This window comes from Micromonospora haikouensis (assembly GCF_900091595.1).
In the GTDB taxonomy this organism is placed as follows: Bacteria; Actinomycetota; Actinomycetes; order Mycobacteriales; family Micromonosporaceae; genus Micromonospora; species Micromonospora haikouensis.
The window spans coordinates 57,672-115,342 of sequence record NZ_FMCW01000025.1 but is presented as its reverse complement, the minus strand read 5'-3'; the positions used below and the strand labels follow the sequence as shown (position 1 = coordinate 115,342).

26 protein-coding genes and 1 pseudogene (2 of these 27 cut by a window edge) are annotated in these 57,671 nt (G+C 73.7%); 5 read left to right on the top strand and 22 right to left on the bottom strand.

Annotated elements, in window-relative coordinates; translation table 11 throughout:
• The 3 genes in view from GA0070558_RS23950 to GA0070558_RS23940 are tightly spaced (at most 4 nt apart) and all read left to right on the top strand, a layout consistent with a single transcriptional unit that may run on beyond the window.
• Positions 1-353, top strand: the 3' portion of a protein-coding gene (locus GA0070558_RS23950) for a tetratricopeptide repeat protein (protein WP_091283798.1). It extends 2,143 nt beyond the left edge of the window; the window shows 353 of its 2,496 coding nt (coding positions 2,144-2,496); the start codon falls outside the window, past its left edge; the stop codon is at positions 351-353.
• A gap of 4 nt (positions 354-357) precedes the next feature.
• Positions 358-1,719, top strand: coding sequence for a condensation domain-containing protein (locus GA0070558_RS23945; RefSeq protein WP_091283796.1), 1,362 nt, complete (start codon positions 358-360; stop codon positions 1,717-1,719).
• A 1-nt stretch (position 1,720) separates the two neighbouring features.
• Positions 1,721-2,947, top strand: coding sequence for an MFS transporter (locus GA0070558_RS23940; protein ID WP_176734353.1), 1,227 nt, complete (start codon positions 1,721-1,723; stop codon positions 2,945-2,947).
• A gap of 46 nt (positions 2,948-2,993) precedes the next feature.
• Here the strand turns inward: GA0070558_RS23940 and GA0070558_RS34575 are convergent, their stop codons facing one another.
• Positions 2,994-3,119: a hypothetical protein gene (locus GA0070558_RS34575; RefSeq protein WP_256092094.1), complete on the bottom strand. Its 126-nt coding sequence runs from the start codon at positions 3,117-3,119 to the stop codon at positions 2,994-2,996.
• A gap of 334 nt (positions 3,120-3,453) precedes the next feature.
• Between GA0070558_RS34575 and GA0070558_RS23935 the strand changes: the two genes are divergently transcribed.
• Complete coding sequence (locus GA0070558_RS23935) at positions 3,454-4,098, top strand: biliverdin-producing heme oxygenase (RefSeq protein WP_091283792.1); 645 nt, start codon at positions 3,454-3,456, stop codon at positions 4,096-4,098.
• 43 nt (positions 4,099-4,141) lie between these two features.
• Positions 4,142-4,660 carry a DUF4254 domain-containing protein gene (locus tag GA0070558_RS23930; protein ID WP_091283790.1) on the top strand — a complete coding sequence of 173 codons (519 nt, stop codon included), beginning with the start codon at positions 4,142-4,144 and terminating at the stop codon, positions 4,658-4,660.
• A gap of 163 nt (positions 4,661-4,823) precedes the next feature.
• Here the strand turns inward: GA0070558_RS23930 and GA0070558_RS23925 are convergent, their stop codons facing one another.
• The 21 genes and pseudogenes from GA0070558_RS23925 to asnB form a co-directional block, all read right to left on the bottom strand.
• Complete coding sequence (locus GA0070558_RS23925; RefSeq protein ID WP_091283788.1) at positions 4,824-5,705, bottom strand: GNAT family N-acetyltransferase; 882 nt, start codon at positions 5,703-5,705, stop codon at positions 4,824-4,826.
• Between the two features lie 2 nt (positions 5,706-5,707).
• Positions 5,708-7,822: an SGNH/GDSL hydrolase family protein gene (locus GA0070558_RS23920; protein ID WP_141722300.1), complete on the bottom strand. Its 2,115-nt coding sequence runs from the start codon at positions 7,820-7,822 to the stop codon at positions 5,708-5,710.
• Positions 7,823-7,831: 9 nt separating this feature from the next.
• Positions 7,832-9,571, bottom strand: a complete 1,740-nt coding sequence (locus GA0070558_RS23915) for a carbamoyltransferase family protein (protein ID WP_176734352.1) — start codon at positions 9,569-9,571, stop codon at positions 7,832-7,834.
• Between the two features lie 11 nt (positions 9,572-9,582).
• Positions 9,583-10,557, bottom strand: coding sequence for an aspartyl/asparaginyl beta-hydroxylase domain-containing protein (locus GA0070558_RS23910; RefSeq protein ID WP_091283782.1), 975 nt, complete (start codon positions 10,555-10,557; stop codon positions 9,583-9,585).
• Positions 10,554-11,039 carry an ankyrin repeat domain-containing protein gene (locus GA0070558_RS33915; RefSeq protein ID WP_091283780.1) on the bottom strand — a complete coding sequence of 162 codons (486 nt, stop codon included), beginning with the start codon at positions 11,037-11,039 and terminating at the stop codon, positions 10,554-10,556. Before GA0070558_RS33915 ends, GA0070558_RS23910 begins: the two co-directional genes overlap by 4 nt.
• Positions 11,036-12,007 carry an aspartyl/asparaginyl beta-hydroxylase domain-containing protein gene (locus tag GA0070558_RS23900; RefSeq protein WP_091283778.1) on the bottom strand — a complete coding sequence of 324 codons (972 nt, stop codon included), beginning with the start codon at positions 12,005-12,007 and terminating at the stop codon, positions 11,036-11,038. Before GA0070558_RS23900 ends, GA0070558_RS33915 begins: the two co-directional genes overlap by 4 nt.
• Positions 12,008-12,035: 28 nt before the next feature.
• Positions 12,036-13,343, bottom strand: a complete 1,308-nt coding sequence (locus tag GA0070558_RS23895; protein ID WP_091283776.1) for a coproporphyrinogen-III oxidase family protein — start codon at positions 13,341-13,343, stop codon at positions 12,036-12,038.
• The gene (locus GA0070558_RS23890) at positions 13,340-14,965 is read right to left on the bottom strand and encodes a carbamoyltransferase C-terminal domain-containing protein (protein WP_091283773.1); all 1,626 of its coding nucleotides are present in this window, start codon (positions 14,963-14,965) and stop codon (positions 13,340-13,342) included. Before GA0070558_RS23890 ends, GA0070558_RS23895 begins: the two co-directional genes overlap by 4 nt.
• Positions 14,955-16,025 carry a glycosyltransferase family 9 protein gene (locus GA0070558_RS23885; RefSeq protein WP_176734351.1) on the bottom strand — a complete coding sequence of 357 codons (1,071 nt, stop codon included), beginning with the start codon at positions 16,023-16,025 and terminating at the stop codon, positions 14,955-14,957. The genes GA0070558_RS23890 and GA0070558_RS23885 overlap by 11 nt, the downstream gene beginning before the upstream one ends.
• Before the next feature lie 475 nt (positions 16,026-16,500).
• Positions 16,501-16,692, bottom strand: a pseudogene (locus tag GA0070558_RS34570) (MbtH family protein); the annotation flags it as partial.
• A gap of 8 nt (positions 16,693-16,700) precedes the next feature.
• Entirely contained in the window at positions 16,701-17,831 is a 1,131-nt protein-coding gene (locus GA0070558_RS23875; protein ID WP_091283769.1) for a TauD/TfdA family dioxygenase, read from the bottom strand.
• Positions 17,831-20,362: an AMP-binding protein gene (locus GA0070558_RS23870; RefSeq protein ID WP_091283767.1), complete on the bottom strand. Its 2,532-nt coding sequence runs from the start codon at positions 20,360-20,362 to the stop codon at positions 17,831-17,833. Before GA0070558_RS23870 ends, GA0070558_RS23875 begins: the two co-directional genes overlap by 1 nt.
• Positions 20,355-28,304 carry a non-ribosomal peptide synthetase gene (locus tag GA0070558_RS23865; protein WP_091283764.1) on the bottom strand — a complete coding sequence of 2,650 codons (7,950 nt, stop codon included), beginning with the start codon at positions 28,302-28,304 and terminating at the stop codon, positions 20,355-20,357. Before GA0070558_RS23865 ends, GA0070558_RS23870 begins: the two co-directional genes overlap by 8 nt.
• Positions 28,297-29,826, bottom strand: a complete 1,530-nt coding sequence (locus GA0070558_RS23860) for a hypothetical protein (protein ID WP_091283761.1) — start codon at positions 29,824-29,826, stop codon at positions 28,297-28,299. The genes GA0070558_RS23865 and GA0070558_RS23860 overlap by 8 nt, the downstream gene beginning before the upstream one ends.
• Positions 29,819-31,609: a condensation domain-containing protein gene (locus GA0070558_RS23855; protein ID WP_176734350.1), complete on the bottom strand. Its 1,791-nt coding sequence runs from the start codon at positions 31,607-31,609 to the stop codon at positions 29,819-29,821. Before GA0070558_RS23855 ends, GA0070558_RS23860 begins: the two co-directional genes overlap by 8 nt.
• The gene (locus GA0070558_RS23850; protein WP_091283757.1) at positions 31,593-38,300 is read right to left on the bottom strand and encodes a non-ribosomal peptide synthetase; all 6,708 of its coding nucleotides are present in this window, start codon (positions 38,298-38,300) and stop codon (positions 31,593-31,595) included. Before GA0070558_RS23850 ends, GA0070558_RS23855 begins: the two co-directional genes overlap by 17 nt.
• A complete protein-coding gene (locus GA0070558_RS23845; protein ID WP_091283755.1) occupies positions 38,297-41,587 on the bottom strand; it encodes a non-ribosomal peptide synthetase in 3,291 nt (1,096 codons plus the stop codon). The genes GA0070558_RS23850 and GA0070558_RS23845 overlap by 4 nt, the downstream gene beginning before the upstream one ends.
• The gene (locus tag GA0070558_RS23840; RefSeq protein ID WP_091283754.1) at positions 41,584-46,911 is read right to left on the bottom strand and encodes a type I polyketide synthase; all 5,328 of its coding nucleotides are present in this window, start codon (positions 46,909-46,911) and stop codon (positions 41,584-41,586) included. Before GA0070558_RS23840 ends, GA0070558_RS23845 begins: the two co-directional genes overlap by 4 nt.
• A complete protein-coding gene (locus tag GA0070558_RS23835) occupies positions 46,908-50,177 on the bottom strand; it encodes a non-ribosomal peptide synthetase (RefSeq protein WP_091283752.1) in 3,270 nt (1,089 codons plus the stop codon). Before GA0070558_RS23835 ends, GA0070558_RS23840 begins: the two co-directional genes overlap by 4 nt.
• The gene (locus tag GA0070558_RS23830; protein ID WP_091283750.1) at positions 50,174-56,605 is read right to left on the bottom strand and encodes a non-ribosomal peptide synthetase; all 6,432 of its coding nucleotides are present in this window, start codon (positions 56,603-56,605) and stop codon (positions 50,174-50,176) included. The genes GA0070558_RS23835 and GA0070558_RS23830 overlap by 4 nt, the downstream gene beginning before the upstream one ends.
• 190 nt (positions 56,606-56,795) lie before the next feature.
• Positions 56,796-57,671, bottom strand: the 3' end of a protein-coding gene (gene asnB / locus GA0070558_RS23825) for an asparagine synthase (glutamine-hydrolyzing) (protein ID WP_500862223.1). 984 nt of this gene lie beyond the right edge of the window; 876 of the gene's 1,860 nt are visible here — the last part of the coding sequence; its start codon lies off the right edge, out of view; its stop codon occupies positions 56,796-56,798.

Here is a 57,671-nt window from a genome sequence, read left to right as displayed (position 1 = left end):
AGCGGGTCGACCCGATCGACCCGAAGACCTGGCTCACCGCCGGGGAGCTGCGGTACCAGGCCGGCGACGTCGGCGGCGCGCTCGACGCGTACCTGCGGGCCGCGCACCTGCAGTTCCCGTACGGCCGCATCTCCTGGTTCAACGCGGGCCAGGTGCACGAGCAGCTGGGCCGGGTCGACCTGGCCGCCGAGTGCTACCGCCGGTCGCTCGCGCACTGGCCGACCGGGGTGACGCCGCTGCGCCGGCTGCGCGACCTGCACCTGCGCGGCCGGCTGCCCGACGACCGGGGGGTGCTGGCAGCCTGGGCCGCGGGCCAGCCGGCGTGGCCAGGGCTGCCCGCGTTCGAGGGGTGAGCCGGTGGGGGTGGCGCCCTACGGGGCGCAGCGGGAACTGCTGCTGCTCAGCGACACCGACGGGGCCGGCCTGCCCCGGCACAACCCGATGCCCCGGGCCTGGACGCTGTGGCACGTCCGCGGCGAGGTCGACGTGCCCCGCCTGGCCGCCGCCCTGCGGGCCGTCGCCGCTGGCAACGACGTGTGGCAGGCCCGGTTCGCCCCGGGCCCCGAGCTGGTGTGCGGGGCCGGGCAGCCGTTCCCGGTGACCACGGTGGACTGTGCCGACGTGCCGGCGGACCGGCGGCTGGCGGCGGCCGGCGCGGCGCTCGGCGACGCGGTGTACGCGCCGATCGACCTGCGCCGCGACCCGCTGGCCGGCGCCTGCCTGGTGCGGCTGGCCCCGGACGAGCACGCGCTCGCCCTCGTGGTGGACCACGGCTTCGCCGACCACGCGACGCACACCCGGTTCGTGCGCCGCGCGGCGGCGGCATACGAGCATCCGGAGTGCCCGCCGCCGCCGGCGCCGTCGTTCTTCGCGCACGCGGCCGAGGTCGCGGCGGACCCGCGGCGGTCCGCCTCCCGGGAGTTCTGGGCGGAGGCGATGAGCCGGGAGGTCCCCGCCGTCGCCTTCCCCGGTGGGCGCTGGAAGCCGTGGCGGGACACGACGGCGACGGCCGCCTGGCCGCTGCGGCTGGACGGCGACACCGCCGAGGCCATCCGGCGGGGTCGGGAGCGCACCGGCGCGACGGGCTCCGGCCTGCTCCTGGCGGCCCTGTCGTTCCTGCTGGGGCTCTGGGCCGAGACGCACGTCCCGGTGCTGTACGCGCGGGGCGGCCGGTGGACGCGGGAGAGCCTGGAGGTCCCCGGCGCGCTGCACGAGGCGGTGGTGAGCGTGCCGCCGGACGACGTCGCGGCCCCCTCGCTCGCCGGCTGGGTCAGTGGCCTCGCCGCTGCCAACGCCGCCGCGCCGCCCCTGCTCGGCCAGTGGCTGACCGACTTCGGTGGCATCGAGGCCCTGCGCGAACGGCGTCGCCTCGTGCTCAACGTGGTGGCGGCGGAGCGCACCCACCCGCTCGGCTCCGCCACGATCGGCCCGGCGGGCCGCCTGTTGCGCGGCGCTGTGCGCCCGCCCGCCGGCCGGCGCGGGTTCCCCGCCCACAACGCGTTGCACCTGGCGGTCACGTGGTCGGCCGAGCGGCCCGGGCTGACCGTCCACCACGACCCCGAGGTGCTGCCGGCTGCGGAGCCGGTGGGCGCGGCTCTGGTCCGGTTCTTCGAACTGCTCGCGGAGCGGCCCGACATCGACGCCGACCGGGCCGCCGACCTGCTGCGGGCGACGTGGCTGCGGGCGGCCGACGCCCCGGCCACGGCCGCGCCGACCTGACGTGGCGCACCGCCGTTCCGGGCTGCTCCGGCAGCACGACTTCCGGTCCCTGTGGCTCGGGGCGGTCGCGAGCCAGTTCGGCGCCCGGATGGCCCTGGTGGCGCTGCCGTTGGTCGCGGTCGGCCCGCTGCACGCCTCCGCGTGGCAGGTGGGTCTGGTCGGCACGCTGGGCACGGTGGCGTTCCTGGTCGTCGGCCTGCCCGCCGGCGCGGTCGTCGACCGGGTGCGGCAGCGGCGGCTGCTCATCGGCGCCGACCTGGGGCGGGCCGCGCTCGTCGCCTCGCTGGCCGTGCCGGCGGCGCCGGGCGGGGTGGCGCTCGGCCAGTTGTACGTCGTCGTCCTCGGCGTCGGGGTGCTCACCGTGTTCTTCGACGTCGCGCACCAGAGCTATCTCCCCCGGCTGGTGCGGCCCGAGGAACTGGTCGAGGGCAACGCCCGGCTGAGCACCACCCTCGCGGTGGCGCAGGTCGCGGGTCCCGCGCTGGCGGGGCTGGCCGTCGAGCTGGCCGGCACCGGACCCGCCGTGCTGCTGATCGCGGCGGGGTTCGCCGGGTCCGCCGCGTACCTGGCCCGGATCCGCGCGGCCGACCCGCGGCCGGCCACCCCTCGCCGGTCCCGGCTCGCCGGGCAGATCCGGGAGGGCGTGGCGTACGTGCTGCGCCACCCGGTGCTGCGCGTGCTGGCGCTGGCCGGCGGCGCGTACAACATGTTCGCCCTGGTGTTGCAGACGATGGTGCCGGTGCGACTGGTCAGCGAGCTGGGCGCGTCCCCGGCGGCGGCCAGCGCGTACTTCAGCGCGGGTGGGGCCGGCGGGATCCTCGGCGCGGTGCTGGTCCGCCCCCTGGCCCAGCGGCTCGGGCAGCACCGCTCCGCCTGGCTCTGCCTCCTCGCCACCGCGCCGTTCGCGCTGCTCACCCCTCTGATCGACAGCGCCGGCCGGATCTGGCTGGCGGCCGGCGGCTACCTGCTGCTGTGGGCGGGCGCGACGGCCTCCACGGTGACCCAGGTCAGCCTGCGCCAGCGGCTGTGCCCGCCCGAACTGCTGGGCCGGATGAACGCCACCATGCGGTTCCTGCTCGGCGGGGCGATGCCGCTGGGCGCGCTGCTGGGCACCGTGCTGGGGGCCGCCGCCGACGCCCGGGCAGCCCTGTGGGTGGGTGCCGTCGGCCTGCTCGTGTCCTGCCTGCCGCTGCTGCGCCTCGGCGTCGGGCTGCGAGAGCCGGGCTGACCGGCGGAACACCGCGACCGGACGTCTCCCCCGACGACCGGTCGCCTCACCGTCGGATCGAGATGCGCAGCCTACGGGCGTGGCCGGAGGAGCGGATGCGGACCTCGTCGAAGCCGGCGTCGTCGGCCTCGCCGACGTGGGCGAGCCTCGTGACGAAGTCGTCGAAGTCCACCGGTGAGACCCTGTCGCACAGCTCGTCCGGCAGCCGCTCGTACAACGCTTCCGCCGTTCACGGGTAGGCAAGCTGCTCGGTGGCACTCAACCCGCAACCGTGCCATGGTGCCGCTGAGGTCGACGGTCCAGCCGCTCGACGTTTGCCAGCTGGCCTTCGTACGGCAAGGTCGGGCATCCCGCCTCGGTCAGCAGGTGCAGGCATCGCTCGTAGAAGCTACGGCTGGAGCACCGGGCCAGGAAAGGATCGACACACCGATCCAGGTAGTTACACTTATCATGGCCTGTTCCTGGCCTCGCGGGCGGCGACGGTCGACGATCGGAGGACGGTTGCGATGAGGCGGACCTTCTCCGAGACACTGCGGCACGCTCTCTACCTCGCCCACCGCACGGCCGAGCGGGCACGCTATCTCGACGCGCTGATGGATGGCCAGCTCGCCGTGACCGGGTTCGGTGAACTGGCCACCCAGCGGTACTTCATCTTCAAGGCATTCGAGGAGTCCTCGGCACTCGTACGTGCCGACCCGATCAGCGGCAGGTTCCTCTTCAGGGAGCTGGACCGGCTCGCCATCCTCGGCGACGATCTCGCCTTCTACCACGGTCAGGACTGGCGAGCCAAGATCACACCACTGCCGGTGACCCGGACGCACTGCCTGCGCATCACCGAACTGGCGCAGACCTGGCCGGCCGGCTACGTCGCCCACTACTATGTCCGATACCTCGGCGACCTCTCCGGTGGCCAGGTGTTTCGCAGCCGAATGGCGCGACACCGCGGCCTGACCGGCGCTGGCATCCGCTTCTACGAGTTCGCCGACATTCCCGACGTCGACGCATTCCGCAACCGGTACCACGCCCTACTCGACGCCGTCGCGTGGGACGCGGCCGAGCGGGGCCGGGTCACCCAGGAGGCGGTCCAGGCGTTCACGCTGACCAACGCGCTGTTCGAGGCGCTGGCCGACCGGGTACTGGGCCCGGTCTGACACAGATCATCGGAGGGCTACCGGCGATGGTCGGCGAAACCTGATGGACGAGGCAGGGGCAGACCCGGTCAACGATGCCCTGCGGGTGCTGCGGGTCGGCAGCACCCCCGCGCTACACGGCATCTCGGCTTTGGCCGCCGACCTGCACCGGACGAACGCCCGGCTGTGGTGGCTGGAGGACGAAGCGCGAGGCGCCCTCGACGACCAGCGACTCGGGCAGGTGAAACGGTCGGTGGACAGATGCAACATGGCCCGCGCCGCGCTGATGACAGAGATCGATCAACTGTCGGCCGCAGTACTGCCCGCCGACGGGCTCGACGTCTCGCCGCTGTCCTGCACCATCGGCCTGACGCTGGACCGGCTCACCGTAGCCGTCCTGCGGGTACGCAAATTCGACGAGACCGGGGACCGGCGCGTCGGGTACGCCCGGCGCCAACTCGCCGACCTGCACGCCGCCACGGTGGCGGACTGGACCGATCTCTGGCTCCGACGACGGCGGCTACCCTGCGCCGGGGTACTGAAACGCTACCTTCCGGCAGCGGGCGCCGAGCCGACGGCCTAGCCCGGAAGCCCTGGGGAGGGGTCGGGTCCGCCCTCCGCGGCGAAGTTCAGTGCTGCGGTCCGCCGTGCCCCGAGGCGAGAGCGATCGCAGCGCGCGGCTGCTCCAAGGCCAGGCGGGTGTCGACGGTCCGGGACGGCGGCCCTACGAATCGTCGATGGTCTGATCATACCGGCGTTCCGATGACGAGTCGGTGCCCCTCCGGAAGTTGTACCGAGAACTCGAACCGGCCCCACGGCTGGTCCCGGATCGGATCCGGCACCGATCCCCCGGCCGCCAGGCAGCGCTCTCGTAGCAGTTCGGCCGGGGCACCGCCGTGCAGGTAGACCGTGGCCGGGTCGATTCGGCTGTCGGGCGGGGCGAGCGCCAGTTGAAGGCCCCGGCTGCTGCTCCACGGCCCGAGTCGGACCCCGGCCCGCTGTAGTGGTTCGCCGTGGCGGAACGCCGTGGTGCAGTCGAACGCCCGGTGCAGGAAGTCCAGGGTGCCGGCCACGTCACGGACCGGGAGGACGACCTCGGCCGCGTACAGGTCCGTCGGATCCTCGATACGCCGCCGGCCCAGCACGACCGTCTCATGCCGTCTGCCGTCGGGGTGACGGGCGGCGAACCGGCCCCGCTCGGTGAACCCGCCCCGGCGGGCCACCGCCAGGGAGGCGGTGTTTGTCGCGTCCGCCCATGCCTCCACCAGGTCCAAGCCGCCAGGGCCGAGCAGGTGGGCCACCACGGCAGCGACGGCCTCTCCCATGAGGCCCTGTCGCCACGCGTCCTGGCGCAGCATCCAGGACATGCCCGGAGGTGCGGTGGATCCGATCAGCTCGACCAGGCCGAGTGCCGACGTGTGCCCGGCACGGCGGACCGACCACAGCCGTGCGCCGGGCAGGTTGGACCGGCTCGCGAGCCGTCGGCGGGTCTCGTCCGGCGAGGTCGAGGCGGGCTCGTGCAGCCAGCGGGCCATCACCAGCGGGTCGGCGTACGCCACGTGCAGGTCCGCCAGGTCCCGGTCGAGGTCGAGCGGGGTCAGCCCGATCCGGCCTGTGGTCAACTCCATGGTCACCCTTCCTCGGCCGCGACCGGGTGGAACGTCAGGCTGTGCAGCTCGCCGAAGAGCGGCAGCACGTAGGGAGGCTCACCTCGGCCCAGCGCCGCAGCATCCTCGCGGATCCGGGTGGCGTTGTCCACCGCCGGGCCCGGCCAGCTCAGCCGGATCGTGTTCGCGCCGCCGCGGGTCACCGCCGCCGGCACCCGTAGGTCCGTGACCCGCCAGTCCGGCCCGGCGGTGAACTCTCCGACGGTGGTGCCGTTGACGGTCAGCCGGACCGGGTCCGGCGATCCCGCACGGTGCCGGTGCGTCACCCGCAGGACGCCGTCAACCGGCGTGGCCAGGGCAAGGCGCACCTCGGTCTCGCGCAGGTTCGCCTGGAGGTAGCTCCTCGGCGGGGTGTAGTTGCGTACCGCGCCGACACCGAGAATGGTCGAGGTGATGTCGAGCAGTTCGAACGCCGATGCCGGCCGGGCCGGAGCGCCGTCCGGGCGCGCGCCACCGGACGGGCCGGATCCGCTGTCACCGGCCACGTCGGCCAGGCAGTCCCGCAGGGTCCACAACCGGGACTCGTGCGGCCGGTAGTCGCTCAGCCGTTCGAACATCAGAGCCGCGTTCGGGTCGGCCGCCAGCGGGCCGAGCTGCGGGCTCGCCCAGACCGGGCCCGGTCGGGCCAGCAGCCGGTCGAGCGCGGCGAGCATCGCCCGGATCGGCGGATGGGCGGCCAGCGCCCGGTCCAGATAGCGCCGCACCACGGCGGAAGGTTGCCCGCAGAAGGCGTTGTAGGTCGCGGCCAGGACCAGGCTCACCGCCTGTTCGCGTCCGCCGGCCGTGGCGGGTTCGGCCGGCCCGGGTCCGGTCCGCCCCGCCGTCGCGCGCGGTTCCGTCGGCTCCGGTGCTCCGGCTTCTCCGTCGGTGATCCGGCGGGCAACCGCCGACATGGCGCGGTCGACGCCGCTGTGGCTCAGGTGGCAGTAGTCGAGGAAGTGGTCGGGATCCGGTAGCTCCGGTGCGTCGTCGCGGCACAGTTCAGCGCGGAGGTCGACGATGTCGAGCCGGTGTGCACGGGCGAAGGCGACAAGCCTGTCCTGTACCAGGCGGGGAGTCCGGGGCAGGTATTTCACCATGAGGCCGCAGACGCTGTCGCGGGACTGCTCGAACGCATCCCGGGCTGCGGCGTGCCGGCCCAGTGCCGTCAGCGCGGTGCCGAGCAGGTGTCCCGGCACCGGGCTGAGTCCGCCGTCCAGGCCGGTCATCTCCCCGGCCAGGTCGGCGAGGTCGTGCCAGCGCCCCTCGGTCAGGGCGGACAAGGCCTTCCGGCGTGCGGTGTACCAGCGGGACAGTGCCTTCTCCGGCATCATCGGCACGTCGACCGCGTCGACGGGGCCCAGCGGCGACCAGCCGCAGAGATTGAACTCCGGTACCACCAGCACGACCTGCACCCCGGCCTCGTCGCGCAGCCGCCGCAGGTCGTCGAGCAGGGCGTCCACCTGGGGCAGCAGGACCTCGTCGAGCAACGTGTTCCGCATCGCCCGGTATCCGCCCGCGCGCAGGGCGCCGGCCAGCAGCGCCGACCGACCGGGGTGGATACCCTCGTACGCCGAGATGCTCCAGTTGTTGCCCGCGAAGACCACGACCACGTCGGGTGCGAGTCGGGCGAGGTCACCGACCATCTGCCGCAACTGGCCCAGGCTGAGGCTGGTCCGTGCGAGATCGACGCACTGGTAGTCCGGTCCGTTGCCGGTGTCGAGGTGGCGGGTCAGGGAGGTGGCGGGGTTGTACACCGGGTCGAGCAGGTACCCCCTGGCTGCCGACTCCCCGAGCAGTACCACCCGCCGGGCCGCACCCTTGCCCAGCACATCCCGCACGGTCGACCAGGTGCTCGCCTCGGCGGTCGGGACACCGTCGGTACGGCGCAGTCCCGGGCCGCTTCCCGTGTCGACGACGTCCCACACGCCGATGCGGGCCGGGCCGGACGGCGTGGGACGATCGGCGGAGGTGACCGGCGCCGGCTGGCTCGTGGCGCGCAGCCACTGCAGCATCCGGACGGTCTCCGCGCCCCGCGCGTCGCCGAGCAGGTCCGCGAGCCGGTCGGCGGCCCGGATGTGGTCGGCTGGTTCCGGCACGGGCACCTCCTAGAGGAAGAACGAGTAGCTGTCGTTGTGGACGCGTGGCGCATGCCGGTCGGCGGCCCGGCTGAGATGGTCCCGCCAGGCCGGCGGTACGGCCGCACGCAGCACCAGGATGTCGTCGACCACCAGGGCGTCCAGTCCAGCCCGGACGAAACATGACAACGCGTCCAACGCGTCGTTGACGATCGGCTCTCCCGCGACGTTGAACGAGGTGTTGAGCAGCACCGGCATTCCGGTCCGCCTGCCGAAGCAGGTCAGCAACGCGTGGAAGCGGGGCGCGACGTCCCGGGCCACGGTCTGGATCCGAGCGGAGCCGTCCACGTGCGACACCGCCGGCAGCGTCACCCCCGGCCGCACGGCGGCCGTCTCCAGCATGAACGGCGAGTCGACGTCAAGTTCGAACAGGTCGGCGGCCCGCTCGGCGACCACTGCGGGGGCGAACGGCCGGAACTCCTCGCGCTTCTTGACCCGCTGGTTGATCCGGTCCCGCATCGCGGGGTCGCGCGGGTCGGCCAGGATCGAGCGTCCACCCAGCGCCCGAGGGCCGAACTCCATCCGGCCCTGGTGCCAGCCGAGTACGGCGCCCTGGACCAGCAGGTCGGTGACCCGCTCGAGCAGATCGCTCTCTCGTCCGGTGTAGTCCTCGTACGCCACGTCCGCCTCGGTCAGCACGGCGGTCAGCGCGCCCCGCCCCGGGGCCGCGCCGAGCCGGGCGTCGGCCAGCCGCCGGACGTGGCGGTCGCCGTCCGCCCGGTGGTGGGCCAACAGCGCGGCACCGACGGCGGATCCCGCGTCCCCGGGTGCCGGAGGCACGAACCAGTGGCGGAACGGGCCGCGCCGGCGCAGCCGCGAGTTGGCCACGCAGTTGAGTGCGACACCGCCGGCGTAGCAGAGGTTCTCCGAGGGATGGGCACTGTGCAGGTACTCCAGCGCCTGCCCGAGCAGGTCCTCCAGCAGCAGTTGCACGCTGCTGGCCAGGTCCCGATGGGTTTCGGCGATCTCGCCGCCGGGCAGTCGGGGAGTGACCCCGAGCCGGGCGGCGAGGGAGTCCGGGTAGAGCGGCCCGCCCAGGCGCGGCAGGACGAGACCGGCGTCGAGCCGGAACTGGCCATCCGGACCGGTCGTGACCAGCTCCGCGAGCCGATCGTAGTAGCGGGGGCGGCCGTACGCGGCGAGCCCCATCACCTTGTATTCGTCGCCGTTGACCGAGAAGCCGAGAAAGGCGGTGACGGCGCTGTAGAGCAGGCCGAGCGAGTGCGGGAACGGAACCTCGCCCGTGATCTGGATCCCGTCGCCATCGCCGACGCCGTAGCTGGTGGTGGTCCACTCCCCCACCGCGTCTGCGGTGAACAGGGCCGCCTCCTCGAACCCGGAGCAGTAGAAGGCGTTGGCGGCGTGCGCCTCGTGGTGGTCGACGGTCACGAACGGGCCGTCGAATCCCAGCCGCTCGCGCAGCTCCCGCTCCGGTTGGGTCGCGTCCAGGCGCGGCATCCGGCCCGGGTCCGCGTCGTCGGCCAGGGCCAGCCACAACTGCCGGCTCAGCTTGCGCCGGGGGTTCTCGTAGTACGCCAGCAGGTCGACGTCGGCCGGACCGATACCGGCCAGTTCCAGGCAGGAGCGGTACGCGTACAGCGGCGCGTCCCGGTCGTGCCGGCGCCGGGTGAACCGTTCCTCCTGGGCTGCCGCGACCAGACGGCCGTCCACCACGACCGCGCACGCCGAGTCGTGGTAGAATGCTGACACCCCGACGACGTTCACCGGGAGCTACCGTCCCCGGCGAAGGTGACCGCGAGCCGGCTACCCTTCAGCTCCACCACCCCGATCTGACGGGTGTCCATGTACGAACGGATGAACTCGGTCATCGCCGGATTCGGAGTGACCTCGACGCCGTCCGCGGTCCGCACGACACGTTCGAGTTGCATGGCGGTCATGAAGCCGTGCATCTCGTCGGTCCGGTTCGCCTGGTCCCGACGGACCACGGTGGCGGGTTCGGTCAGGTACGGGTTCGCGGTGTCCACGATCAGCACCACCCGGGGTGTCGTCCCCTTGTGCCAGACCTCGTGCTCGAACGAGTCGTCGAAGGTGAAGCTGGCCCCCTCCTCCCACCGGCGTTCCCGGTCACCGACGCGAATCCGCGCCTCCGGGTCGGTACGGACGCAGAAGTGGGTTCGGGCCTTGGCGTTCGTCGGCCCGCAGTGGGGGGCGATCCAGGTGCCGGGTTGCAGCCACGACACCATCACGAAGCCGTTGCCGGCCACCGTCGCCTCGGGGATCGCGGCCACCGCCTCGGCGGTCGCCGGCAGCAGGTCGCACGCCCGGTCGAAGCGGCGACCCCGGTCCCACAGCATCAGCTGGTGCCATAGGCCGCCGCGCACGCTGGACCCGTCCAGCCCGGCGGTGGAGAAGCCGGCCCGGGCCGGATCGGCGATCCCCTCGATCTCGGCGCGGATACGGGGCCAGTGCAGGCGCAGGTGGGACGTGAACCAGAAGTCGTCCGGCTCGAAGAACGCGCACCGGCGGGTGGTCGGGTGCAGCTCGATCGGACGTTGCAGCCGTTCCGCCCAGAGCCCGTCCGCCACCGCCAGGTCGGCGATCTGGTACGCCGGGCCGGTGAGCCCTTCCCCGAGCAGGTCGCAGATCAGGCTCTCGTACCGCTTGCGCAGGCGGCCGGCGGCCTCGGCCGGCACCGCGCCGGCCGACCGTGCCGCCACCGCGGCTCGCGGGTTCATCCGGCCTTCTCCTCGGCGTCGGTGGGCATCAGGTCCCGGTCGTCCGGCACCGCGAAGCCGAGCCGGTCGCGGCAGAACCGCTCCCAGGCCGGGGTGACCTGGTCGAAGACGACCTGCTCGCCGGGCCAGACCGAACGGGTCACGGTGAGGTCGTGGTGCAGGAACAGCACGGCGTCGCCGGCAACGTCGGCGGCCGGAGACGGCCAGCCGTCGAACGCGACGAGTTCCGGCTCGGGGTACGCACGGCAGTACGGCTGCCACGTTCGCTCCCGGTCGTCCACGGCCCGGATCGCCTCGACCACGGCGCGCCGGCCGGCGGCCAGCGCGATCTCGTACGGCGTGTGCCCGTCGGGGCCCTCCTCGTGCGGGTCGGCACCGGCGGCGAGGAGCCGCTCTACCAGCGTGACGTCGCCGCGCCCGGCCGCGTGGTCGAGGGCGCTCCACCCGTCGTCGTCCCGCTGGGTCGGGTCAGTGTGGGTCATCGTTCCTCCCGATCCGATTCCGCCGGTTCATCGGGTGCCCGGCCGGGCGTCGCGGCCCTACCGAGAACCAGCCGCCCGTCGCGCAGTTCGACCGAGTCGGCGCCCTGCCCGTCCAGGTACTGGACCACCTGCCGGGCGCTGGCGGGATCGAGGTCGGCGCGGACCGCGCCGCCCGCCCGTTCCACCCGGCGCAGGCCCCGGTCACGCAGGAAACCGGCGGCGCGTTCCTCGAAGGTGCCCTGACCGGCCATCAGCAGGTCCAGCTCCACCGGGTCGAGCGCGGGATGACACACGTCCATGAGCAGGATCACCCGTGGCAGCTCTCCGTCGTGCCGCACCTCGTGCTCGAAGGAGTCGTCGAAGACGAGACAGCGGCCCTCCTGCCAGGTCAGCGACTCGGTGCCGACCCGCATCCGCGCGCCGGGAGGTACTCGCAACCCGAGGTGTACCCGCAGCCGGGCGTTCGTGCCGCCGCAGTGCGGCCGGATGCGGGTGCCCGGGTGTAGCCAGGAGAGGGTCACCACACCGATGCCGGCTGCGGCGGCCTCCGGGATGCCCTCGATGACCGAGGCGGTCACCGGGAAGCGGGCGCACGCCTCGGCGAACCGGTGCCCGCCCTCGTAGAAGGTGACCTCCTCCCACCGGCCGGTGCCGACCAGTGCGGCGTCGGCGGCCACGAATCCGGACCGGGCCGGGTCGGTGACCTGGTCGACCTCCGCGCGGATGCGCTGGTAGTTCTCCTCCAGGTAGGAGCAGAACCAGAAGCCGGCCGGGTCGTATACCGGCCGGGGTGGCAGCGACGGCAGGTAGTGCTCCGGGCGTTGCAGCGGGTCCCGCCACAGACCGTCGGCGACGGCGAGGTCGGCGTACCGCCGGGCACCGTCCGGCCCGGCTTCCTCCGCCAGGGTTTCGATCAGCCGGTTGTAGGCGCTACGCGCCGCCGCCGACCAGCGGGGTGGGGGCGACATCGGGACTCCTTCCGTGCGCAGGGGGCGGTCAGCCGCGTCCGAGAGCCAGACCGTGGGTCATGGTGTAGGCGAGGTGGGTGATGTAGGCCCGGTGGATCGTGTCGACCTCCATCCGGAACCCGGTGTCGTCCTCGACGAACCGGCCGCCGCACTCGGCGAGCAGGGCGAGCCAGGCGGCGAAATGCGGGGTACGTCGCAGGTCGGCGAAGGTGAGCCCGGTCAGAGTGTGCAACCGCGTGTAGTCGACCCCCTCCCGGGTCATCAGGGCGCCGCCGACCAGCGCCGTGAGCCGCTGCGGCCGGTGCAGCGAGAACCGTTCGACGTGGGCGAACTCGCGCGGCGCGGCCAGGTAGCCGGTGTAGTCGGCGTTGGGGTTGAGCAGCAGGTGGTGCCCGAGGACGGACTCGGTGCCACTACCGAACCCGATCTTGTCGCCGCTGAGGTCGTACTTGTAGTTCCCGTCGATGTCCTCGTGCCGGGCGTGCCGCACCCAGTACCCGTGGCAGTACTCGTGATATCCGGCGTCGCCGAGCATCCCCATCGCCAGTTCGTACGAGTGGATCATCGACTCCCGGTCCCAGGCGCGCAGAATTTGCCGGTCGAGTTGCATCGCCATGACGGTCCGCGGTGTGGCCCGGTACGGGTACACCGAGACGTGCGGCGGATCGAGGGCAAGCAGGGTCGCCAGTGTGCGGGCCAGCGCGCCCGGATCGGTCTCGGTCGGGAAGCTGCTGATCAGGTCGATGTTGAAGTTGTCGATGCCGGCGCGGCGCACCGCGTCGACCGCGGCGAGCACCTGGGCCGGATCGTGGCCCCGGCCGGCCCGGCGCAACTGGTCCGGGTCGAGCGACTGCGCCCCGATGCTGACCCGGTTGACCCCCAGCTCGCGCATCGTGGCGAGCTTCTCGTCGGTGAGGTCGTTCGGGGTCGTCTCCATCGACCACTGCACCAGCCCGGACAGGTCGAACGATTCGTCCAGGGCCTGGTGGATCCGGCGCGTCTCGTCCGGCTCCAGCCGCGTGGGCGTGCCACCGCCCCAGTACATGACGTGCGGCCGGTAGCCGAGCCGGGTGAGTACGGGCCCGTAGAACCGGATCTGCTCGCACAGCGCGTCGAGGTACGGCCGCCGCCCCGTCGAGTCGGTACGCAGCCGGTGCACCGGCACGTCCGCCACCCAGTCACAGAAGTGGCACTTGGTGGCGCAGAACGGAATGTTGACGTACAGCTCCAGCGGCGGCCCGGTCCGGGCTGCCACGACCTCGGCGACGGCCGCCAGCAGCCGGGCCGACGGCAGCCGGCCGGCCGGACCGTCGCCCCCGCCGGGGTGCCCGGTCACCGTGCGCCCCGGCGGCCGACCACGTACCCGGGCAGCACCAGGCGGTCGAGCCCGCCCTCGACGAGGGTGTGCAGCGCGTCCGACGGAGTCTGCGCGATCGGCTCACCCCTGGTGTTCAGGCTCGTGTTGAGCACCATCGGGACACCGGTGCGGGCGGCGAAGGCCCGGATCAGATCGTAGTAGGCCGGATTGTCCGACCGGGCGACCGTCTGCAGCCGGGCGGTGCCGTCGACGTGGGTGACCGCGTCCACCCCAGGGCGCAGCACTGGCGCCGCCCGCAGCATGAACGGGCTGTCCCGGATGCCGAACCACTCCACCGCGTGCTCGTCGAGCACCGCTGGTGCCAGTGGCCGGAAGTGTTCCCGGAACTTGATGGTCGCGTTGATCCGGTCCCGCATCGCCGCGTCCCGGGGGTCGGCGAGGATGCTGCGGTGTCCCAGCGCACGCGGCCCGACCTCGGCGGCCCCGTCGAACCAGCCGATCACCTCTCCGGCGGCCAGCAGGTCCGCCGCCCGTTCGACGTGGTCACCGGTCGGCTCGACGACGATCCGGTCGCCGTGCTCGGCCAGTGCCCGCCGAACCGCGGGCTCCGGATACTCGGGGCCGGCGTACATGAGTTCCGCCGCGGTGTACCCGCGTCGCGGATGGCCCAGCACGTGATGCCAGAACCACAGCGCGGCGCCGAGCGCGGTCCCGTCGTCACCACACGCCGGATGCAGATGAATGCGTTCGAACCCCGACCGCCGGAAGGCAATCTCGTTGGCGACCACGTTCAGCGCCGTCCCGCCAGACAGGGCGACCGCCCTGGCCACGCCGTTGCGCGTGGCGTAGTGGGCGAGTTGGTCGAAGACCACGCCGAGCTGCCGTTCGAGGCCGAGCTGGATGTAGAACGCGAGGGTCGCGTTGAGTTCACGGCCGGCGACCGCCACCGGCCGGGGGTCCTTCTCGGCCAGGGCCAGCAGCTGCGGAAACGTCCGCACGTCGGCCGCCTCGGCGGCCGGGCCGTCAGCCGGCCTACCGTAGGGCGCCAGCGCCATGACCTTGCCGGCACCGACGATAGCTGAGCCGAACTGGAGGTTGGCGACCTGGCAGTAGCCGATGTTGGCGTTGAACCAGGCGTCGAAGTCGATCAGCGACGGTTGCAGCCGGTGGTCCCGGCCGACGAACGCCCGGCATCCGGTGGGGTCGATGGCCAGCGCCACACCGGACTCGAACGGCGAGGTGTAGTAGGCGGCGGCGGCGTGGATCAGGTGGTGGTCCGGGTTGACCGTGCACGGGATGCGCCGGCCGCGGATCCGTACGGCCGTGTTGGTCTGGTTGACCCAGAACTCGAACCAGGTGTGCTTGAGATCCGATCCGTGCATGACTGGAATGTCAGGTGAGTCCATGTTATGCAGATTGCATAGCAGCACGTGGTCCACGTCGGCCAGGTCCACGCCGGCTTGGGTGAACAGTTCGTCGAGATCGTCCTCACGCAGGCCCGGGTGCTTCTTCAGCCGGGAGAACCGCTCGGTGGTCAGGTACCCGGCGATCTCACCGTCGACGAGCAGGACGCCGGAGCCGTCGTGGTTGAAGTTGATCGACAGGATGACCCGGGTCGACCGGGACCGGTCACCGTCCATGCTGTACTCCGCTCTGGTCGGCGTGCAGCTGCTCCGTCGTCGCCGCCCATACCGGGGCGAGTTCGAGATCGGTGAGACAACGAGGGTACGGCCCTCGGGGCGAGCGGTACGGCACCACGCAGTCGTACGCGCAGCGACGATCGGCCACCCCGTCCACGGTGTGGGTGATGGCCTGACAGGGATAGCGCAGCGAGACGCCCCGATGCCGGGGGTACACCCGGGACCACAGCGTCTCGGTGCCGGTGGGCCCGTAGAGCACGACCGTGGGCACACCCAGGGCCGCCGCGACGTGGGCCAGGCCGGAATCGTTGCCCACAAGCAGGTCCAGCCCGGCCAGCAGGTTCGCCGTCCGGTTCAGCGGACGGCCGACGTCCAGATGGACCACCGCGTCCCGCCGGATCGCCCACACCCGCTCACGCAACGCGGTCAACTCCGGCAGCTCGGCCGCCGTACCGAGCAGGTACAGGCTCGCGCCAAGTTCCCCGGTGAGCCGCTCGCACAGCGCGTGATAGCGCTCCAGCGGCCAGCGGCGGTTCCAGTGTGGTTGCCCACCCGGATGGACGCCGACGCGCGGCCCGGGCGCCACCAGTTCGGGCACCGGCTCGGGGCGCACCGCCAGCGGCGGGACCGTCTGTTCCGGGGCCGGCGGCGAACCGCCGAGCGCGCGGGCGAAGGCGCACGCGTAGTCGTACAGGTCGCAGCGGCCCGGTGGAGCGGGCAGCCGGACCCGAACGGTCAGGTCGGCGTCGGACGCCAGTCCCCGGGGCAGCCCCACCCGCGCCCCGATGCCCGCCCGCTCGGCGTGGCCGGCATCGATGGTATGCGAGCCGGGATCGACGACACACAGGTCGAACCCGCGCCCGGCCAGCCGAGCCACGAACTCGTCGTACGGGTGCGCGTCCGCCGTGGTCGGGTCGGGACAGGGCAGGACGTGGCTCACTCCCAGGTGCAGATCCAGCAGTTCGGCGAAGCGGCGGTACAGGCCCGCACCGACCACCAGCGTGATCTCGGCGCCCGGCCAGACCCGCCGCACCACCTCCAACAGGATGTTGCGTTGCACCAGGTCACCCAGGCCCGGCCGGTGAAGCTGGGCGAAGAGGCAGACACGCCGGACCGCGGGGACGGCGGGCGAGGCCGCTCCCGATCCGACAAGGCCGTCACGGCTCAACGACGCGCTCCAGCCGGCCCTGTCCGGTGAACGTGGCCAGGTCGATGTCGGCGACGCAGCGCACGTCCTCAAAGTCGAGATTCAGGGTGCCTTCGAGGTGGACGGTGCCGGTACCCGCCGTGAAGTCCGCCGCCGTCCGGTCGGTGGCCCCGGCGTCCACCCGCACCCCCAGTTCGGTGCCGCCCACGGTCCCGGTGAACCGGACGAACACGTACCCGTTGTCCAGCGCTTCCCTGAAGGCCGCCGGGCCGCGCTCGAGCCGTGGCACCGCCTCCACCGGATGCAGCCCGGCGCTGAGGCGGTCCACCAGGGACGGCCCCTCCTCCAGCTCGACGAGGTCGTCCTCGTACCCGTCGTCGGCGTGTTCCGCCATGTAGCGGCGCAGGCTCAGCGGCCGCATGTCGGTCCACACCTCGTCGATGTGGGCGAGGCACTCCGTACGGAGACCGGTCACCCCGGACGGCCGCCAGCCGTCGGGCAGGTCTTGGTCGACCGGCCAGATCGAGTACTGTTCCTCGTCGTTGAGCACGACCTGGTAGGCCTGTTCGTCCGACTCCATCGTCTCGGTCACTGTCGCTCCTCCGGTTCGTCCTCCGGCCGGGTCCTCCCGGCCGCAATCCGCGCGTCGACCAGGTCCCAGCCCGCCTCGCCCGCCATGCCGACCACGACCCGACGCGGACCGGTGAACGGTTGCCGGCCATGCGCGGCGAGCAGGTTGTCCACCAGCAGCACGTCACCGACCTGCCACGGCACGGACACCTCCTCGGCCGCATAGGCGGCGGCGAGCACGTCCCGCGTGCCGGGGTCGATCGGCCGGCCGTCGCCGTAGTGGACGTCGTGCGGCAGATAGTCCGCCCCGACCTGCGAGACCAGCGCCACGCGCAGTTCGGGCGGCAGGGTGTGCGGGTGGAAGAAGGTGGCGTGGTTGAACCAGACCTGCTCACCCGTGACCGGGTGCACGGCGACCGCGGGCCGGGTCTGACGGGTCCGCAACACCCCGCCGGGCCGCCACCGCACCTCGATGTCGTGGTCGCGGCAGTACCTCTCCACCTCCGCCCGGTCCCGGGTACCGAACGCCTCCGGCCAGTCCAGACCCAGACCGCCGCCGAAGGTGCGCAGATACGTGACACCCAGGTCGACGAATGGCCGCCGGACGGCAGGCGGGATCCGTCGCAGTACCCGGCGGACGTCGGCGAGCGGGGTGGCACCACCGGTGGCCGGCGCGGTCAGGCAGCCGAAGACCAGCAGCCGGGGGAAGGTTGACTGGTATGAGTTCTCGTTGTGCAGCGGGATGTGCTGGTCGCTGGGGTGATCGGTGGCGGTGTAGACGCGTTCGGCGAGTTCGGTGCGGGGCGTCGAGCGCTCCGTGTACGGCCGCCGTGGCCCGGCCAGGGCGGTGGCCACGTCGCCGAACGAGTCGAGGGTGACCCCGAACCCGCGGAACAGAATCGCTCCCGCCTGGTGCAGCCGCGCCCGCAGCTCGCCGGAATGCGCCGCGGCGTACCCGGCCAGCGACGTGCCGGGACGCGTCGTCGCCAGCTCGACCGGCAGCCCGTACCCGGCCGGTGCGCGGTGTTCCACCACCCCCCACGGGTCCGCCGTGGTCCGGTCGACGCGGCGGCGGCGCTGCCCAGCGACCGGACCGCGGGCACCGCCGGTGGGCGGGCCGTCCACCGAACTGCTCGCTAGGTCGCCCATCAGGCCGTGCCAAGCGGTACGCCGCCGAGCAGGGCGTGCACGAACCGGTCCTGGGCACCGAGGGCGAACAGGTCGGGCAGCGGGTCGGTGTCCATGGCGCCGACCGGGCAGAGTCCGAGCCCGTGCTCCGCCGCCACCTGCCCGAGCAACTGCGTCATCGCACCGGCCTCGAACACGGTGAAGTCCCAGGCCAGGTCGGCGTAGTCGGTTTTGCTGATGGCCGACATGCGCCCGACCAGGTACAGCGAGAACGCCGACTGCCGGAAGGCGGCCCTGTTGATCTCCCGGTGCGCGGCGGCAGGCAGGGCACCGGCCGGATCGAGCACGATGAGCCGATCCTGTCGCGGGTGGTAGTAGTAGCTGCCGGCGGCCAGCCCGGTGACCCCGCCCGGCGTCACGAGCAGGTACACCTGTACCGGGTAGCTACCGCCTGCGGACGGGTACCAGAACTTCTCCGCACCGCGCGAGCGAATGCTCCGGGTGGCGCCCAGCAACGCGCCCAGCGCCGCGAGTGACACCGGTTGCGCGGCGAAGGCCCGGCTGGTCCGTCGGCGCCCGATCCGCTCGTCGGCGACACCGCCGAGATCGACGACCGGCCGGTGGTCGAGGTCGTCCCGGGCCGCGCCGACCGGCCGGACGGTGTCCGGGGCCGGTGCCGGCGACTCGGTCGCCAGGTGACTGCCGACGATGACCGCGATGGTGGGAAACGCCAGCAGTTCCTCGACGTCCACCGCGATGCCGGCCTCCTCCTCCACCACGCTGGCCAGCCGAACCAGTTGCATCGAGCTAGCGCCGAGGTCCATCAGGTTCGCGTCCGGCTCGATGTCGGCCACGTCGAAGATCCGGCTGGCCACCGCCGTCACCCGAAGCATGAGTTCCGTCGTCCGGTCGCCGGACGGCGCGGCCGGGGTCGGGGTCGGCGGCGTGACGACCAGCGGCACCACCACGTCCGGGCCGGCGGCCAGCGCCACCCGGTCCACCCGCCCGTCCCGGGTCAACGGCAACGCCCCGACGATCTCGGTACGGGCTGGCAGCAGGAAGGGCGACACCCGGGTCCGCAGGTAGGTGTTCAGGTCGGCGGCCGAGAGCACGACGCCGTCGCGGGGCCGGACGAACGCGGCCGCCCGGCCGTCGACGGCGGACACCACCACGACGGCCTGCCGGACCGCCGGGTGCGTGTGCAGGGCGACCTCGGTGTCCCGCAGGTTCACCGTACCGCCGCGCGCCGCAAGCTGCGTCGTCTCGTCGCCGACGACCTCGACCAGGCCGTCCGGGCGCAGACGCCCGAACAGGTCGGTCGGCAGCAACGCCTCGCCCGTCTCCGGGTGGGTCACCGTCCCGCCCGACACCGCCGGGACCGGTTCGCCAAGCAAGCCGCCGGCGTACAGCCGGCCCGTCACCCACACCGGGCAGGGGTTGCGCGCCTCGGAAAGGACGTACAGCCTCTGGTTCGCGACCGGGGCGCCGACAGGCACCGAACGCCAGTCGTCGGCGACCGTGGCGACGTCGTACAGGACGGTGAGCGGACCAGGCCACACCGGCGCGGTCGCGTACAGCACCGTCAGGCCCCGACCTGCGGCCTCCCACAGTTCGACGACCCGGCCGGGCGCCAGCCACCCGCCGTGCACGACCACCGCCCGCAGGGTTTCCGGCAACGGATCGCCGGTGCGCGCCAAGTGGGCCAGCAGGTCGTCGAGCATCGCGGTGGTCAGGAAGCACACCGTGACCCCGTCCCGGCGCCCCTGCGCCAGCCACGACCCGGGATCGTGTCGATGGTTTTCGGCGGCGCAGACCACGCTGGCGCCGGCGAGCAGCGCGCCGAAGGTCTCGTGCAGCCAGGTCCCGGACTCGGCCGGGGCCAGGGCGAGCACCCGGTCCGCGACGCCGAGGCCGACCCGGCGGTTGACCTCGGTGAGGGCGTTGAGCAGTACCCGGTGCGAATAGCCCAGCCAGGCCGCCACGGTCCCGGCGGGGGCGGGTCGGGGCAGCAGGAACGCCGCCCGGGAACCGTCCGACGCCGGCGGGTCCACGGACGCCGCCGCAGCGGGCGGGTCGCGCCGTGGGGTCAGCACGGTCACCTCACTCGGCCAGGTCGGCCGCCCGGACAGCCCACGCTGCGTCACCACCACGGTCGCCCCGGATCCGGTCGGGGCGGCCCGTCGACCGGCGTCCGTGCCGGCGCCCGGCGGCGGCAGCGGCACGCAGACGCAGCCGGCGCGCAGTACGGCGACGGCGGCGGCGAACTGCTCCCAGCCGGCCGCGACGTCGAGCAGGACCCGATCCCCCGGCTTTACCCCCGCCGCCGACAGCTGCCCGGCGAGGTCGACGACGTGGTCCCAGAACCGTCCGCGGGTGACGACGTCCCAGAGGTCGCGCAGAGCCACCTCGTGCGGACCGGCCACGACGGCCGCGGCACCCAGGGAGTCCAGCGTGCCGGCCGGGACAGGCGCGACGACGCCGTTCACCGCCGCAATCAGCTCGCGCTGCTCCTCGGGCAGGGAAACGAAGACCGGATGCTCGGTGCTAGTCATCGGCGGACACCTCGACGGTAGCGGACGGATGGGACGTGTCCGCTCCGGCGGCTGGCCCGGCCAGGCTACGGAGCAGACGGTGGAAGGCGTCGATCATGGTCTCGACCAGGCCCGGCGGGAAGGCGTCGGCCGCGTAGTCCCAGGTGCAGACCAGTCCCCCGGAGTGTTCGGTGACCTGGTGGTCGAGCAGAACCTGCGGCGTCTGGCTGAGCGCGTACACCGGGCGGGCCGTCCACCCGGCCACGGCGGGCTCGTCCCCGCCGGGCAAGAGCGCGCTGGTGAACACCACCGGCATCATGGTCTCGCCACCGCCAGCGGGGTCGCGGCGCAGCATGCGCAGGACCTCAACGCCACTCACGGCGCGGTGTTCCAGGTCCGTGAAGATCTGTCGCTGGATCCGTGGCGCGATGTCCCAGAAGGAACCGCCGCTGTGGTCCATCGCCAGCAGGGTGGTCGTGGTGAAGTCCCCCACCAGCGCGTCGACCTCGGGATGCAACGGCAACCGGTCGAACGTGGTCAGGTTGACGGTGAAGCGGGGCCGTTCGCTCCAGCCGGCGAGGACCTGGCCGAAGGCGGTGCAGAGTAACGCCGACGGTGTGACCGCGGCCTGCGCGGCCCGCTCCCGCAACCGCTGCCAGGTCGGCCGGTCGAGCTCCACCGTCCGCCGGGTGAAGGCCACCGCGGTCAGCTCCTCGGGCCGGCGCAGCAGCGGCAGCGCCGGTGGCGGTGGCAGGTCGGGCAGCCGCCGCCGCCAGTACCGCAGCGCGGCGTCGTTCGTCTCCTGCCGGCGCCGACGGGCCGCCGCCGCGTAGTCCCGGAACGTCAACCCGAGCGCCGGCGGGTCGAACGCCGAATCCGTGTAGCGTGCCTGAAGCTCGCCGGTGAGCAACTGGATGCTGCGGGCATCCACCATCATCAGGTCGATGCTCAGGTACAGCCGGGTCACGGTCGCGTCGAGACGCACCGCGTACAGCGCGAACAGCGGCCACCGGCTGACGTCGCGCACCTCGTGGGAGAGCCGCTCACGCAGCCCGTCGAGCTCCTGCCGGGCCTGCTCCGGCGGGAGCGCGGACAGGTCGGTGACCGGAATCTGGTAGGGCGGGACGGCCGGCAGGACCTGTTGCCGGCCGTCCGCGCGGACCACCGTGCGCAACGCCGGATGCCGGTCGACCAGGCCACGCACCGCCGCCGCCAGTCGTGCCACGTCCAGGTCGACGACGTCGAACTCCAGGTAGCTGTGCGTGGCCACCCCGCCGAGCGCGCTACCGACACGCCGGCCCAGCCAGTACGCCTGCTGGATGTCGGTGAGCGGGAACGGCTCGAACGCCGATGCCGGGTCGGGCTCGACGGTGACCACCTCGACCGGCGGGGTGGCCGCGGCCCGGCGGGCGGCGACCGCCGCCGCGAGCGCGGTGACCGTGGGCGCGTCGAACAGGTCGGGCAGCGAAACCTGGACCCGACACCTTCGCCGCAGCAGGTCGAGCAGTCGGACCGCCACGATCGACGTGCCGCCGAGGGCGAAGAAGTTGTCGTGCGGGCCTACGTGCTCGACGGGCAGGATCTCCTGCCAGAGGTCCCGCAGCTGCCGGACGAGTTCCTCGGGCGCGCCGGCCTCAGACCGCCCGACGTCGGACGTAACGGGCGAGCGGACCAGCTGCTCCAGCGCCTCGTGGTCGACCTTGCCGTTGCCGGTCAGCGGAATCCGGTCGCCGACGGTCCAGGTGGTGGGCCGCAGGTAGTCCGGCAGGACCTCGGCGACCCGCCGACGCAGGACGTCCAGATCCGGTGCCCGGCCGGCGGCCGGCACCACGAAGGCGGCCAGCCGCCGGCCGTGATCGGACGAACCGAGTGCCAGCACCACCACGGCGCCGACCATGCCGGTGCGCTCGATCGCCGTCTCGACCTCGCCAAGTTCGACCCGGAATCCGTTGACCTTCACCTGCCGGTCCGCGCGGCCGAGGAACTCTAGTTCACCATCGGGCAGGTAGCGGGCGAGATCCCCCGTGCGGTAGAGCCGCTCCCCGGTGCGGGGGTGGGCGACGAAGGCACGCGCGGTCAGGTCAGGGTCGTTCCAGTAGCCACGGGCCACGCCGGCGCCACCGATGTACAGGTCGCCGGGAACCCGGTCGGGCCGGTCGTCCAGCGCGGCGTCGAGGACGTACATCCGCTGGTTGGCCATGGGACGGCCGTACGGGATGCTGCGCCACCGCGGGTCGACGCGCCCGATCGGGTACCACACCGACCAGATCGAGCCCTCGGTCGCCCCGCCGAGGCTGATCACCCGTGCGTCGGTGAGCGCCCGGATCCGGTCCGGCAGCGGCACCGGGATCCAGTCGCCGCTGAGCAGCACCACCCGCAGCGGCTCCAGTGCCCGCGGGTCGCCCGCCTCAGCCCGGTCGACCAGCAGACAGGCCAGGGCGGGTACCGAGTTCCACAGCGTCACGCGTTCCTCGCGGACCAGGTGGAGCCAGTGTCCAGGGTCGCGGCGGCCGGCACGGTCGGGCAGGACGACGCACCCCCCGACGGCGAGCGGCCCGAACAGGTCGTACACGGCGAGGTCGAAGCTGAGCGAGGAGACGGCCAGCACCCGGTCGGCGGGTCCCACACCGAACCGCTCGTTGACGCAGTCGACCGTGTTGGCGGCGGACCCGTGGTCGATCGCCACGCCCTTCGGCTCGCCGGTGGAGCCGGAGGTGAAGATGACGTAGGCGAGGTCACGCGGTGACGACGGGCAGCTGACCGGCCCGGGTCCGTCGCTCAGCGCGGTGTCGTCGTCGACCGCGACGACCCGGGTACCGGGAACGGGCGGCAGGTCCCTGCGCAGGGACGTCTGGGTCAGCAGCACCCGCACCTGCGCCCGCCGGGCCAGCGACTCGAAGCGCCGGGACGGCAGTCGCGGGTCCAGCGGCAGGAAGGCGGCGCCGGAGTACAGGATGCCCAGTGCCGCGACGACCTGCTGCCATCCGGTGCCCGTGGCGACCGCCACCAGCATGTCCGGCCGCACGTCCAGGGCCTGCAGCGCGTGGGCGACGCGGCGCGCCCGACGGTCCAGCTCGGCGTACGTCATCCGGACGTCACCGTCCACTACGGCCACCGCGGTGGGATGGCGACCGGCCGCGGTGACGACCCGGTCGTGCAGCCGGCGGGCCGGCAGCGGGCGGGCGGTGTCGTTCGCCCGTGCCCGGACGACGGCCTGGTACGGCGGGAGGGAACACCGGATCGGGCGGCTCCACTCCTCGGGCCGCTCGGCGAGGCGTACCAGCATCTCCTGGTACGCGGCGAACATGTCGTCGAGCACCCCGGGGGCGAACTGCTCCTCCACCGCGTCCCAGTTGAACAGCAGCTCGCCCGCCACCTCGCTGACCTGGTGGTCGAGCTGCACCTGCGGGGTCTGGGTGATCCCGTAGCGCAGTTTGCCGAGGGTGTCCCGACGCGTCGGAGCCGTGGCGGCCACGGCCATCGGCAGGTTGGAGGTGAAGACGACCGGGGTGACCGGTCGCGGGGCACCGCCCTGGGCGAGGGTCCACTCCCGGAGCACGGTGACCGCGCTGACCTCGGACCGGTCCAGGTCGGACCAGAGCCGGTCCTGGAGGGCCCGGGCCCGTTCCTCGAACGGCGCCGGCGTGCGGTGGTCGACCTCGAGCAGGGTGAGTGAGGTGAAGTCGCCGACGATGTCGGCCAGCTGCGGGTGCAACGGGGCCCGGTCGAAGACGGTCAGCATCAGGCAGTAGTGCGGCCGTGTGCTCCACCGGGTGAGAGTCTCGGCGAACGCGGCCAGCAGCACGCCCGAGGGGGTGAGGCCGCAGGTGGCGGCCCGCCGCTTGAGCGCCGACCACGTGGCCTCGGCCAGCCGGCCGTCGCGGCGGCGGAACTGCGGCCGGTGGGGACCGGCCGGCTGACCGTTGGGCAGGTCGGGGCCGGTCGTCGGGGCGGCCGGCAGGTCGGGGCCGGGCGGCAGCGTCGGGATCCGGGCCGACCAGTATTCCCGGGCCTCCCGGTGCCCGGCGTCGCCGTGCCGGGCCGCCCGGTGCAGCACCCAGTCCCGGAAGTCGACGGTCAGCTCCGGGAACTCCCGGTCCGGCTGGTGGTAGCGCTGTGCCAGCTCGTCCATCACCAGGCCGAAGCTGAATGCGTCGCAGACCAACGCATCGACGCTGACCGCCAGCAGCCCTCGGGGCGGTCCGCCGGCCGCCGCCCGGCCGTCGAGCAGGCAGGCGCGCACCTCGAACAGCGGCCAGGTGTGCGGGTCGAGCAGTTGGTGGGACATCTGTCGGCGTACCGCCCGCAGCCGCCGCTCCCGCTCGTCCGCGTCGAGCCCGCGCAGGTCGTGGATTGTCATCGGATACGGCGGCACGTCGGCCAGCACCTGCTGGGTGCCGTCCGGGCGGAGCACCGCCCGCAGCATGGGATGGCGCCGAACGACCGTCCGCAACGCGGCCAGGAACCGCTCCGGGTCGAAGTCGTCGACGTCGAACTCCAGATAGGCGTGGGTGGAGACACCACCGAGCCGGAGGTCCTCCCGCCGGCCGACATAGTAAGCCTCCTGCACCTCCGTCAAGGGGAATGGCTCGTGCCGGCGGGCGGGGTCGGGTACCAGCGGTACGGCGGCGGGACCCGACCGCTCCAGCCCGGCGACCCGGGCGGCTAGGGCGGCCACGGTCGGCGCGGCGAAGACGTCGGCCAGTTGCAGGCTCACCGACATGCGCTCGGAGAGCAGCCGGACCAGTTGCGTGGCGAGTACCGAGTGCCCGCCGGCGAGGAAGAAGTCCTCATCGCGTCCCACCGCCGCAACGCCTAGCACCTCCCGGAACGTGGCGGCGACCACCGTCTCGTCCGGGCCGCGCGGGGCGTCCTCACCCCGGTCCGGGTCGGGCCGGACAGTCTCCCAACGCGCCGGGTCGCCGTCCGCGGCGGCCACCGCCATCCTGTCGACCTTGCCGGTATCGGTACGGGGCAACTCGTCGACCACGACAAGCCGCGACGGCACCAGGTAGGAGGGCAGCCGGCCACGCAGGTAGCCGACGATCTCGGCCGGGTCGACCGCCCCGTCCGCCGCCGCGACAAGGTACGCGACCAGGGTCGGTGCCCCGACGACGTCCGGCGCTGCGATGACCACGGCGGACCGTACGGCGGGGTGGCGCAGCAGTTCCTCCTCCACCTCGCCCGGCTCGACGCGGTGCCCCCGGATCTGCACCTGGGCGTCGGCCCGGCCCAGGTAGACCAGTTCGCGGTCGGCGCGGCGGCGAACCACGTCCCCGGTCAGGAAGACGCGCGTCCCGGGCGGACCGCACCGGTCGGGCCGGAACCGCGCCGCGGTGTCGCCCGGCTGGCCGTGGTACCCGCGAGCGACGGCGTGGCCACCGACCCGGAGCACGCCCCGGACCAGGTCGTCCACGGGTCGACCGGCGGCGTCGCCCACCCAGGCCGTGACACCGTCCACCGGCCTACCGATCGGTGCGACGTCGCCGACCGGTGCCGCGACCTCGGCGGCCGTGGCATCGGCGGCCACCTCCGACGAGCCGTAGAGGTTGAGCAACGCAGTGCCGGGCAGTGCCCGCAGGAACCGCTCGGCGAGCCCCACCCGCAGCTCCTCGCCGCTGGTCAGCCAGGTACCCACCCGCGTCAGCCGGCCCCGCAGGGCCGGCGGCAGGTCGAGCAACATGGCCAACAGGGCCGGGACCACCAACAGCCGGTCGACCCGTTCGGCCACGAGCCAGGCGGTGAACCGGTCCGGGGCGGTGACCAGGGCATCCGCCGCGACCACGAGGGTGGCACCAGCGGCCAGCGGGCCGAAGGTCTCCGCGATCGAGTCCACGAAGGACAACGGGGTACGCGCGGCGCACCGCTGCGCGCCCCGGACCGGGTACGCCCGCTGCATCCAGCGCAACCGGTTCACCATGCCACGGTGGTGCCCGACGACCAGTTTGGGCCGCCCCGTCGACCCCGACGTGTGGATCAGATAGGCGGCCTGGTCAGGGTGCACCGGCAGGTAGAGGTTCCGGTGATCGCGGGCGGTGATCCCGCCCGGGTCGAGATCCAGTGGCACCGGACGAAGGTCGCCGGGCAGGACGGCGGCGAGCGCGGTCGTGGTGACGGCGGTCCGGGCCCCGGCCGCGGCGACTGTGGCGGAGAGCCGGGCCGGCGGGTGGTCCGGGTCCAGCGCGACAAAGGCGGCACCGGCCTTGAGAACGGCGAGCCGCGCGGTCACCGACTCCGCCGAGCGGGGCAGGCAGACCGCGACCACGTGTTCGGCCAGGACACCGGCCGACCGGAGCCGCCGGGCCGCGCGGTTGGCCGCGGCGTTGAGCGCCCGGTAGGTGAGGTGCCGGTCGCCGTCGCGCACCGCCACGGCGTCCGGCGTACGGGCGGCCTGGTCCTCTACCAGCCCGTGCACCGAGCCGGCGATGGTTTCCGGCCGGTCGCCGTCCGGCGCGCCGGGCAGCAGGTCGGCGCAGGCGACGTCGGGTGCCCCGACGATGCGGGCCAGCACCGTCCGCAGGTGCCGCCCGAGCAGGGCCACGCTGTCCGCGCCGAGCAGGGCGCGATCAAACTGGAAGGCGACCTGGAGGCCGTCCGGGCCGGTGCCGACCTCGATAACGAGATCGAACGGCGTGTTGCCCAGCCGGAGGTCGTGGGTACGGGCCGCCAGCCCGGGCAGGTCGAGCCGGGGCGCCGGCAGTTGCGGGGTGCACAGCACCCTGATCGGTCCGGTCGGCCCGGCCGACCGCTCGGTCCGCAGCAGCTCCCGCACCCGCTCGTAGGGCAGTTCCTGGTGCGCGTACGCGTCCTGGACCCGGCGACGGACGTGTGCCCAGAGCTCGCGGAAGCTCGGCTGGCCGGCAACAGTGAACCGCAGCGGGAGTACGTTGACGAAGTAGCCGACGACGCGTTCCCACTCCGGCCGGGTCCGGCCGGCGGCGAGCGTCCCCACCACGATGTCGTCCTGCCCGCTGACCAGGCGAAGTACGGCCACCAGCGCGGCCAGTACGAGCATGAAGGGGGATCCGCCGGTGGCCTGCCGCAGTTCGTTGAGACGGCCGGACAGCTCCCGTCCGATCGCGACGGTGAGGTGGCCGCCCCGGTGACCGCTGGTGGACGTACCCACCCCAGCGGACGGCGGGCCTCGCCGAGCGCTGACCGCCGGGTCCGGCCGGGGGGCGAGCGGCAGGTCCAGCCGAGGCAGGTCGCGGACCACCGCCCGCCAGAAGTCGGTCAGCGCGACGAGTTCCGCCCCCTCGATCCGCTCCCGCTGCCACCGGGTGTAGTCCGGATACCCCGCCACCGGCGGTCGCACACGCCAGGGCGTACCGGCGGTGAGGCTGGCGTAGCAGGCGGACAGTTCCGAGACCAGGATGCCGTGCGACCAGCCGTCGGTGATCGCGTGGTGCAACACGAGCAGCAGGCAGTGATCCGCCGGGCCGAGCGCATACACCACGGCCCGCCACAGTGGGCCCAGGTCCGAGTCGAAAGGGCGGCGGGCCTCGACGCGTGCCAGCCCCACCACCAGCGCCGGCAGGTCGTCGTCGTGGACGGGCTTCGCGCCCCCGGCGGCGGTGAGGTCCACCAGGCGCAGCGGGACCCGGGCGGCGGTGGACACCACCTGCATCAGCCGACTGTCGACCAGGTGCAGGGTCGTACGGAGAGCCCCGTGCCGCCGGGTCAGACGCAGCAGGCTCGCGCGCAGTGCTGGCAGGCACAGCGGCCCGCGTAGCCGGATCACGGTGGCGTAGGCGTTCTCCCCCGCGTCATCGCCGATCCACATCCGTTCCTGCCCGGGGGACGCCGGCCAGGAGCCCGAGGTGGCGGCGGTCGCGGTGGTCGGCCCCGCACTCAGCCGGCGGCGGACGACCGCCTCGAAGTCGCGGCGCTGCTGCGGGGTGAGGGCCTCGATCCGACGGGCGAGATCCGGCGGGAGCGCGTCGCCGGTGAACACGTCAGCCATGGCCGGCCGCCTCGACCGTATCGGATGCGCGGTCCTCCCGGTCCGCGCCGTCCGGCCGGTCCGGATGCTCCTCGCGGTCCGGGTCCGCGACGGTGAACCGGACCACGACCGACGGCTCCGCCGTCCCGCCGTGCAGGTCGACCGGGGTGGTGGCGGAGACGATCACGCACCGGCCCGGACCCCAGTCGGTCGGGCTGCCGGCGACGCGCAGCGTGCTGCCGGCGGGCACCCGCAGGCCGTACCAGACGACCAGGCATCCGGCGTCGGCGGACGGCTCGACGGTCAGGTCGGCGGGCAGTTCGGTCGCCGGTGGCAGCACCAGCAGACTCACCGCGCCGGACTCGGGCAACGTGGCCTCCGGCACGCCGAGCAGGACGTCCCGGACCACCGGGCAGCCGGTGTGCGCGCCGGACAGCCACCCGCCGCCGGTGAACAGCGGGATACGGTGCGGCGTCGACTCGGGGTCCGGAAGCCCGGCCAGGTCGCCGAGCATCCGGTGCCGGTTCTCCGCCAGGTAGCCGGTGAACCAGAACGTGGCCGGGTCGCGCGGCCCGACGGCGGCCCCGCGGCGCAGCTTCTCCGCCTCGGCGATCCGCTGCGGCGTGGTACGCAGGAACAGGGCGTGGTCGCCGAACGACTTCTGCCGGGTCATCCGGTGTCGCTGGTATGTCGCGTCGAACGGCGCCTTGTAGTCCTGATAGTGCAGGTGCTCCACGAAGACGCCGGGCACGGCGTGCAGCCGCCCCGCCCGCTCGGCGATGTCGAAGACCCAGGTCTCGACCTCCCACTGGGAGAACACCGTGGGCACGAAGTAGCCGAGGGTCTCATACCAGGCGCGGGTGACGATCGGGAAGTCCCGTCCGCCCTCTGGGTACTGCCCGCCGTCGAAGTACAGGCAGAGCAGGCCGTCCGGATGGGGTGCCGACAGTTCGGTCACTCGGGCGTCGAGGGCCGCATCCCAGCCGTGGTCGACGTAGAGCTGGTCGTCGTTGGCCATCATCAGCAGCTCGCCGGTGGCCGCCGAGGCGAGGGCGTTCCAGGCGGCCGGTACTCCGACCGGATCGCCGACGAGCAGCTCACACCGGCAGCCGGCGAGCGTACCGGAGGCGAGCAGGGCACGGTAGCCCGGCAGCGCCGGATCGTCGCGGTCGACGTAGAACAGCAGCTCGATCCGGCTCGGGTCGGCGGCGGTGCGAGCGACGCTCCGGACGAACCGGCGCACCTGCGCCAGCCGGTTGCGGGTCGGGCACAGCAGCGACAACCGACGGTGCGAGCCGTCGGTGGCGGGGCGGCGGCGGTACGCCCACCGGCTGCGCAGCCGGCGCACCTCCAGCAGCGGCCGGTGGTACAGGTGCCAGCGGGCCGACAGGCTGGCGTTGAGCACGGTGACGACCCAGGCCCGCCCGCTGCCGGGCTCGCGCAGGGCGCGGGTCGCGACGTCCTGCAGGGTCCGGGCGCGGTACCGCCGCAGATGGCCGGCGAGCAGCCGCAGCAGGTCGGCGACCGGCCCCTGGTCAGGCATCGGTGTCCACCCCGCCCCCCGGCACCGTACGGCGGCGGGTCGAGCCGAGCCGTGACCCGGCCTCCTCCCGCAGCGCCTGCCGCTGGTCGTCCCGATGGCGTGCCCAGGTCAGGCGGGCGGTCTCGGCGAGCGCGGCGAGGCGCTGGCCGGGGTCGGCGCCCACGGCCCCGATCGTGGCGGCGAGCACGGCCAACATCCTTTCGACGGTGGGGCGGTCCAGCCGGCGCTCGTCGAAGCGGGCCCTTAGCGCCGGCCCGGTGCCCGGGGTGTACTCCAGGACCAACGGGTACCCCTCCTCGACCACCACCGACAGCCGGTCGATCCGCAGGTCGGCGATCTCGTCGCCGGCACCGATCCAGGTCGGGAAGTTCTCCACCACCACGATGCTGTCGAACAGGCCGGTGCCCTGGCCGAGGCCGACCTGCCGCTCGATGTCGCTGAGCGCGTCACGCTGTCGGCTGCGTACCTCGGCCAGGCCCGCCCCCACGCCGTGCAGCCAGTCCAGGACGGCCGTGTCCGGCGGCGTCGCCACCCGCAGCGGAAGGGTGTTGACGAACATGCCGATGCTCTCCGTCACTCCGGGCAGGTGCGGCGGGCGGCCGGCGAGCGTAGCGCCGTGCACCGTCTCCCGGGCTCCGGTACGTAGGCCGAGCAGGAGGGCCCAGGCGGCGTGCACCACGGCGGCGGCGGTGACGCCGTGGTCGACCGCGAGGGCGGCGAGCGCCTCCGTCACCGGCGCCGGAAGCGCACGTTCCGCCTGCGGCCGGGGTGCGGTGGTCACCTGGCCGTCCACGCAGCCGGGCCCGGCGATCCGGGTGGCCTCGGTCAGGCCGACGAACCGGCGTGCCCAGAACCCGTCCGGGGCGCCGGCGCCGCCCAGCTCCTCGACGTACTCCAGGAAGGACGGGCGGCGTCGGGGGGCCGGCGGATGGCCGGCCCGCAGCCGCCGGTAACAGTCGAAGACGTCGCGCAGCACCAGTTGCTGGGACCAGCCGTCCAGGATCAGATGGTGGTACGTCCAGACGCACCGGTACTCGGACGGTCCCTCGGCGACGAGGGCGAGTCGCATCAACGGGCCGTGCTCAAGGTCGAAGCCCGCCTGCCGGTCGGCGTCGAGCAGCCGGGCGAACGACCGGTCCCGGGCTGCCGGCCCGGCGTGCCGGTGGTCGACGAAACGCACGGGCAGCCGTAGCTCGGCCTCGACCCGCTGGCTGGCCCGGTCGCCGTCACGCCAGCGGATCACGGTGCGCAGTACCGGGTTGGCATCGAAGACGGCCCGCCAGGCGGCGGCGAACGTGTCCTGGTCGAGGTCACCCACCAGCCGGCAGGACACCTGTATCAGGTACGCCCCGGGCGTGCTGCCGCCGACCGCGTGGTACAGCATGCCATGCTGAAGCGGGGTGAGCGGGTGTTCGCCGCCGGGATCCGGGCCGTCGCCCGCCGGCCGGGCCGTGGTCGCCGTCATCAGGGCGGCGACTGCCCGGACGGTTCGGCCGGTGAGCAGCTGCTCCGGTTCGAGCTGACGTCCCGCCTCCTGGGCGCGGGCCACCACGACGATGGCGTGCACCGAGTCGCCACCCAGCTCGAAGTAGTCGTCGTCGATGCCGACCCGGTCGACGCCCAGCACCTCCTGCCAGATGGTGGCCAGCACCCGTTCGTCGTCGGTTCGCCCGGGCACATACTCGGCCGACGCGCCGCCGAGCCGGGCCAGGTCGGCGAGCCAGTGGGCGGGAAGGTCACCGGGCTGAGAGGAGGGCTCGCCGAACTCATCGTCGCGGGGCATCGCCTGCTCCTTCCTTTCCGGCGGTCGGTGCGCCGGTGACCGCCGACGGTGCCACGACCGCCGCCGCGTGCGGATCCTCGACCAACACGCGCAACGCGACGGCATAGCGGTCCGCGATCGCCTCGACCTGCCCGGTGCCGAACTCGCGCGGGTCGTACTCGAGCAGCACCGTCGGCCGCCGCTCCGGGCCGGACAGGTGCACGTGCGTGGTCAGCGGCAGGTAGGTCTGGTCCGGTGCGTGCAGGTCACCCAGCGGCACACCGGTGATCGCGGCGAACCGGTCGTACAGGTGGAAGTGGGTGAACACGAACAACGTGTCGAACAGCCGGGCCGCGCCGAAGCGACGCTGGGCCTCGACGAGCGGGTACCGGCGGTAGGGGGCGAGCCGGGCCTCCGCCCGCCGCATCGACCGGACCAACTCGCCCCAGCTCTGTTCGCTGGCGGCGACCCGCAGCGGCAGGATGTTGTTGAACATGCCCACCGTCGTGTCGCCGCCGGGGCGCTCCGGTCGCCCGTTGGCCTGCAGGCCGGTCACGACGTCGTCGGTGCCGGCCAGTGCCCGCACCACCGCCACGTGGGCCGCGAGCGCCACGTGCTTGACACCGGCATTGAGCCGGTGCGCCAGCCCGGGGATCGAGGCCGCCACGTTCGGCGGCACCGGGACGACGTGGCGTCGCTGGGTACCACCGGTGCCGGCCGACCCACGGGGTATCCGGGTCGGCCGGGCGCCGGCCAGTTCCCCGGCCCAGAACCGGCGGTGCTCGGCCGACCGGATCGCGGCCTGCTCGGCCGCCACGAAGTCGCGGTACTCCGGTGCGGGCGGGTCGGAGCAGGCGGAGTCGGAGTGGCCTGCGGCGGGTCCAGCCGGGCGGAGGCCGTCCGCGCCGCCCCCGGGATCGACCACGCCCGCAGGGGCGGGGGCGGAGAGCCCGCAGTCGGCCAGAATCTCGGTCAGCAGGGTCGCGTCGCACCAGCCGTCGAGGGCGAAGCTGCTCACGGTGAACCGGAATGTGGCGCCGTTGTCGTGGGCGGTGAAGCGCACCAGCGGACCGGTCGCGGTGTCGAACAGGCGGTGCCGCTCGGCGGCCAGCCAGGCGGAGATGGCCAACCGCTGCTCGGAGCCGGGCAGGTCCCGCAGGTCGACCAGATCCAGCGGAACCGGCACGTCTGCGTGCACCAACTGGACGGGCTGGTCGAACGAGGTGAGGTCGAAGGTGGAACGCAGGTAGGCGTGCCGCCGTACCGCGCCGGCGACCGCCCGCTCCAGGGCACGCGGGTCCAGCGGCGCCGGTACCAGCACACTCGTCAGGTACACCTCGTAGTCGGTGCGGCCAGCCGCCGCGACCGCACGGTTCGGGCCGCCGAGTTGCCGGGCCAGCAGCGCGCGCTGACCCATCGAGATCGGATACGCGTCGACCAGGCCGGGTCGCCCGGCCGCCGCCGGGCACAGTTCGAAGGCCACGGTCACCGGTTCAGGTGGCACGTCCGTTCCGGTCCGGTGGCCGATCTCGGCGGCCAGCCCCCGGATGGTCGGGTACCGCAGAACATCGGTGACGGTGATCGGCAGCCCGCCCGCCCGTGCCGCGGCGACCAGCCGTAGCGCGTGGATCGAGTCGCCACCGAGGGCGAAGAAGTCTGCGTCGACGTCGACGACGTCCACGCCGAGGAACGCCGCCCACAGCCACCCCAGCACGCCGTGGACACCGGTCGTGTGGGCGGGCGTCCCGACGGCAGGCCGGACCGGTGCCGGCAGGGCGGACCGGTCGAGCTTGCCGTTGCCGGTGGTCGGCAGCCGGTCGACCGGAATGATCGTCGCCGGGACCAGGTACGCCGGCAGTTGCGCGCGCAGTCGCTCCCGGACGGCGTCCGGATCCGGTGCGACCCCGGCCGCCATCACCACGTACCCGACCAGCGTCGGCTGGCCATGCCGCGCGGCGACCACGACCACGGCGGCGTCGACCACCCCGGGCTGGCGGCCCAGCGCCGCCGCCACCTCCCCGGGCTCGACCCGGTTGCCGGCAATCTTCACCTGCTGGTCCGCCCGGCCGAGGAACTCCAGGGCGCCGTCGGCCCGGAATCTGGCCAGATCACCGCTGCGGTAGAAGCGGGCACCGGGTGCGGCGTCGACGACCGGTACGAACCGCTCGGCGGTCAGCCCCGGGGCACCGAGGTAGCCGCGAGCGAGGCAGACGCCGCCGAGGAACAGTTCACCGGGCACCCGGTGCGGCACCGGGCGGTGGCCGTGGTCGAGGACCCGGCATTCGACGTTGGCGATCGGAACGCCGATCGGCACCGGCGCGTCCGGGTCCGCGGCACACCGCCAGGCGGTCACGTCGACCGCAGCCTCGGTCGGACCGTAGAAGTTGTGCACCTGCGCGCCGAGCACCTGGGTGGCCCGCGCGGCCAGCGGCCCGGTCAGCGTCTCACCGCTGGACACGACCAGCCGCAACGACCGCACCGCCGCCGGCTCAGCAGCCGCCTCGGTGACGAACTCCGCGAGCACCGTCGGCACGAAATGCGCGACCTGCACCCGCTCCGCCCCGACGACGTCCAGCAGGTGTCGGGGGTCACGGTGGCCGCCCGGGCCGACGACGACGGTCCGCGCCCCAACCGTCAGCGGCCAGAAGATCTCCCACAGCGACACGTCGAACGTGAGCGACGTCTTGTGCAGCACCCGGTCCCCGGGTGCGAGCGGGTAGGTCTCCGCCATCCACCGGATGCGGTTGACGATCGCCGCGTGCGGCACGACGACGCCCTTGGGGGTGCCGGTCGAGCCCGAGGTGTGCAGCACGTACGCGGCCTGGTGCGGATGGACCCGGACCGGACCCGGTGGCGTCGGCCCACGGCTACCGAGGCCGGCGGTGCTGACGACGGGCAGACCGAACCGGTGGGCCCGATCGACCAGGTCGTCGTGGGTCAGTACCAGCCGGAACCGGCCACGGCCAAGGAGCCCGGCCAGCCGCTGGTCCGGTTCGTCGGGATCCAGCGGTAGCACCGCGCCGCCCGCGTAGAGGATGCCCAGGTACGCGACGACGGTCCGGGCGCCCCGCCCGGCGAGCAGCGCCACCGGCTCGTCCGGACGGACACCGTGCCGCCGCAGCCGGGCGGCGAGCCGCAGCGCGGCGGTGTGCACGACCCGGTAGGTCAGTTGCCGGCCGACCTCGCCCGCGTCCACGAGGGCGACCGCGTCGGGTCGGGCGGCGGCCGCCAGCGCGACGAGCTGCCCCAGCCCGGCAGCCGACCGGAGTCGGAACGCGCCGGCCGCCACGTCGAGCATCCGGCGCCGGCCGACCGGGTCGAGCAGGGCGAGCCCGCCGACCGGTCGGGTCGGCCCGGCGGCGACCTCGGTCAGCAACCGTTCGTAGGCGTCGGCGAGGGCCGCGACGGTCCCGGCGTCGAACAGGTCGGTGCGGTACTCCCAGACGGCGACGAGTTCACCACCGACGTCGGCCATCCGGACCGACAGATCGAGCTGCGACCACCGGCCACGCATCGGCAGCGTCTCGACGACGAGGTCGCCGACCGGCACCGTCGCGGCGGTGCCCAGTGCCAAGGCACGCAGCCCGTCGCCCCCGTCGCCGTCTCCGTACTCGTGGTGCAACGTGAACAGCGTCTGCGCCAGGACGGCCCGACCGGGCTCCGGGACCGCGCCTGCCTCGGCAACGATCAGGTGGTACGGGTACGGATGCGTCATCGCACCGAGCACCTCAGCGGACGTGGCCCGCAGATGCTCATGGAACGGCTGCCCCGGTCGGCACCGGGAACGGATCGGCGCCAGGTCGACGAGATAGCCGACCGTACCCGCCAGCTCCGGGTCGGCCCGGGCCGCCAGCGGGGTGGCCACCAGCAGGTCGGTCTGACCGGTGAACCGGTGCAACAGAACCTGGTACCCGGCGAGCAGGACGGCGAACAGGGTGCAGCCGTGCCGTGCCGCGACGTCGCGCAGCCGGGCCGTCAACGGTCGCGGCAGCCGGACGACGTGGCTGGCGCCGGCGAACTGCCGAACGACCGGACGACCGGTGTCGACGGGCAGGTCCAGACGGTGTGGCGCGCCGTCGAGCCGCTCGCGCCAGTACCGGCCGTGCCGGTCGTCCGGCGGCGGGCCGGGCGCCACCGGCGGCGGTGCGGCACGTTCACGGCGGCCAGCCCGGTCGGCGGCGAGGTCACGCAGCAACACCACCATGGACCAGAAGTCCGCGACCAGATGATGCGCCACGACGAGCAGCACGGTCTCGTCCGGCGCGCGCCGCACCGCGATCAGTCGTACCGACGCGACGGACAGGTCGAACGGCCGGTCGGTGAGGTCGCCCAGTAGTTCGGCCAGGCGGTGCGGGCTCAGCCCGGCGGCGTCCACGCGTTCCAGCGGCGGCGGGTCCGGATCGGTCCGGTACCACGGCTGCCCGTCCCGCGCCTCGAACCTGGTACGCAGTGCCGGATGCCGCCGGCAGAGCCGCTCGACGGCGTCGGTGAGCCACGCGTCCACGCCCCTGCCCCGGAAAACCAGGGCACGACCCAGGTGGTAGGCGGCGGCGTGTGGCGCCAGCCGCTGCTCGAACCAGAGACCCCGGCGTCGGTCGGTCAGCGGCGCCCAGTCCTCGGCGGCCGGCTCCGGCGCCGGTGGCCCCACCAATGGCCGCCGGTCGGCGGCCAGGCCGGCGACCACCCGGGCCGCGACGGCGGTCGCGCTGCGGCCGTCCAGCAGCCAGCCCACCGGGATGTCCACGGCGTAGCGCAGCCGGACGGCGTGGCACAGTTCCAGGGCCGTCACCGAGCCGATCCCGAGTTCGACCAGCGCGCGTCCGACCGGACCCGGGTCGGCCGGACCCGTGGGCGGTGCCGGGTTGGCCGGCCCGGCACCCGGCTCCGGCGCGTCCGGTCGGAGCACGACCCCGATCCGCCGGCCGGCCAGATCGACCAGGGCGGTGGCCAGCCGGCCTGCCGCCGGTGCGGGGTCGGGATCCCGCAGTTCGTCGGCCGTCGGCCAGTCCACCCCCTCGTCGGACCCGGCCAGCCGGTCGAGCAGGATCTCGCGGTAGAGCGGCAGTGTGCCCTTGAGGTAGGCGGCCCGGCAGTCGGCCCGCCGGAGCTTGCCGCTGGTGGTCTTCGGCACACCGCCACGGCGCAGCAGCACCAACGCGTACGCCTCGACACCGTGCTCGCGCAGGATCGCGGCGCGCACGGCGGCGGCGACCGGTGCCGTGCGCGCCGGCCCGGGATAGCTGTTCAGCTCGCCGCAGACCACCACCCGCTCGGTACCGTCGATCTCGACCCCGAACACGACCGTGCACCCGGACCGGACCCGTGGGTGGGCCCGTTCGACGGTCGCCTCGATGTCGTGCGGGTAGTGGTTCCGGCCCTGCAGAATGATCATGTCGGTACGGCGGCCGGTGACGTACAACCCGCCGTCACGCAGACAGCCCAGGTCACCGGTGCGCAGGTACGACCGCTGCGGCTGGTCGGGCAGGCGGGCGCCGAAGGTCGCCTCGGACTCTGCCGGATCGTTCCAGTAGCCCTGCGCGACCACCGGGCCGGCGATCCAGATCTCCCCCACCGCGCCGTCCGGGCAGGACCGCCCGGTGTCGGGGTCGACGATCCGCACCTCGGTGTCCAGGCCGGGCGAGCCGCACTCCACGAGTTCGACCGCGCGGTCCGGGGTACCGTCGCGAAGCCGACCGGCGGCGAGTTCGGCCCGGTCGGCGTACCGGATCAGCGGCTCCCGTCCCGGTGGCGGTCCGGTGACCAGCAGGGTCGCCTCGGCCATGCCGAAGCAAGGAAAGTGTGCCCCGGCCCCGAAGCCGTACGGGGCGAACTCTGCGGTGAACCGGCGCAGGGTCGACGCGCGCACCGGCTCCGCGGCGTTGAACGCCACCCGCCAGGCGCTCAGGTCCAGGCCGGCCCGCTCCTCCTCGCTCGTGCGGCGCAGACACAACTCGTACGCGAAGTTGGGTCCGCCGCTGGTGTGCGCCGCGTACCGGGACACCGCCCGCAGCCAGCGCACCGGACGTTGCAGGAAGGCCGCCGGCGGCATCAGTACCGACAGCGAGCCGAGGAACAACGGCTGCATGATCGTCGCGACCAGGCCCATGTCGTGGAAGAGCGGCTGCCACCCGACGAACGTCGAGTTCTCGTCGTGACGGCAGGCCGCCGCGATGAGCCGCTCGTTGGCCATGATGTTGCCATGGCTGATCATCGCGCCCCGCGGGGTGCGAGTGGAGCCGGAAGTGTACTGGAGGAACGCGAGACCATCCGGCCCGATACCGGGGTCGGTCCAGTCGGCGGCCGCCCCGTCGCCGATGGTGGCGACGTCGATCGCGAGCAGCCCGGCCAGCTCGGCCGCGTCGGCGGCGTCGGTGAGCACCGCCGCCGGGTCACTGGCCGCCCGGATCGCCCGTAGCCGCCCCCGGCCCGCTGCCGCCCGGGGCGAGTCGCACGGCACGGCCACCGCACCGGCGTACAGGCAGCCGAGGAACGCCTGCACGTAGGAGGGGCCGGACGGGTAGGCGATCAGCACCCGTTGGCCGGCCAGGCGGTGCCCGCCGAGGACGGCGGCGATCGCCCGCGCCCGCAGGTCCAGATCCTGGAAGGTGTACCGGTGCCGTTCGGTCGCGGTGTCGTCCAGGAACGCGAAGGCGGGCCTGGTCGGGGTGTGCTCGGCGTGCCGGCGGGCGACGTCGACGATGGTGTCGGTCATTGCTGCCACCCGTCCTCCCCGGTCATGCCGGTGACCTCCGCGAGGGCGTCACGGATGGCCTGCCGGCCGCGCTCGGCCACCCACTCGTCCACCGTGGCCGCGAGCGAGGCGATGTCGAGGGCCTGGTAGACCCGGCGTACCGGGGCGTCCACCCGGAACACCTCGACGATGCGGGCGTGGAACCGGGTCACTACCAACGAGTCGCCGCCCAGGTCGAACAGGTTGTCCGTGACGCCGATCGCGGCCGCGGACTCGAAGCCGAGCAACTCGGCGAGGATCGTCGCGAGGGTGGCCTCCGTCGGCGTACGCGGACGATCCCGGCCGATCGGGTCCGGCAACGAGCCGCTACGGCGGGTCAGTTCGGCCCGGTCGACCTTGCCGTTGCGGCTCGCCGGCAACTCGTCGACGACCACGATCCGCGCCGGCACCATGTAGCGCGGCAGCCGTTCGGCCAACCGTCGGCGCACGGCGTTCTCCTCGACCGACGTTCCCGCCCCGGCCACCACGTACCCGACGAGGTGAGGGCGGTCCCGGGTGCTGCCGAGCACCACGGCCGCGGACCGGACCCCCGGCTGCGCCGACAGGGCGGACTCGATCTCGCCCGGCTCGATCCGGTGTCCCCGGAGCTTGAGCTGGTGGTCGCCGCGCCCCTGATACGCCAACTCCCCCCCGGGCAGGACCCGGGCCACGTCGCCGGAGCGGTAGCCACGGCCGCCGTCGGCCAGCGGCCGGAACCGGTAGGCGGTCAGACCGGGCCGCCCCAGGTAGCCGCGTGTTACCCCCGAGCCACCGACGACGATCTCGCCCTTGCCTCCCTCGGGGAGCTCGTCCCCTCGAGGGTTGTGCACCCGCACCAGCAGCCCGGGCAGGGCCCGGCCGATCGGACTGCCGGGGCCCGTGCCAGACCGGGCGGCGCCCGCGTCCCCAGCGGTCAACGGTCGTACCATCGCGTGCACCGTGGTCTCGGTAATGCCGTACAGGTTGGTCAGGACGGGTCGTCGGTCGCCGAACGCGGTGAACCAGCCGTCGAGCGCTGCGACGTCGCACGCCTCGCCGGCGAGCAGGACAGCCCGCAGCGAGCCGGGCGTCCCGTCCCGCAGCACGAACGGCGCGAGCTGCGCGAAAGCGCTCGGCGTCTGGCTGAGTACGGCCACCTGCTCGGCACGCAGGTGGCGACACAGCTCGTCGGGGGCGCGCGCGACGTCCGGCGGAACGACGACCAGACGTCCGCCCTCGGTCAGCGCGGCCCACATCTCGAACACCGACACGTCGAACGCCGGTGCGTGGGTCATCGACCAGACCCGAGGGCCGCCGGGAGGCAGTGCGGCGGCCCGGACCGCGTCGATGACGGCGGCGAGGTTGGCGTGGGTCACCACCACCGTCTTGGGTTCCCCGGTGCTGCCCGAGGTGGAGATCGCGTAGAGGGCGTTCGCCGGGGTGACGCGGGGGCCGCCGGGCGGGCCGGGGTGCTCGGGATCCGGCGGCAGGTCGTCCAACAGGAGCTGGTCGACCGGCGCGCACAGCAGGCCCTGACGGCTGATGGCCAGCCGTAGTCCGGCGGCGGCGCAGACGGTCTCCTGCCGCCGCGCCGGATCGGCCGGGTCGATCGGCAGGTAGGCGCCACCGGCGCGGGCCACCGCCAGCGCGGCGACGACCAGGTCGGGTGAGCGGTCCAGGCAGATGCCCACCAGCGTCTCCGGGCCGACCCGACGGGCCCGCAGGTGACGGGCCAGCCGGGCGGAGCGCCGCTCCAGCTCGCGGTAGGTGAGATGGTTGCCGTGCCAGGTCACCGCGATAGCATCCGGCTGGCGGGCCACCGCGTCGGCCACCAGGTCCGGCAGACAGCGGGTCGCCGTCGGCGGGTGGACGTCCGCACTGCGGCCACCGCCCGGTCGCGCATCGAGGTGGACGAGGCCAGTCGCGTCCGCCGTGCCGTCCGGCGTGGTCGGGGCGACCCGGTCGGGGGCGGCGCACCCGGAGACGAGAGCGGCGTACGTGTTGCCGGCGATCCGCGCCGCCAGCTGGTCGGTGAGCCGGTGCGGGTCGTACTCGAACACGAGGTCGAGTCCGTCGTCGTGCGGGGTCGCGGTCAGCGCGAGCGCGAACTTCGGCATCACCGCCGCGTCGGGACGGGCCTCGCCGTGGACGCCGGGCAGCTCGATCGCGACCGGCGGGGTGTTCTGCAGGGTGAAGGCCACCGCGAACAGGGGGTGGTCGCCGAGAGTACGGTGCGGCTGAAGCTCCTCCACGATCCGCTCCGGCGGAACGTCCTGGTCGGCGAGGGCAGCCCGGACCGTGGCGTGGGTCCGCCGGACGAGGACCGCGAAGGTGGGCGCGCCGGCCAGGTCCAGCCGTAGCGGCACCATTGTGGCGAAGGCGCCGATGAGGGGTTCCAGCGCCACCCACGTCCGCCCGGCGACCGCCGTCCCGATCACCAGGTCGGCCTGGCCGCCCGCACCGTACAACGCCCACGCGTAGGCGCCCAACAGGACGACGAACGTGGTGGTGCCCAGCGTACGGGCGGTTTCGGCCAGCGTGGCCGCCAGGGTGGCCGGCAGCCGACACCGGATCGAACGGGCCGGGCCGGACCCGGCCGACGGCGGCGGGTCGGCGAGCAGGTCCAGCCCGAACGTGGCCCCGTCGAGCCTGCTGGTCCACCGGGACAACGCGGCCTCGTCGAGTGCGGGGCCGCCGGGTTCACGCTGCCAGGCGGCGTAGTCGGCGTACCGCAGCGGCAGCGGCGCCAGCCCGGCCGGGCGGCCCGCGTCGCCGGCCCGGTAGCCGGCGCCGAGCTCGGACAGCAGGATGCCCAGCGACCATCCGTCGCTGGCGACGTGGTGCCGGGTGATCAGCAGGATGTGCCGATCGGCATCGAGGCGGACCAGCAGGACCCGCAGCACCGGACCGGTCGACAGGTCGAACGGCCGGGCCGCCTCGGCCGCCGCGATCGCGTCCACCATGGCCGTGCCCACATCGGCCGGCAGCCCGCACAGGTCGATCAGCGGCAGCCGGGGCGGCATGGGGTCGTCCACGATCGCCACCGGGCGCCCCCGCCGGCTGCCGTACCGGGTACGCAGCACGTCGTGGCGGCGAATCACGACGTCGAGCGCACCGCGCAGTGCGGCCGGACGCAGCGGCCCGGTCAGTTCCAGCCGCAGCGGCAGATGGTAGGCGCTGTCACCGGGCCGCAGCATCCACTCGAGCCACATCCGCTCCTGCGCGTACGACAGCACCGGCGGTGGCGGGCCGGGCCGCCGCACTGGGCCGCCGGCCCCGGCCCCGGTCACGGCGCCACCCCGGCCCGCCCGACCGCAGCCTGCACCAGCGTGGCGACCGCTGCCGGCGTGAGCTGGTCGAACGCGTCGGCCACAGGCAGGTCGACACCGTACTCCTCACGCAGGACCGCCAGTAGCCGCAGCGCGAGCAGCGAGTCGCCGCCGAGGTCGAAGAAGTCGTCGCCGCCAGCTACCTGCGGCACACCGAGCAGCGCCGAGAACAGCGCGGCCACCCGCTGCGGTACCGCCGCCGTCCGGTCAACGCCGGCCGTGTCGGTCGGAGCCGGGCCGCTCCCGCCGGCGACCGCCGGCTCGGCGCGATCGAGGACCGTCCGGTGCCGGTCGGGGTGCGCCTCGTGCCGCCGCAGCAGCTCGTCGAGGTCCTGGCTGGACACCACGACCCGGGGAGCCACACCATGGGCCAGAATCCGCTCCAGCACCTCGGCTCCCTCGGCCGAACTGATGGCGCCGAGCAGGTCGCCGTCGTGAGCGAGGCCGGCCGGCCGGAACGAGGCCGGTGTGTCATGGGCGAGCCGGTCCCGGGCCGCCGCCCACATGCCGTCCTCGCTCCAGTCCGTCCAGGTGATCGACACTGTGATGCCGGTTCGCCGGGCCGACCGGTACGCCGCGAACGCGTCCAGGAACTCGTTGCCGGCCACGTAGCCGACCTCACCGAACTTGAGCTTCGGAAGGATGTTTCCGATCGAGGAGCACAGGACGAGGAACTCGAGCGGGCGGTCGCCGAGGACGGTTTCGAGGACCAGCAGCCCCCGGGTCTTCGCCGCCATCGCGGCGTCGGTCGCGGCGCGGTCGCGGCGCAGGATCATTCCGGCCCGGTCGGGTACTCCGGCGGCGTGCACCACGCCGGTCAACGGCCCGAACCGCCGTTCGGTCGCCGCGACGGCCCCGCGCATCGCGGCGAGATCGGTGATGTCCGCGTGCTGGACGGCGACGGTGATGCCCTGGTCGCGTAGGCCGAGCACCCGGCGGACGGCATCGCCCACCGGGTCGCCGACCGGCGCCTGGCGGTACCCCTCCCACTCCGACTCGGCCGGCAGCCGTCGCCGGGTGGTCAGCACGACCCGACCGCCGGCCCGGCCGAGCCACCCGGCGACGGCGAGCCCGATCCCGCCGAGGCCACCGCAGACCAGGTACACCCCGCCGGGCCGGGGTCGGGCGGCGGCGGGCGGGGCGGCCGGGGCGAGTGGGCGGGGCAGATGATACGGGGCGAACCGGCGTCGGCCGCGGTAGGCGACCACGGCGGGCCCACCGGTGCCGAGCAGTTCGGACACCACCTGGTCGGCGGCCGGGCCGGGCCGACGCTCCCCGGCCGGCGGGAGGTCGACGGCGACGCACGACACGGACGGAAACTCGCGCGGCACGACCTTGACCGCGGCCAGGACGGTGGCACTCTCCGGATGGGTCAGATCGTCACCGAGCACATCCTGGGCGCCGGTGGTCACCGTCACCAGCCGCAGCGCCGGCCGCCCGGCGAGAGCCCGGACCGTGTTCAGCAGGCTGTGCAGCCCGTGTGCCTGGCTGCGGTCGAAGGTGTCCAGGCCGGCCCCGCCGCCCCGGGCCTCCGCCTCCTCCAGCGCCCACAGGTGCACGACCAGGCCGACCCGCCGGCCGGCGGTGGCCAGCTCGTCGGCGAGGATCCGGTACGGCCGTGGCTCGGCGGGGTCTATCGTGCGGTGTTCCGCCGACCCCGCCGCCGGGCCGGCGCCGGCCACCAGGACCACGGATATACCGTGGGCGGCCAACCGCCGGGTGATCTCGTCGGTCAGCGGACCACCGTTGCTGAGTAGCAGGCAGGTCTGTCCGCCCGGCGGGGCCTGGGTGGCGGGCGGCGGAACGTGCCGCCAGCCGGGCTGGTAGGTCCAGGTGGCTGGGTCGGGACGTTTGACCGGCCAGTGGGCCGTGGTGTCCGCCGCGGCGGCGGATTGCACGATCGATCCGTGCCCGGCCGGGACGCCGGGCTCCTGAGCGAGCACGAACGCGGCGTCCCGGGGACCGGTCGGCGTGGTCAGCACGTCCGTGGCGGCGAAGTCCATCCCGCCGAGCAGGCCGGCCCAGTCCCGGGCACCGAGCAGGGGCCCGCCCCGCCTGCCGTCGGCCGCGGACCACCACGCCTCCGACAGTCCCCAGATCATGGGCAGCCAGCGGTCGGTGGCCACCGTCTCGACGAGCAGCAGAAGTCCGCCGGGAGCGAGCAGCGAACGCAGGTGGGTCAGGCTCGACCGGATGTCCGGGGTGACGTGCACCACGTCAAGACCACACACGACGTCGTACCGGCGGCCGGCCATCCCCTGCGCAGCCGGATCCCTGGTGATGTCCAGGACCCCGGCGCGGACCCAGTCGAGCCGCCGACGGCGGGCCTCGGCGGCCAGCCGGGAGACGAACGCGCGGGATATGTCGGTGGCGTGGTAGACGACCCGGTCGGCGCCCAGGGCGGCGGCCAAGTCCCGGGTCAGCGCGCCGGTGCCCGCGCCGACCTCCAGGACCCGCAGCGGTCGATCCGCCCCGTCGGTCAGCCGCTGCAGCAACTGCCCGCCGAGGCGGGTGAGCCGGCCGACGGCACGGTGTTCCACGGTCTGCGCGGTCAGGGTACGGGTGAGCAGGTCGGCGCGGCCGTCGGGATAGAGCGTACGGAGTCCCTCCCCGGATTCGGACAACGCCCGGGGATAGGCCTCGGCGCAGTGAACCAGCAGCTCGACCAGACCGGCGAAGCCCGGATACGTGTGCGCGAGCCGGGCTGCGGTCGCGTCGATCCCGGCCCGGTCGACGGCGGCAAGATCCAGTGGTGTCCGGAAGGTCACCGTGCCGGCGTCATCGTCCACCAGGCCGTCTTGGGCCAGCGCGGCCAGTTGGACCTCGACGAAGGGTCGATACGACGCCCGGACGCCGAGCCGGTCGACGAGGTCGGCGAGACCGTACGCCCGGCCGGCCCGGACGTCGACACCGGCCCGGACGAAGTACCACAGAATCAACTCGGCGCACAGGCGGTCCAATCCGGCCCGCAGCCCCGGGTGATCGTCCACCCCGCGCACGTCGCCCGGCTCGGCGGCCAGCGTGGCCTGCAGCCACCGGCCCACCTCCCGCAACGCGGGCACCGGCGCCGGGGCCGGTGGCGGGTCGATCCAGTGCCGGCGGCGGTGCAGCCGATGCCCGGGCAACGCGACCCGGCGCGGCCGCTGCGGGCGGTGGACCTCCGCCCAGTCGACAGTGCAGCCCGCCGTCCACAGCTCCGCCAGCAGCGGGGACAGGGTCGGCCGGGAACCGGCGGGCAGGGCGGGGACGATCCGGTGCCGTGCCCCGAACGCGGGGTGCCGGCGGATCGAATCGCCCTCACCCGGGCCGATGCCGGCGTATACCACCGCCACCGCGCCGGCGGTGAGGTGCCGCCCGATCTCCTCTTCGACGTACGCGGTCGCGGCCGGCGGACCGTCGGCGGTGACCCGCCGAACCGCATCCGCCAGCGACAGCCGGCCGGAGAGGGTGGCTGTCACCAGTGCCCCGGGTTCGCCGCCGAGCACCGCGTCGACGGGTACGCCCCAGTCGGCGAGGGTGCGGCCGAGGGCGTACCCGACGGCGAAGCCCGCTGCCGCCCGGTGCGCGGGCACCGGGGTCCCCGCCTCGGACAGCAGCCGCGCGCACTCCGTCAGGTGCAGCTCGAACCGGGGTTCGGTCTCCCGCAGTGCGGTCACCGGCCAGGTTTCGTCGTCGAGGGCGATCACTACGGCCGGCCGGCCGGGCACGGGGTCGTCCGGCGGGTCGATCCGCTCGAGTTGCCCGGCCACGCCGGCGGGATCCGCGCCGACGACGGCGCACCGGTACGGCAGTGCGCGGCGCAGGGCGAGGGTCGCGGCCACGTCGGCGAGGTCCACCGCCGGCCCGGCACGCAGGTGACCGGCGACGTCCCCGGCGGTGCGGCGCAGCGCTTCCGGGCTGGCGGCGGAGAGCACCACGGCCTGTTCGACACGGAGCGTGCGGGACCGCGGCTGCGGCGACGCGGGCTGTTCGAGCACCACGTGAGCGTTGGTACCGCCGATCCCGAAGGAGCTGACGCCGGCCCGGCGTGGCCCGGCTCCGGCCGGCCAGGCGACGGTCCGGTCGCAGACCCGAAACGGTGACGCCGCCCAGTCGATCGCGGGGTTGGGGCGATGCAGGTGCAGGCTCGCCGGGATCACCGCGTCCCGGACCACCAGCGCTGCCTTGACCAGGCCGACGATGCCGGCGGCGGCGTCGAGATGGCCGATGTTGGACTTAACCGAGCCGAGGTGGCAGAAGCCACGGCGGTCGGTCCCGGCCCTAAACGCCTCGGTCAGCGCGCCGACCTCGATCGGGTCGCCGAGGCGGGTGCCCGTGCCGTGTGCCTCGACGTATCCGATTGACGCCGGCGGGATCCCGGCGACCGCCTGTGCCTCGACGATGACCTCGGTCTGCCCGGACATCGCCGGCGCCGTGTACCCGACCTTCCCGCCACCGTCGTTGTTCACCGCCGAGCCGAGCACCAACGCGTGGATGTGATCGCCGTCGCGCAGCGCGTCGCTGCGCCGTTTGAGCAGGACGACCGCGCCGCCGTTGCCGCCGACCGTGCCCGCGGCGGACTCGTCGAACGCGGCGCAGCGGCCGTCCGGAGAGTAGACGCCGTCGTCGGACCAGACATGGCCCTGGCCCTGTGGTGTCTGGACGGCGGCTCCGCCGGCCAGGGCCAGGTCGCACTCGTGGCTCTGCAGGCTGCGTACGGCAAGGTGGACCGCGACCAGCGAGGACGAGCAGGCCGACCCGACCGCGAGGCTCGGCCCGGTCAGACCGAGCTTGTACGAGACGGTGGTGGCCGCGAAGTCCTTGTCATTGTGCATCAGCAGGTGCAGGCCGTCGCGGCGTTGCCGCTCCCGCCGGGCGCGGGCGTCCCCGGCGAGCAGGTTGCGCACCAGGTAGGTGCTCAGCCCGGTGGACAGGAAGACCCCGGTCGGCACCCCGGTCGTGGCGGGATCGATGCCGACCGCGTCGAACACCTGCCAGGCGAGTTCCAGGCACAGCCGGTGCTGCGGGTCCATGATGCTCGCCTCGTGCGGCGGGTAACCGAAGAACGCCGCGTCGAACATCGCCGGATCGTCGAGGAGACCTTCCGCGCCGACGAACCCCGGGTGCAGCACATGCTCCGGGTCGTGACCGTCGACCAGCAGGTCGCGTCCCTGGAAACGGCTGATCGACTCGACCTCGCCGCGCAGGTTGTCCCAGAACCGCTCGACGCCGTCGGCACCGGGGACTCGGGCCGCCATGGAGACGATGGCGACCGGTTCGGCCGGGTCGAGGTTCGGCTCGGTCATGCCGGTCTCCCGCCTTCTGCGCGGGAGCGGACGCCGGTCGCCGCACGTCGCCGGGCGGCACGCCCGGCCGCGCGGGCGGTGGCAGCCGCCGCGGCACCCGCCACGCCGGGTCGGTCGGCCAGGTATCCGGCGAGTGCGGCGACGCTCGGGTACCGGAACAGCTCCCGTACGGTCAGATCCGGTGCCACCTCCTGGACCAGTCGCCGGTGCAGGCGCAACAATGCGAGCGAGTCGCCGCCGGCCTCGAAGAACCCGTCGTGGAGGCCGATCTCGGGCGCGTCGAGGGTCGCCCGCCAGGCTCGGGCCAGGGTGTGTTCCAACTCGGTACGCGGCGCGGCGGACGGCGTGGCGCGGCGGGCCAGCCGCTCGGCCAGTACGGTCAACGCGGCCCGGTCGGCCTTGCCGGTGCGCAGCAGCGGGATCCGGGGCAGGAACTCCAGCACGGCAGGAACCAGGTACGCGGGCAGTTCGACACGCAGGGCGGCGAGCACCCGGGTCCGGATCGCCGGCTCGTCGACCGCTGCGGTGATGACGGCGAACCCGACGAGCCGGTTGCCATGGCTCACGACCACCGCGTCCATGATCCCGGGCTGCCGGCGCAGCACCGCGCTCACCTCGTCCGGTTCGATCCGGCGCCCGAGCAGCTTGATCTGCTGGTCGCGCCGGCCAACCAGATGCACGGTCCCGTCCGATGCGCGGTGTCCGTAGTCGCCGGTGCGATAGAGGCGTGCGCCGACGGAGTCCGGCGCGGGCACGAAGCTCGCGGCGGTGAGTCCAGGGCGGGCGGCGTACCCGCGGGCGACACAGGCACCGCCGAGAACCAGCTCACCGAGGGCCGCAGCAGGCACCGGCCGCATCCGGTCGTCGACGATCCGGCACTGGATGTTCGCGATCGGCCGGCCCAGTGCGACCGGGATCCGGGCGTCCCGGTCGCACTCCCAGGCGAGCACCTCGACCGATGCCTCGGTCGGGCCGTAGAGATTGTGCAACCGGGCGTCGAGCAGGGTTCCCGCCCGCCGGGCCAGTTCGTCCGCGAGGGCCTCGCCGCTGCACACCACGGTCCGCAGCGACGTGAGCCGATCCCCGGTCGCGGCGACCTCGGCGAGGAACGGGGCGAGCATCGAGGGTACGAAGTGGGTGTAAGCGACCTGTTCCAGCCGGATCAGATCGACCAGGTAGGCCGGGTCACGTTCCCCGCCGGGTTCGGCGACGACCAGGCAGGCGCCGCAGGCCAGTGGCCAGAACAGCTCCGCGACGGAGACGTCGAACACGAGCGAGGTCTTGAACAGGACCCGTTCGGCTGGCCGCAGCGGCATGCTTTCCCGGGCCCAGGAGACCCGGTTGACGATGCCACGGTGCGGCACCACGACCGCCTTGGGCCGGCCGCCGCTGCCGGAGGTGAAGAGGACATACGCCGCCTGCTCCGGGTTGGTGCGCCCGCCCGTGCCGTGCCTGCGGGTGGGCGGATCCCCGCCGGCCCCGTCCGTAACGGCCGGGGCGCTGGCGGCGGGCCGCAGCGCGTCCTGCACCGGCACCGGCGTCATCCCCAGGGCGGCGACCCGGTCGGTCAGCCGACGATCGGTGACCACGATGGCGGCGCCGGCCTCGGCCAGCAGGACGCGTAGCCGTCCGTCCGGGTCGGCCGGGTCGAGCGGCAGCACGGCACCGCCGACGCGCAGGATCGCGAGGTAGCTGACCGGGATGCCGATCCCCCGTGGTTGCAGGACCGCGACGGTCTGTTCCGCCGTCACCCCCTGCTGCCGCAGCGTCCGGGCGAGGGCGCCGGCGGACCGCCACATGGTGGCGTAGCTGACGTGGTGCCGGTCACCGTGGCCCGTGGGGGTGACGACGGCGACCGCGTCACGGCGACCGGGCACCACCGTCGAGACCAGGGTGTGCAGACCGGCCGCGGGGTCCCGGGGCGTCCGGGGACCGGACGAGTCACGCAGCGCCGCCCGGCGGGCTGCGTCGTCGAGCAGCTCCACGGTGGCGACCGGACTGCCCGGGTCGTGTCCGAAGGCGCGGACGAGGACCGCGAGGTGACGGGCGAAGGCGGCCAGTTCGTCCTCGGTGGCGTGCCGCGGGTCGGCCTCCAGGTCGAGTTCCCAGCCGCGGTCGTCAGCGGTGACGGCGACCGTCAGCGGATACTTGGCCGCGGCGGCGGGCACCGGCCGGAGGGTGCACTCCAGGCCAGGCAACCGGGGTGGCGGGGTGGCGATCTGGTAGGTGAGCAGCACCGGAACGGGTGGTCCGCCGGGTTCCGGCCCTGCGCGGCGGGCCGCGCCCGCCGATTGGCTCAGTGGCACGGCCCGCCGTTCCAGCGCATCGAGCACCACGTTCCGGGCCTGGCGGAGCAGCGCCCGCATCGACTGTCCCGGGTCGACCCGCAGCGGCAGCGGCACCACGTTCACCAGCAGGCCGACCACATGCGTGTGCTCGGCCCCGTCGCGCAGCGAGACCGGTGCGCCGACCACGGTCGCGGCCCGTCCGGTGTACCGGCTCAGCAGCGCGCCCACCACAGCGAGCAGTCCCATGAACGGGGTGGCGTACTCGGCCGCGCACAGCTCGCCCAGCCGGATCAGGTCCGCCCCGTCCAGCCGGGTGGTGTACCGCGACGGCCGCGTGCCGACCCGCCCGCCGCCGACGAAGATGCGCCCGTCGCCGTCGGGGCCTGAGGTGGCATCGAGCGGTGCCGACGCGGTGACCGGCCAGCCGCCTACCACCCTGGAGGCGTCGCCACCGTCCGGTCGCGCAGGGGTGGGCCGTCCGTTCAGACCGGCCGTGTAGCACCCGTCGAGTTCGGCGCAGATGACGGCCAGTGAGTCCCGGTCGAAGACCAGATGGTGCAGATCGAGGACGAGCAGATGCCGGGTCGGGCCGAAGCGCAGCAGCACCCAACGGGCCGGCCCCTCGTCGCGGAGCCGGAAAGGTCGTCGGCCGAGTTCGCCGATCAGGTGCCGTGCCACGTCGTCCTGGCGCGGACCGGGCACCCGACTGAGGTCCACCAACCGCAGCGGGGGCGGTTCGTCACGGACCACCTGCCACGGGCCTTCTGGTCCGTCGACGAAGACGGTCCGCAGGGTGTCGTGCCACCGGCCGAGCCGCCTGACGGCGTGCCGCAGCGCGGCCGGTCGCAGCGGACCGACCAGGTCGATCGCGGTGCAGCAGTGGTACGCGGTGTCCTGCGGGTCGAGATGATGCAGGAACCACAGCCCGCGCTGGCCCGGAGTCAGGGGATGCCGGCGGCCGTCGCGGGGGCGGCTCATCCGCTACCGCCCCGGGAGTCGTCGGGGGCCGGCACGCCGGCGGCACCGACCCGGGCGGCGAGCTGCCCGACGGTGGGAGCGTCGAACAGTGTCCGGACCGACAGCGTGGTCCCGAACATGCCGTTCGTGGCGGCCATCACCTGCATGGCCCGCAGCGACTCGCCGCCGATGTCGAAGAACCGCTCGTGCACGCCGACCCGGTCCCGCTTCAGCACGCTGCACCAGATGGCGGCGATGGCCCGCTCGACCTCGTTGCGCGGCGGCACGTACTCGGTGGTGCCGGCCAGGCGCTCGTGCCCGACCGCGGGCAGGGCCGACCGGTCGATCTTGCCGGTGGCGGTCAGCGGCAGCGCGTCCATCACCACGACCACCGCCGGCACCATGTACCTGGGCAGGCGTTCGCGTACGTGGTCGCGGACCGCCTCGGCGGACACCGAGTGCCCGGCGGTGGGTGCCAGGTACGCCACCAGGCGCCGGTCACCGGTGGCATCGCCCTCGGCGACCACGATCGCGCGCCGCACCGAGGGATGGGCGTCCAGTAGCGCCTCGACGGCGCCCAGTTCGACCCGGAAGCCCTGGACCTTCACCTGGTGGTCGTTGCGGCCGTGGAACTCCAGGTCCCCGGAGGGGAGTATCCGGCCCAGGTCCCCGGTGGCGTACCACCTGCCGCCGGCGGTGGCGGCGAACGGGTCCGGCAGGAACCGTGCCGCCGTCTCGGCGGGGCGGCGGTGGTAGCCGCGGGCCACCCCGGCACCGCCGATGCGGAGTTCGCCGACGACCCCGGCCGGCACGAGGTGGCCGTGCTGGTTGACCGGCAGCACGTGGGTGCCCTCGACCGGCCGGCCGATCGGCACCTGGACCTCGCCGGCCGCCGCTGCGGGCGCACCGGGGGGCGCGGACCAGACGGTCGCCCACACCGTCGCCTCGGTGGGGCCGTACTCGTTGTGCAGCGTGGCGGCGGGCAGTGCGCGCGCGACGCCCCCCGCGAGGTCGGCGGGGCACGACTCGCCGGCGGAGACGACCGTCCGCAGGGAACGCAGGTCGCCACTGTGGGCACCCTGGTCGATCAGGAGCGCGAGCAGGGACGGCACGCCCAGGGTGTGGCTGGGCCGCCGGCTGGCGACGAGGTCGGCGAGCGCCGCCGGTTCACGCTGGGCGCCCTCTACCGGCAGCAGCAGGGTGCCGCCCTGGCTGAGGGTCCAGAAGATCCCGGCCACCGAACTGTCGAACGCGTACGAGGACAGCAGCAGGTACCGTTCGACCGGCTCAGGATAGGCGGTGTGCCGGGCCAGGGTGGACCGCACCGCGTTGCGGTGTTCGACCACGACGCCCTTGGGCCGCCCGGTCGAGCCGGAGGTGTAGATGAGGTATGCGGCGTTGCCGGGCGTCACCGTGGTGGCCGGCGCGGTCGCCGGCCGGCCGGCGGCGGCCGAGACCGTCGCGTCGACCGGGACGGTCCGCGCCCCGGCCGGTAGCCGGACGTCCAGCCCGCACTGGGCGAGCACGAGGTCGCAGCCGGCGTCGGCGAGCACGCTGGCGAGGTGCTCGTCCGGTTGCGCCGGATCCAGCGGCAGGTAGGCGCCGCCCGCCTTCAGCACGGCCAGCAGGGTCACGATCATGCCGGCGGACCGCTCCACCAGCACGCCGACGATCCGCTCCGGACCGACCCCGTTGGCCCGCAGCAGGTGGGCGAGCTGGTTCGCCCGCCGGTCGAGCTCCCGGTAGCTGACCAGCGTGCCCTCGTGGTGCACGGCGACCGCGTCCGGGGTACGGACGGCCCACTGCTCGACGAGGTGGTGCAGGCAGCGGGTATCCGCGCCGGCGGCCGGCCCCCAGCCGACCATCCGCTGGTGGGCCACGTCGGCCGGAGGTGCCCAGGTACGGGTGTGGTAGGGGGCGTCCGGGTCGGCTCCGATCGCCGCGAGCGCCTGGGCGTAGCACTCGCGTATCCCGGCCATCAGCTCGGCGGAGAACTGGAGGCTGTCGTACTCGAGCCGGACCTCCAGGTCGCCGGTCTGGCGGTTGAGCCGGAAGATGGCACAGAACGGGAAGGTGGACTCGCCGTAGAGGTCGGTGGCAACATGGCCGACGCCGCGCTCGGTCCACCGGTCCAGTACCCCGAACACGTGGTAGTTGGTGAAGAAGAACAGCGTCTCGGCCAGCGGCTCGTTGCCCTGGTGCCGCTTGAGTTCGGCCATCGGCAGCCGGCGGTAGGGCATGGACGCCCGCTCCGACTCCAGCCCGGCGAGCATCAGCTCGCGCCAGGTGCCGCCTGCGGTGCGTACCCGCAGCGCGAGGCTGTTGACGAACAGACCGATCGCCGAGCTGCCGTCCGCGCTTTCCGGGCGACCGTTGCCGACGGTGTAGGTGAGCGTGTCGGCGTGGCCGCCGTAGCTGGACATCACCACGAGGTGCGCGGCCATCAGCACGTTCTTCAGCGGCAGCGCGCTGTCCCGGGCCACCTGCTTGAGCCGGTCGGACAGCTCGACCGGCACCGGCACCTCGACGCGTACGATCTCCCGGGCGCCCTTGTCTGCGCGGACACCACCGGCCGGACGGGGCAGCCGCATGACGGTCGCACCGGCGAGGTACCGCTCCCAGAACTCGTAGTTGCGCCGGTCCCGCAACGCCTCCAATTCCAGTGCGACGGCGTCGCGCATGCTGGAGGTCGGGGGACGGAGCGCGACCGGTTCGTCGAAGACGACCGCGAAGTACTGGCTGAACAGCTCGGCGATCATGAGCGCCTCGCTCCACCCGTCGACGATCTCGTGGTGGAAGCCGTAGGTGAACTGCCACTCGTCGTCGCCGAGCCGGTGCACCCGGAACCGGATCAGCGGGTACTCGTGCAGCTCGAACCCGCGTGCCTTCTCCGCCGCGATCCACGCGTCGACCCGCTCGGCGCGCTGCGGTGGCGGCAGCGCCCGGAGGTCCTCCATGGACAGCGGGGACGCGAAGTCGGTGTGTACCAGTTGCAGGGGCCGGCTGAACCCGCTCATGTCGAACGACGTGCGCAGCATCGGATGCCGCGCGACGAGTTGGTCGATCGCCGCACGCATGGCGTCGTGGTCGTACGGTGCCTGCAACCGGATGGAGGCGATGGCGTGGTAAACGGCCGACTTCTCGGCGAAGTCCCGGTGGAAGATCATTCCCTCCTGCAGGAGGTTCAGCGGGAACGCATCCTCCACACCGGCGGGAATCCGCGCCCGGTCGTCCTCGGACAGCAGCGAGAACGGCCCACTCGTCGGTGCCGGCGCAGGCTCGACGCGGGTCCGCAGCTGCTCGGCGCAGTGCCGTACCGTCGGATACGCGTGCAGGTCGGCGACGGTCACCTCGACGCCTCGGGCCTGCGCCCGGCTGACCACCATGATGCTGCGGATCGAGTCTCCGCCCAGCGCGAAGTAGTTGTCGTCGATGCCGACCGCGTCGAGCCCGAGGACGGTGGCCACCGAATTGGCCAGGATCTCCTCGACGTCGGTACGCGGGGCGACCAGGTCGACGTCGGGGCGTACCCGGACGTCCGGCTTCGGCAGCCGGGCCCGGTCCAGCTTCCCGTTGACCGTCAGCGGCAGGCTGGGCAGGACCAGGACCGCGCGCGGGACGAGTTGCTCGGGCAGTCGCTCCCGGCAGTGCCGCAGCAGCGCCGTGCGGTCCACCGCCGGGCCCGGCCCGCCGCCGACCACGTACGCGGCGAGGAACGGGTGGCCGCCCAGCGGCGAGGACCCGCCGGGGTCCTCGTCGCGCCGCAGCACGACCACCGCCGCGGTCACGTCCGGGTGGTCGAGCAGGACCGCCTCGATCTCACCGGGCTCGATTCGCACGCCGTTGACCTTCACCTGGCTGTCGGCCCGGCCCAGGTACTCCAGGACGCCGCCGGGCCCCCAGCGGCCGAGGTCGCCGGTTCGGTACCAGCGGCCCGGGTCGGGATCGGCGGGATCGGTGAGGAACCGCCGCCGGGTCAGCTCCGGCTGGTTGAGGTAGCCGGCGGCGACACCGGATCCACCGATATAGAGTTCGCCGACCGCGCCGTCGGGCACCATGTCGGGCAGGGTGCCGTCGCCTTCCGCCGTGGCACGGGCCCGCAACGAGACGACGGTACCGGCGATCGGACGTCCGATCGGCACCGGCCCGAAACCCGGGTCCGCCACGCCGACGTGGTGGGCCGTGCTACCCACCACGGTCTCGGTCGGGCCGTACTCGTTGACCACCCGCGTTCCGGCGTCGCGGAACGGGGCGATCGATCGGGCGTCCAACGCCTCACCGCCGACGACCAGGGTGCGCACCGCGCCGGCCAGGTCGCCGGCCGGCAGCATGGGGGCGAGCAAATCCAGGTGGGTGGGGGTGAGCTTGACCAGAGTCAGGTCGGTTCCCGCCCGCAGGGCCGCCGCCACGGCGGTGACCCCGCCGTCGGCGAGGAGTACGACGCGCTGCCCGACCAGGAGCGGGGCGAGCAGGGTGGTGAGGGTGAAGTCGAAGCCGATGGACGAGTGGGTGAGCACGCCCGTGCCGTCCCGCATCCCGTACGCGCCGACGCACCATCCGAGGTAGTTGGCCAGTCCGCCGTGGGTCACCAGTACCCCGCTGGGGTGCCCGGTCGTGCCCGACGTGTAGAGGACGTAGGCGAGGTCGTCGGGTCCGGTCGGTGGTAAGGGCGGCCGGGGAAGGGCGGCCGCCACCGCAGGCTCGTCCTGCGTGGGCACGATCCGGTGCCGGGCGCCGGCGAGCAGCGGCTCCGCGCGGTGCGCAGCGGTTCCGATGAGGACCCGGGCGCCGGTGTCGGCGAGCAGCCGGGCCAGCCGGCGGGGCGGATGCACCGGGTCGACCGGCACGAACGCCGCCTTCGCCTTGAGCACGCCCAGGACCGCCACCGGTAGTTCGACCCGCCGGTCGAGGCTGACCAGGACCGGCTCCCCCGGGACGACCCCGAGCTGGTGCAGGTAGTCGGCGAGTCGCTCGGCCCGCCGGTCGAGGTCGCGGTAGGTCAGCTCGTCCGGCCCGGCGACGACGGCGACGGCGTCCGGCGTCCGGGCCGCCTGTTCGGCGATCGTGTCCTGGACCGGTCGGGTCCACCCGCCGGGCTCGGTCGCCCGGCCACGTGCCAGTAGCCGGGCACGGTGCGCGTCGGTGAGGAGACGGAGCCGGCCCACCGGGGTCCGGGGGCGCTCCGCCAGGTCATGCAGCGCGTGGGCGAGGCACTCGCCGAAGCCGGCCGCGGCCGCCGCGGTGAGCGTCCCGTCCTGGTATCCGAGCCGGAGCGTCATCCCGCCGTCGCCGTCGAGGCAGGCCAGCCGCAGCCCGGACGGGCCGGTCGGGTACGCGTCGACGAGGTCGGTCTCGGCCAGGACGTGGAGGACCACGTCGCCGGCGGTGATCGGGGTGGGCGCCTCGGCGTACTCGAAGCCGCACCGCGGGGTCGTGCCACGGGGTGCGGCCCGGCGGGGATCGAGGTGATCGATGAGGGCGCGGCGCTCGGCGAGGTCGTTGGCGAACGTGGCGAGCAGGTCGGCCGCGGGCAGGTCGGGATCGACCTGCACCGGCACCGGGACGGTCCGGGCGAAGGGGCCCACGGCGCGGGCGAGGGCGGGGTATCCACGGGCCGGGTCGACGACGTCGAGGCCCACGGTGGTGGCACCGGTGAACCGGGCGGCGACGGCGGCGAACACGCCGGCCACCAGGTCCGGCACGCGGAGGCCGAGTTCCGCGCCGAGGGCGGCCAGCCGGGCGGTGAACTCGGGCGCCCAGCGCCAGTCCACCGTCCGGGCGGCGCCACCGGCCACAGGCGGCGCGGGGTCAGGCCCGGATGCCGCCAGTTGCTCGTCCCAGACGCGCCGTTCGGCGGCGCCGTCGGTGGACTCGAGCAGGTCGTGGTGCCAGGCCGCGAAGTCGGCGTACTGGAGCACCTCGTCCGGGTCGCCGTGCAGTGGGCGCCCGTGATCGTGCTCCGGCTGCGCGTACCGTAGCGCGAGTTCGGCCACCAGCAACCGTAGCGAGGTGCGGTCGACGACGGCGGGATGCCCGACCACCAGGATCTCGACCGCCCGGTCCGGCGCCGGCACGAGGTGGATCCGCAGTGCCGGCCCGATGGCGAGGTCCAGCCGCTGGCCGCGCACCGTCGCCACGTCCGCGCCGATGTCAACCGGCGGGGTGTCCGGGCCGGTCGCGTCGACCGCGACCGCTTCCGGTGCCGGCTCGGGGTGCACAGTCTGGGTCGCGGTGCCGTTTCCCAGATCGCCCATCGTGGTGCGGGGAGCCTCGTGCCGCTGGATCGTGGCGCGCGCTGCGGCGGCGAGCCGGGCGACGTCGACCGGCCCGTGCGCGCGCACCCGGATCCGGACGGGGGTTACGGCGGCGCCGGCGCGGTCCAGGCGCCACAGCAGGTCCTGGGCCGGAGAGGCGAGGAACCTCGAATCGTCGGTGACGGCCGGGAGCACGGCGTGCTCAGGCCGGGAAGGCGGTCGATCGCGGCGGCATCACACTCGTCGCCCAACCCGTCGGACCAGGTTCAGCAGCCATCAGAGATCACCCCGAGCCAGCCCAATGATCGACACATGCAAGCACGTCAATCGTAGTGACGGTGGCTGGCAAGAGCAATGGGTCGGATCACGCGAACCATCCGTGCGGTCACCGCTGGCCGACGACGTCATACCGGACCCGCAGCGCACACACGCCGGCGACCAGACGCAGCAGACGGTCGGACGTCGGGCTGGCCACACCATCGTCGTCGGCCAGTCGATCGAGCAGAGCCCGCACCGCAACCAGGTCGAACAGCTCGACACCGTCGAGCACGCCCGCGTCGATCCAGCGCCGGATTCCGGCGGCCGCGCGGGCCGGACGGCGATCCGGCGGGGCGAAGAACGGGCGCTTCTCCCCCACGCGTACCTCCTCGGTGACGTAGCCAGCCATCGCGTCGCGGAACACCTGCTTGACCCGCCCTCGACCGAACTCGACCAATGGCAGCGACCGCACCGCCTCGAACAACCGGTGATCCAGCAACGGCAGCCGCACCTCCACCGAACGGGACATGTCCAGCCGTTCCGCGGCCAGGATGTAGTTGCAGAACCAGGTCCGCAGGAAGAGGTAGAGCGACTGGTGCACCGGTGCCCGCCCGTCGAGCTGGTGCCAGGCCGCGTCGATGATTCCTGCGATGCTGTCGCGCCCGGCGAACCGCTCCCTTAGCCCCGCGTGCAGCAACGGTCGGACCGCCGAGGTGGTGGTCAGGTGCCGGTCGACCAGCCAGCCCGGCAGAAACCCCAACCGATCGAGGGCGCCGCGCAGCGTCGGCGGGGCCGACGCGCCGGCGAGCACACCGGCGTACCGCCGCCGAACCTCGGGGTCCGCGACCGCGCCCAGGGCAAGGTCGCCGTGCAGGTGCCGGTAGCCGAGAAAGAGCTCGTCACCGCCCTCGCCCGCCAGCGCCACCCGCAGCCCGGCCCGCCGGATCGCGGCGCTCTGCGCGAGCCGGGCGGTGCCATGGCCGTTCTCCTGGAGCATCTCCCC

Bases quoted from the DNA above. Each gene is read 5' to 3' on its own strand.
- GA0070558_RS23935 (WP_091283792.1), top strand. From the start codon at position 3,454: ATGAGGCGGACCTTCTCCGAGACACTGCGGCACGCTCTCTACCTCGCC.
- GA0070558_RS23930 (WP_091283790.1), top strand. From the start codon at position 4,142: ATGGACGAGGCAGGGGCAGACCCGGTCAACGATGCCCTGCGGGTGCTG.
- GA0070558_RS23925 (WP_091283788.1), bottom strand. From the start codon at position 5,705: ATGGAGTTGACCACAGGCCGGATCGGGCTGACCCCGCTCGACCTCGAC.
- GA0070558_RS23910 (WP_091283782.1), bottom strand. From the start codon at position 10,557: ATGAACCCGCGAGCCGCGGTGGCGGCACGGTCGGCCGGCGCGGTGCCG.
- GA0070558_RS33915 (WP_091283780.1), bottom strand. From the start codon at position 11,039: ATGACCCACACTGACCCGACCCAGCGGGACGACGACGGGTGGAGCGCC.
- GA0070558_RS23900 (WP_091283778.1), bottom strand. From the start codon at position 12,007: ATGTCGCCCCCACCCCGCTGGTCGGCGGCGGCGCGTAGCGCCTACAAC.
- GA0070558_RS23890 (WP_091283773.1), bottom strand. From the start codon at position 14,965: ATGGACGGTGACCGGTCCCGGTCGACCCGGGTCATCCTGTCGATCAAC.
- GA0070558_RS23875 (WP_091283769.1), bottom strand. From the start codon at position 17,831: ATGGGCGACCTAGCGAGCAGTTCGGTGGACGGCCCGCCCACCGGCGGT.
- GA0070558_RS23870 (WP_091283767.1), bottom strand. From the start codon at position 20,362: ATGACTAGCACCGAGCATCCGGTCTTCGTTTCCCTGCCCGAGGAGCAG.
- GA0070558_RS23865 (WP_091283764.1), bottom strand. From the start codon at position 28,304: ATGGCTGACGTGTTCACCGGCGACGCGCTCCCGCCGGATCTCGCCCGT.
- GA0070558_RS23860 (WP_091283761.1), bottom strand. From the start codon at position 29,826: ATGCCTGACCAGGGGCCGGTCGCCGACCTGCTGCGGCTGCTCGCCGGC.
- GA0070558_RS23855 (WP_176734350.1), bottom strand. From the start codon at position 31,609: ATGCCCCGCGACGATGAGTTCGGCGAGCCCTCCTCTCAGCCCGGTGAC.
- GA0070558_RS23850 (WP_091283757.1), bottom strand. From the start codon at position 38,300: ATGACCGACACCATCGTCGACGTCGCCCGCCGGCACGCCGAGCACACC.
- GA0070558_RS23840 (WP_091283754.1), bottom strand. From the start codon at position 46,911: ATGACCGAGCCGAACCTCGACCCGGCCGAACCGGTCGCCATCGTCTCC.
- GA0070558_RS23835 (WP_091283752.1), bottom strand. From the start codon at position 50,177: ATGAGCCGCCCCCGCGACGGCCGCCGGCATCCCCTGACTCCGGGCCAG.